The organism is Lysobacter sp. GCM10012299 (assembly GCF_042649405.1).
Taxonomy (GTDB): Bacteria; Pseudomonadota; Gammaproteobacteria; order Xanthomonadales; family Xanthomonadaceae; genus Lysobacter_J.
Window position 1 is genome coordinate 516,296 of sequence record NZ_JBHRZC010000004.1, and the last position, 54,544, is coordinate 570,839.

Genomic DNA, 54,544 nt, shown 5'->3' on the forward strand with positions numbered 1-54,544 from the left:
CGCGACAGCACCGCGCCGGGACGCTGCAGCAATGCCGCCAACAGCCCGTATTCGTAGCGGGTGAGGTCGAGCAGCTGATGGCGGTAGGTGATGCGCTTTCCTTCGGCGTCGTGGACGAAACCGCCGGCCCCGGCCGGGGCCTCGTGGTGCACGCGCCGCAACACCACGCGCACCCGCGCAACCAGCTCGCGCGGCGAAAAGGGCTTGGTCACGTAATCGTCGCCACCGATTTCCAGTCCGAGGATGCGCTCGGCCTCGGCGTTGTGCGCGGTCAGGAAGATCACCGGCAGGTCGCGTCCGCGCCGCAACTCGCGGCACAGGGCGAAGCCGCCGATGTCCGGCAGCCCCACGTCCAGCACCGCCAGGTCGAAGGACTGGCCCCGCGCCAGCGCCAGCGCGTCGCGACCGGTCAGGCAATGCGAGGTTTCGAACCCGTCGGCACGCAATGCGTGGACGACGATGTCGGCGATGGCGGGTTCGTCTTCTACCAGCAGGATGTGCATGGGGGGAAGCGTAGCAGCCCCCTCGCCGAGCCCGGAACGGCGCGTGCGTGTAGATTGTGCGGGTCCCCGCTCCCCCGCAGCCCATGAATTACCGTCACGCGTTCCACGCCGGCAACCATGCCGACGTGCTCAAGCACATCGCGCTGCTGGCGATCTGCGATGCCCTGGTCGCCAAGCCGGCCGCGGTGTTCGCACTCGATACCCATGCGGGCCGTGGCCTGTACGCGCTCGACAGCAATTCGGCGCAGCGCACGGGCGAGGCCGAGGGCGGCATCGGCCGCCTGATCGCCGAGGCACCCAGGCACCCGGCGGTGGCGCGCTACCTGGCCGCGATCCGTGCCTGCCGCCACGAACACGGCCAGGCCAGCTATCCCGGGTCGCCCTGGCTGCTTGCCCACGCCCTGCGCGAGCAGGACCGCATTGCCACCTGCGAACTGCAACCGGAGGAAGCGGGCCAGCTCAAGGCGGTGTTCGAGCACGATCCGCGCGTGGCCGTGCATCAACGCGACGGCTACGCGGCGATGAAGGCGCTGCTGCCTGCGCGCATTGGCGAAACCCGCTACAACCGCGGCCTGGTGCTGATCGACCCGCCCTACGAAGCGCAGCTGGAAGAGTTCGACACCGCCATCGCGGCATTGCGCGAAGGCATCAGCCGCTGGCCGCAGGGAACGTTCGCACTGTGGTATCCGATCAAGTTGCGGCGTGCGCTGCAGCCGTTCTACCGGCGCGCGGCCGCGATCCCGGCCAAGTCGTCGTTCGTCGCCGAACTGCAGGTCCGGGCCGACGATTCGCCGCTGCGCATGAACGGCAGCGGCCTGCTGGTGCTCAATCCGCCGTGGCAACTGGACCAGGCGCTGGCAGGCGCGCTGCCGTTGCTGGCCAAGGTGCTGGGCGAAGGCCCGGGCGCGGCCAGCCGGGTGGAGTGGCTGGTGCGGGCGGCGTAGGCGGCAACGTCCAAATGGGTCCCGGCGTTCGCCGGGACGACGGTCAATCCATCTTCACGTCGGGCTCGAAGAAGCTCCAGCGCACTTCCGGGAAGCTCTGCTTGAGCGCGCGCTCGACCGTGTTGATCTGCTCGGTCAGGGCCGCGACGCTGTGCTCCTCGCGCATGTGCGCCTGCACGGACACCAGTACCTCGTTGCCCAGCTGCAGGGTGATCAGGCTGATCACCTGGTTGATTTCCGGACGCGCATCGAGGAACTCGCGCATCTGCTGCTGACGCGCCGGGTCGACACTCTGGCCGATCAGCATCGCCTTGACCTCGATCGCGACGAACACCGCGACCACGATCAGCAGCGCACCGATGGTGATCGTGCCGATCGCATCCCACAGCGGGTTGCCGGTGACCGCCGCCAGCAGCACCGCGATCAGCGCGAACACCAGGCCGAACAGCGCCGCCAGGTCCTCGCCGAAGATCACCACCAGTTCGGCCTGGCGGCTCTCGCGGAACCATTGCCACAGGTTGCGGCCACCGCGCGCCTTGTTGACCTCGACCAGGCAGGCCCGCATCGATACCGCCTCGGCGATGATGCCGAAGGTCAGCACGCCCGCGGCCCAGTACCAGTGCTTGATCTGCTCGGGATGCTGCAGTTTGTGGATGCCCTCGTACAGCGAGAACATGCCGCCGACGGTGAACAGCATCACCGCCACCAGGAACGACCAGAAGTAGATCGCCTTGCCATAGCCGAGCGGGTAGTCCGGTGAAGGCGGCTTGCGCGCCTGGCGCATGCCCAGCAACAGCAGCAACTGGTTGCCGCAGTCGGCCAGCGAATGCACGGTCTCGGCCAGCATCGCGCTCGAGCCGGTGAAGAACGCGGCCACGCCCTTGGCGACCGCGATTGCGAAATTTGCGCCCAGCGCGAACAGGATCGCGCGGGTCGAATCACCACCACCTGCCATGTGCCTTCCTTAGTATTTTGGTCGCTGGAGCGCGTGAACCTGAATCGCGCGAGTCTAGCATCGGCGCATGGCCGGTCAGTACGCGCGATCGTCGGGACCGGTGCTCAGTCGGCGAGTTCGCGCTGGGTGCGCTTGGGCAGTTTCTCGCGGACCAGTTCGTAACTGCGGCGCACCAGCGCGCGCAGTTCGTCGGCGGGTATCCGCTTGGGCTGCTCCATGTACACCCAGTGTGCCCGGGCCAGGTACGGGGCCGGGATGAACCCCGGTCGCTCGGTCAGCTCCAGGAACCGCTCGTCCTCGACCTTGAAGCTCATGCTCCCCGCCTTGGGCCCGCGCAGGCAGATCACGCAGAACATCTTCCCGGCCACCGAGAAGACCAGGTCGTCCTCCCATTTCACCGACTCCTCCACCCCGGGCCAGGGCTGCAGCCAGCCGCGCAACGTCGTCTCGTTCATGTGTCCCGGTCCCTTGTCCGATGAACGGCGCCCATCGGGGGCCGCCCTGTGAAGATTGTGAATACGCCTCTGCGGGGAAGTGTGCCAATATCCGCCCATGGCCGCGCGCGAACGACTCCCGCCTTGGCACGAACGAATGCGCCTTCCCAACGGGCGCGAAGTGCTCATACGCCCCATTCGGCCGGAAGACGCCGAACCGATCCGTGCGAGCTTCTCCCTGCTTGAGCCCGAAGAGGTCCGACAGCGCTTCCTGTATGCGCTGAAGGAGCTCACCACGGACATGGCCGAGCGGATGACGCGGATCAATCCCAAGACTGAATTCGCGCTGGTCGCGGCCGAGCCGCTGCCGCCGGGCGAAGCCCTGGTCGGCGCGGTGGCGCGCATCGCCATCGACGAGAACGGCAAGGACGCGGAGTTCGCGATCCTGGTCAGCCATTACGTGGCCGGCATGGGCCTGGGCCGCTACCTGATGACGCGGCTGGTGAAATGGGCCCGCGGCAAGAAGCTCGACCGTGTGTACGGGGATGTGTTCGAGCACAACCAGGCGATGCTTTCGCTGGCCGAGTCCCTTGGCTTCCAGCGCGAGTTCCAGCAGGACGCACCCGGCCTGATCCGGGTCGCGCTGGACCTGAAGGCACGCAAAGCCTGAGCTGTCCGCAAGGACCGGGGCGGCGCGTTCGACAGTTTGCTCGGGGGGCCTGCGGCAGGGTGCTGCCGCGCGTCCATGGAAGGACCCCACCCTTCCGGACCCCGCCATGACCGTAAATGAAGAACGCCTCAACCAGTTCCTTGGCCACGCCGTCGGCGACCTCGGCGCGGCGATGAGCGCCACGCTGATGCTGGTCGGCGACCAGCTCGGCCTGTACCGGGCCCTGGCAAAGCGACCCCTGACCTCGGTGCAACTGGCATCGGAAACCAACACCAACGAGCGCTATGTGCGCGAGTGGCTGGGCAACCAGGCCGCGGGTGGCTATGTCGAGTACGACGCCGCCACCGATAGCTACTCGTTGAGCCCCGAACAGGCCCTGTGCCTGGCCGATCCGGGCGGACCGGTCGACCTGCCCGGCGCCTACTCGCTGGTCGAGGCGACGTTCCATGCGCTGGAGCGCACCAAGGACAACTTCCGCACCGGCAAGGGCATGGAATGGGGCGAGCACCACCCGTGCCTGTTCCATGGCACCGAACGCTTCTTCCGTGCCGGTTACAACGCCAACCTGATCACCAGCTGGCTGCCGGCGCTCGATGGCGTGATCGAGAAACTGAAGGCCGGCGGCAAGGCGGCGGACGTGGGGTGCGGGCACGGTGCCAGCACGACGCTGATGGCGCAGGCGTTCCCGAAATCGAGTTTCATCGGCTACGACTATCACGCAGGCTCAATTGAAGTCGCCAGCGAACGCGCCCGCCAGGCGCGCGTCGACAACGCCTACTTCGAGGTCGCCGATGCGACCGGATACAGCGGCAACCATTTCGACCTGATTGCGTTCTTCGATTGCCTGCACGACATGGCCGACCCGGTCGGCGCGGCGAAGCACGCGCTGCACGCACTCAAGCCCGATGGCACCTGCCTGCTGGTAGAACCGTTCGCCGGCGACAGCGTCGAGGAGAACCTCAACCCGGTGGGTCGCGTCTACTACGGCGCGTCATCGCAGATCTGCGTGCCGGTGTCGCTGGCACGCAATGGACCGGCGCTCGGGGCGCAGGCCGGTGAGGCGCGATTGCGCGGCGTGCTGGAGGAAGCGGGATTCAAGCGCTTCCGCCGGGCCACGCAGACGCCATTCAACCTGGTGCTCGAAGCGCGGCCATGACCCGCCATCGTTGCAGCAGGAGCCAGCGGACTGGCTCCTGCTGCAAGGCGGACAACTGCCGTGGTTAGACGATCGTCAGGGTGACGTCGATGTTGCCGCGGGTCGCGTTCGAGTACGGGCAGACCTGGTGTGCCTTCGCGACCAGCGCTTCGGCCTGCTCTCGCGACAGGCCCGGCAGCGAGATCTTCAGCTCGGCCTGGATGCCGAACGCCTGGCCGACCGGACCGATGCCGACGTTGCCTTCGATGCTGGCATCCGCCGGGAAAGCGATCTTCTCTCGCGACGCGACGACCTTCAGTGCGCCGATGAAGCAGGCCGAGTAGCCGGCTGCGAACAGCTGCTCCGGGTTGGTGCCGTCGCCGCCGGCGCCACCGAGTTCACGCGGCGTGGTGAGCTTGACGTCGAGCACGTTGTCGGAAGAAACGGCGCGACCGTCGCGGCCGCCGGTGACGGTGGCATGGGCGGTGTACAGGACTTTATCGAGGGACATGGGTGACTCCTTTGGGGGGCTTGCGGGGGGATGCCGTTGCCGGCGGTGTAGTTACTAGCGCGATAGTTGATCGTGCACTATGTATATGTCAGCCGTGCGGGTGCTCATGCGTTCTTCGCCAGGCTCCCGCGCAGGGACTCGAGTTGCTGCTTGAGCGACACCATCTCGTCGATGGAGCACTCCGCCGCACAGACCAGGTCGGCCGGGACGGTTCGTGCCTTCGCCTTGAGCGCGCGCCCTTCCGGGGTCAGCGCGATGATGACCTGGCGCTCGTCGTCGAGCGCGCGGGTGCGGGTGATCAGGCCGGCCGCCTGCATCCGCTTCAGCAACGGCGTCAGCGTGGCCGAGTCAAGGAACAGGCGTTCACCAATTTCGCTGACCGTGACCTGGTCGCGCTCCCACAGCACCAGCATGGCCAGGTACTGCGGGTAGGTCAGGCCAAGCGGCCCGAGCAGCTTGCGGTAAACCTTGTTGAGCGCCAGGCCGGTCGAGTACAGGGCGAAGCACAGCTGCTCGTCGAGCGTCTGCGGCGCCTTGGTCCTCGATGGTTTGGTGGCTGCGGTCTTCATGGGCCGTACTTTACATAGCGCGCTATCTACTTGCAAGCGATTATTGTCCCGGCCCGTGGAACGCTGCGGTCCAGGCAGGGGCTTCCCGGCCCTGCCGCCCCACTCACGTAAAATGCAGCCTCTTTGCGCTGGCGGCGATGGCTGCCGGCGCTGCATTCGTTTTTTCGCTTGCGATCACCGGTAGAGACCCCCCTGATGCCGAAGTCCGACTTCCCCGCCCCGCCCCTGCCCAAGGCCGGACAGCAGCGCGCCTGGTGGCGCGCGCCGGCATCGCCTTCCGCACTGGCCTTCCACATCGCCACGGCGGCGCGTGCGCACGCGGGCCCGGTGCTGGCGGTGGCGCGCGACAACCAGACCGCGCACCAGCTTGAGTCCGACCTGCAGACCCTGCTGGCCGGACAGGCCGACGTGCCGGTGCTGGCCTTCCCGGACTGGGAAACCCTGCCCTACGACATCTTCAGCCCGCACCCGGACATCGTCAGCCAGCGCCTGTCGGCATTGCATCGGCTGCCGACGCTCAAGCGCGGAATAGTGGTGGTGCCGGTACAGACGCTGCTGCAGCGACTGGCACCGCTCAAGCACATCGTCGGCGGCAGCTTCGACGTGAAGCTGGGCCAGCGCCTGGACCTGGATGCGGAAAAGCGCCGGCTTGAATCGGCCGGTTACCGCCATGTGCCGCAGGTGCTCGACCCGGGCGACTTCGCCGTGCGCGGTGGCCTGCTCGATGTCTACCCGATGGGCGCCGAGCAGCCGTTTCGCGTCGAACTGCTCGACGACGAAATCGACACCATCCGTGCCTTCGACCCGGAGTCGCAGCGCTCGCTCGACAAGATCGATGCGGTGCACCTGCTGCCCGGCCGCGAAGTGCCGCTCGATGACGCATCTCTAAAGCGTGCGCTCGACGCACTGCGCGACCGCTTCGATCTCGACACGCGCCGCAGCGCGCTCTACCAGGACCTCAAGGCCGGCCTCACGCCGCCCGGCATCGAGTACTACCTGCCGCTGTTCTTCGACAAGACCGCGACGCTGTTCGACTACCTCGCCGACGACGTGTTGCCGGTGATCGGCGACGGCGCCTTCGAGGCGGCCGAGCAGTTCTGGACCAACACCGGCGAGCGCTACGAGCAGCGTCGCCACGATCTCGAACGCCCCCTGCTGCCGCCGGACGCGCTGTACCTGGCACCGAACGCACTGCGCGAGCGTCTCAATGAAGGCAACCGCGTCGAAGTCTGCGGCGAAGGCCATCCGCAACGCGACCGCGCGCAGGCACTGGGCGACCAGCCGGCGCCGGCATTGCCGATCGCCGCGCGCGACCACGCCCCGGCCGATGCGCTCAAGTCGTTCCTCGGCAGCTACCCCGGGCGCGTGCTGATCGCCGCCGACTCGGCTGGCCGGCGCGAAGCGCTGCTGGAGCTGTTGCAGGCGGCGAACCTGAGGCCCGATGTCGTCACGGGCTGGCCGGCATTCGCGCCGCCGCAGGGCACGAGCCGGTTCGCGATCGCGGTTGCGCCGTTCGACGACGGTTTCGCCATCAGCGAGCCGGCGCTGGCGGTGCTGACCGAGCGCCAGCTGTTCCCCGAGCGTGCCAGCCAGCCGCGTCGTCGCCGCCGTGTCGGTCGCGAACCCGAGGCGATCATCCGCGACCTGGGCGAGCTCAGCGAAGGCGCGCCGATCGTCCACGAGGACCATGGCGTGGGTCGTTACCGCGGCCTGATCACGCTGGAAGCCGGCGGCCTGCCGGGCGAATACCTCGAAATCGAATACGCCAAGGGCGACCGGTTGTATGTGCCGGTCGCGCAACTGCACCTGATCAACCGCTACTCCGGCGCGTCTGACGACACCGCGCCGCTGCATTCGCTCGGTGGCGAGCAGTGGACCAAGGCCAAGCGCAAGGCCGCCGAAAAGGTCCGCGACGTTGCAGCAGAGCTGCTCGAGATCCAGGCCAAGCGCCAGGCCCGCGCAGGGCTTGCGATCGACATCGACCGCAGCATGTACGAGCCGTTCGCGGCCGCGTTCCCGTTCGAGGAGACGCCCGACCAGCATTCGGCGATCGAGGCGGTGATCCGCGACCTGGGTTCGAGCCAGCCGATGGACCGCGTGATCTGCGGCGACGTCGGCTTCGGCAAGACCGAGGTCGCGGTACGCGCGGCCTTCGTCGCTGCCGCCGCCGGCAAGCAGGTCGCGGTGCTGGTGCCGACCACGCTGCTGGCCGAGCAGCACTACCGCACCATGCGTGACCGCTTCGCCGACTGGCCGCTCAAGGTCGAAGTGCTGTCGCGCTTCAAGACCGCCAAGGAGATCAAGGCCGAACTGGAGAAGGTGGCCGAGGGCAAGATCGACGTCGTCGTCGGCACCCACCGCCTGCTGCAGCCGGACGTGCGCTTCAAGGACCTGGGCGCGGTGATCGTCGACGAAGAACAGCGCTTCGGCGTGCGCCAGAAGGAGGCGCTGAAGGCACTGCGCGCCAACGTCCACCTGCTGACGATGACCGCCACGCCCATCCCGCGCACGCTCAACATGGCGATGGCCGGCCTGCGCGACCTGTCGATCATCGCAACCCCGCCGGCGCATCGCCTGGCGGTGCAGACCTTTGTCGTCCCGTGGGACGACGCGCAGCTGCGCGAAGCGTTCCAGCGCGAACTCTCGCGCGGTGGCCAGGTGTACTTCCTGCACAACGACGTCGAGAGCATCGGCCGTATGCAGCGCCAGCTCGAAGAGCTGGTGCCGGAGGCGCGCATCGGCGTCGCCCACGGCCAGATGCCCGAGCGCGAACTGGAGCGGGTGATGCTCGACTTCCACAAGCAGCGCTTCAACGTGTTGCTGTCGACGACGATCATCGAATCGGGCATCGACATCCCCAACGCCAACACCATCATCATGAACCGCGCCGACAAGTTCGGCCTGGCGCAGCTGCACCAGCTGCGCGGCCGCGTTGGCCGCTCGCACCACCGTGCCTACGCCTACCTGGTGGTGCCTGACAAGAAATCGATCACGGCCGATGCACGCAAGCGCCTCGACGCGATCGCGGCGATGGACGAGCTCGGCGCCGGCTTCACCCTGGCCACGCATGACCTCGAGATCCGCGGTGCCGGCGAGCTGCTCGGCGAGGAACAGAGCGGTCAGATGGCGGAGGTCGGCTTCAGCCTCTATACCGAACTGCTCGAACGCGCCGTGCGCTCGATCAAGCGTGGCGAGCTGCCGGATGTCGATGGCAGCCACGCCCGCGGTGCCGACGTCGAACTGCATGTGCCGGCACTGATCCCGGAGGATTACCTGCCCGACGTGCACACGCGCCTGACCCTGTACAAGCGCATCAGTGGCGCCCGCGATGCCGACGAGCTGCGCGAACTGCAGGTGGAGATGATCGACCGCTTCGGCCTGCTGCCCGACGCGGCCAAGCACCTGTTCGCCATCGCCGAGCTCAAGCAGCGCGCGACCGCGCTGGGCATCCGCAAGCTCGACCTGGGCGAGAAGGGTGGGCGCGTGCAGTTCGTGGAGAAGCCCAACGTCGACCCGATGGCGATCATCCGCCTCATCCAGGGCCAACCGAAGCTCTATCGCATGGACGGCCCGGACAAGCTGCGCATGACCCTGGACCTGCCCGATGCGCAGTCGCGCCTGCTGGCCGCGCGCGGCATGGTCACGGCATTGCAACCGGCGTGACGGGCGTCGCGGGCATGGCGGCATGCGAACGGGTTATCGTTCGCGCATTCCACCGCGCGGAACGCACGATGAAGCTCGCCCTGCCCTTGCTGCTTGCCCTGGCCCTGCTCGGCGGTTGTGCGACCACGCCACCGCCGGCCACTACCTTCATCCTGGTGCGTCACGCCGAGAAGGTGCCGGACGGTTCGAAGGACCCGGAGCTCACGGCGGCTGGGCTGGCCCGCGCCGATGCACTGGCGGCAAGGCTGGCCGGCGTGCCGCTCGACGCCGTGTATTCCACCGCCTTCCGCCGCACGCAGCAGACGGCGGCGCCGACCGCGCGCGGGCATCAGCTGGCGGTGGTCACGTATGACGCCAAGGAACCCGCCGCGGATTTCTCGGCCCGGCTCAAGCGTGAGCACGCAGGGCAACGCGTGCTCGTGGTCGGCCACAGCAACACCATCCCGGGTATCGCCGCCGCCTTGTGCAGCTGCGAGGTGGCGGAGATGAGCGAAGCCGAATACGACCGGCTGACGACCGTGCGCATCGCCGCCGATGGCAAGGCGACGCTCGAGGAAGGGAAGCAGTAAGGCACCGTCCATGGATCCCCGCCTCCGCGGGGATGACGGAGCTACAGCTGCGACTCGACCGGCAGCCAGCCGATCACGCGCGCGAGCGCACGCCTGCCCATGCCTACCGCCGGTTCATGCGTCCATTCCCGTGGAGGCTGCGCCGAACCGTCGCGCCAGCGCAGCTCGCCGTCGTCCAGCCAGAGCTTGTAGCTGTTGCTCGCACTGGTCTTGGCTTCGAAGGTCCGCAGCAGGTCGCCGCTGAGCTGGGGATCGCGGAAGAGGATGCCCATCTCGGTATTGAGGTTGATCGAACGCGGGTCGAGGTTGAACGAGCCGACGAAGCCGACGTTGCCGTCCGCCACGAATGCCTTGGTGTGCAGGCTGGCGTCGCTGGAGCCAAACCCACTGCCGCCGCCGCTGCCACTGCCCCGCCCGCCGTGGCCGCCGCGCGCCATCAGCTCGTACAGGTCGATGCCGCCCTTGAGCAGCGGCAGCCGATACGGCGCGTAGCCGCCATGGACCGCGGCAACGTCGGTGGCGGCGAGTGAATTGGTCAGCACACCGACACGGACGCCACGCTTGCGCATCGCCACCAGCGCCGCCACGCCCTCATCGCCGGGCACGAAGTACGGCGAGATGATGAGCAGTTCGCGACGCGCGCCGGTCGCTGCCGGCACCAGCACGTCGGCCAGCCAGCCCTTGCGAGGCGCGCCGTCGGCTTTAGCCGGCGGGTCGGAATAGACGTGCGCGTCGCGTGTCCAGCGCGGTTGCTTCTCGCCACGCAGCAGCGCGGCGATCGTCGGCGACTGACGCAGCTTGACGAGATAGGGATGGGCATCGCGCGACTGGTACTCGAGGTCGACGATCCGCCGCAGCCGCTGCAATGCCTCCTCGTCGCTGTCGACCAGCGCCGACAGCGGAATGGCCGACGGGCTGTTCCAGAATGCATCGAAGATGGCGGCGGTTTCCTGCACCGGGGGCCCGACCACCGCCAGGTCGGCATCCATGAAGTTCGATTCCGACGATGCACCGAAGTATTCGTCGCCGATGTTGCGTCCCCCGACCACGGCGATCCGGCCGTCGACGATCCACGCCTTGTTGTGCATGCGCCGGTTGAGGCTGAAGAAACGCAGGAGCATTTCCACGCCGCGCATGAAACTCGAAGCACGCGCACGCGACGGGTTGAACATCCGTACTTCGACGTTATGGTGCTGGTCCAGCGCGGCCAGCACCGAGTCCTTCTTGTGCGCGTTGAGATCGTCCAGCAGCAGTCGCACGCGCACGCCGCGGTCGGCCGCGCGCAGGATTTCATGGACGATGAGGTTGCCGGTCAGGTCAGGCTTCCAGATGTAGTACTGGAGATCCAGGCTGCGGCCGGCCACGCCCGCGCTCAGCGCGCGCACGGCAAACGCGTCCAGGTTGTCGTTGATGAGCGACAGCCCTGCTTCGCCGGGACGCGCCTGCGTCATCGGCGCGATCGCGCGGTCGACCGGCGTCTCGATCCGGTCGGCGGCAATGGCCTGCGATGGCGCGCCGCGCGCGTAGTGGGCGAACCGGCCGTAGCTGAAGACCGACAGCGCCGAGCCCACGACCAGCACGATGGCGACAATCCCGAGCCAGCGCAGCTTCCTGGTCATGGCAGTCCTGGCGGAGGGTATGGATCGATTCTAGTCACGGCCCCTGCACGGCCATTTCACACGGCCGCTTACAATCGCGGCCATGAGCCCACGAACCCGCACACTTGCTGCCATCTCCGCCACGCTGATGCTCGCCTGCACCGCCTGCAGCAGTCCGGTGCGCACCGGCACGCAGGTAACGGCGAACCGGCCCTTCACCCTGCGACCGGGCGAGCAGGCCGCGCTGCCACGGCAGGCGTCGCTGCGATACGTCGGCGTGGACAACGATTCGCGTTGCCCGACGACGGTGACGTGTGTCTGGGCGGGCGACGCGCAGGTGAAGCTGGTGTTCGAGCAAGCGGGCAAGGCGGTCGACGTCGTCCTGCACAGTGCGGACCCGTCGCCACGGCCGTTGCAGCAATGGACGCTCACGCTCGTCGCCCTGGAACCCGGCGCCGCACCAGCGGCCACGCTGCGCCTGGACGAAGCCCCGCGCTAGCCTGCGCATGGCGGCCCTGGCGCCGCAACGACCTGTTTCGCCAAACGCAACGCAGCAGCTGTTGATTGCATGCCAAGCTGCCGCCTGCACCGACCACGACGAGGAACCGACATGACCACGATCGTTTCACCGCGCGTACACGACCTCGGCGGATTCCAGGTACGGCGCGCCGTGCCCAGCATCCAGGCGCGCTCGGTCGGCCCGTTCGTGTTCGTCGACCACATGGGCCCGGCGGTGTTCGAACCGGGGCGCGGCATCGATGTCCGCCCGCATCCGCACATCGGCCTGGCGACGGTGACCTTCCTGTGGTCGGGCACGATCACCCATCGCGACACCCTCGGCAGCTACCAGGACATCAACCCCGGCGACGTCAACTGGATGACGGCCGGGCGCGGCATCGCCCACTCCGAACGCACGCCGGCGACGCTGCGCGAGCACGAGCATCCGCTGCACGGCATGCAGACCTGGGTGGCGTTGCCGCGTACCGACGAGGAAGCCGCTCCCGGCTTCTTCCACCATCCGGCCGCGACCCTGCCGCAGCAGCGCCGCAATGGCAGCTGGCTGCGCGTCGTCGCCGGCCGCGGTTACGGCGAGGAGTCGCCGGTGAAGGTCTACAACGGAACCCTGTACGTCGCCATCGACCTGGACGCCGATGCCGAGCTGGCGCTTGACGACGGCCATGCCGAGCGGGCGCTGTACGTGCTGGAGGGCGACGCCCAGCTGGACGGCGCCGACATCCCGGCGATGCATCTGGTCGTGCTCGACCCCGGCACCCGGCCGAAGCTGCGCGCGCGCACCCCGCTCAAGGCCATGCTGCTGGGCGGCGAGCCGCTCGACGGCCCGCGCCACCTGTGGTGGAACTTCGTGTCCAGCTCGAAGGAGCGGATCGAGCAGGCCAAGCAGGACTGGTCGGAGGGGCGCTTCGGCAAGGTCCCGGGCGACGACGAATTCATCCCCCTGCCAGAACGCTGAGCCCCCCGGGGCCGTCAGCCCCCGCTCCGGCCGCCCCGGGGCCGGGTTCCCCTATGGATCTGCCGGATTCATAAGTCCGGACACCCGCCTATTAAGCAACGTTATTTGTCAAGTGCCGTTTTCTGGACTATGTTCGGTCCAGATCGGGCGACTTGATCACGTTTTGATCAACCCGATCTGGCGTTAAGGGTGCTTTATCGGGGTTAGGGGCTGTTAGGCAATTGACCACAGGGGGTTAGTCGTGAAAACGACGGCATGGCGTATGTCGGCCTTGCCCGTGCTCGCCGGGCTCATGTTCGCGGCGAACGCACAGGCGCAAGACCAGGGGACGTGTCCTCAGCTGCCCGCCAGCTCGGGGCTGATCTGGGAATACAAGGGCAGTGGCGGAGCCGACTTCTGTCGGGCGCTGCGCGAAGACGGGTCTGAAGCCTTCGGCCTGTACATCTCGTCGAAATCACCGTTCTCGCCCAAGCGCGGCAACCGTGCCGAGCAAGGCGTGATCGATGGCCAGAGCATGTACTGGTACAAGGGCGAAGTAGCGATCAAGCCTGACGTGCAGGTACGCGAAACGCTGCTCGAGCTGCCCGACGGCCGCATGGCGCACATCTGGCTGCAGGCCAGCGATGCGCAGCTCGGCAACTCGATCATGCTTGCGCAGTCGATCCGCTTCCCGGCGACGCGACTGAGCAGCAAGTAAGCATTGGCAGGTAGCCGCGGCGCTGGCCGCGGCTCGCGGGTGCGTGCGCGCCTGCAGATTTCCCTCCCGGTCGACCCCTGGCGCCTACACGGCGCCCGCACTTCTCCTTCCCCTAAGATAGGCCGGCCCCGCCTTGCGGCAGGGCCAGAAGACTGCATCAGCACCGCCCGGGCGGATCGTTGGCAGCAAGGCCCGGGTTTCCGTCACTTCGCAAGGAAGGAACTGGAGGCAGCATGATCAAGCGTCTTGGGGCAGAGTTCATCGGTACGTTCTGGCTGGTACTGGGCGGTTGCGGCAGTGCGGTGCTGGCGGCCAACTTTGGCGGCGATGGCAATCCGCTGGGAATCGGATTTCTCGGCGTGGCGCTCGCATTCGGCCTGACGGTGCTGACCGGCGCCTATGCGCTCGGCCACATTTCCGGCGGTCACTTCAATCCGGCGGTGAGCTTCGGCCTGTGGGCCGGTGGTCGCTTCCCGGCACGCGATCTTCTTCCGTACATCATTGCGCAGGTCCTCGGCGGCCTGTTTGCCGGTTTCATCCTCTGGCAGATCGCCAGCGGCACTGCCACGTTCGCGGTCGATCCCAATGCGGCCGGTGCGTTCGCCAGCAACGGCTACGGGTCGCATTCGCCGGGTGGCTATTCGGTCGCGGCGGCGTTCCTGTGCGAAGTCGTGATGACGGCGATGTTCCTGGTGGTGATCCTGGGGGCCACCCATCCGCGCGCACCGGCGGGCTTCGGGCCGCTGGCGATCGGCCTGGCGTTGACGCTGATCCACCTGATCAGCATCCCGGTCACCAACACCTCGGTGAACCCGGCGCGCTCGACGGGCGTGGCGGTGTTCGCCGGCGCCACGGCCATCGCGCAGTTGTGGCTGTTCTGGGTGGCGCCGATCATCGGCGGCCTGCTCGGCGGCGTGATCTATCGCTGGCTGGGGGATGACGGGCAGCGTTGAGTACAGTTCCTGGGAAGACAAACGGGCCGTGATGCGGCCCGTTTGTTTTTTGCGCAGGGCAACGTCGCTGGTTCCCCGCTTAGAACCGGCCTTCCTGGAAGTCCACGAAGGCCTGCATGATCTGCTCCTTCGTGTTCATCACGAACGGGCCATAACGCGCCACCGGCTCACGCAGCGGACGCCCCGCGACCAGGATCACACGCACGCCCCTGATGCCCGCCCGCAACTTGAACACGCGGCCACCGTTGAGCACCGCCAGCTGCTGCGTCGACAACGGCCGCGCATCGTCGCCCTCGCCGATCGTGCCCTCGCCTTCGAAGGCATAGGCGAACGCGTTGTGGCCATCAGGCAACTCGTACTGCCACGCGGCACCCGCCGCCAGCTCGATGTCGAGATAGACCGGATCCGTGGCCGGCTGCTGGATCGGACCGGCGACATCGCCGATGCGACCGGCGATCAGCTTCACGTTCACACCCGGCGAAGGCTGCAACTGCGGAATGCGGTCCGGCGCGAATTCCTGGTACTGCGGCTGCGCCATCTTCTCGCTCGCCGGCAGGTTCACCCACAACTGGAAACCGCGCATGCGGCCCTCGTGCTGCTCGGGCATTTCCGAATGCACCAGGCCGCGACCGGCCGTCATCCACTGCACGCTGCCGGGCACCAGAACCCCCTCGTTGCCGTGGTTGTCCTTGTGGCGCATGCGCCCGTCGAGCATGTAAGTGACCGTCTCGAAGCCGCGGTGCGGATGGTCGGGGAAGCCGGCGAGGTAATCCTCCGGCTTGTCCGTGCCGAACTCGTCGAGCATCAGGAACGGATCGAGCATGTCCAGCTGCGGCGTGCCGATGACGCGTGTCAGGCGTACGCCGGCGCCGTCGGAGGCCGGCATGCCGCGGATCACGCGACCGATGCGGGCGAAGTCCTGGCTGATGTCGGGATGGCTCATGGCGTACTCCGGATTACGGTTGACTGCCCGTCAATGTCGGGTGCGGGCGGCGCGGCCGCCAGCATCGCCGATGGAACGATCCATTACAGCGCGCCAGTGGCCAGGCCCGACTCAAGCGCGGCGGCTGAAGACGTAGACCGTGGCCGGCGGCACGTTGAGCAGGACGAACTCGCCGCGCTCCACCTCCAGCCCCAGCTCCTCGACCACCTCGGCGGCCACCGGCGACTGCGGACCGTAGGTGAACTGCAGGAAGCGACCGCCATCGCGCAGGCAGTCGAACGACGCCTGCAGGATTTCGCGCTGGGTGGCGCGCGGCATGCTCAGGAAGCCCAGGCCCGACACGATCGCATCGGCCGGTCCGTCGGCGAGCCAGCCGTCGGCCGTGGCGAGCTGCACCAGGTCGCGGGCATCGCCGAGCACGATGCGCACCTGCGGGAAGCGCGTGCGCAGGTGCGCATGCAGTTCCTCGTTGAGTTCCAGCACCATCAGCTCGCGACCGAGGATGCCGCGCGCCAGCAGCGCGCGCGTGATCGCGCCGGTGCCTCCGCCCAGTTCAATGACCCGGCGCGCACCCTCGGGCAATGCGGCGACCATCGCCGCGGCCAGGTCGCGACCCGAGGGCGTCACCGCCGCGGTGCGGGCGGGATTGCGCAGCCACTGCCGGAAGAACGTCCACGAACCTTTCGGGAGCGTCAGCCGGCGCATGGGGTTGTCTCAGGCAGGCCGCCGAAGGCGCCAGCAACGATGGATGCGGGCATCGCGCTCGAAGTCGGGCGGGATGGTCTGGGCGCTGATGTCGACGCATTGCGCGAACTGGGCGATGGCGGCCTCGTCCAGGCGGAAGCGGCGGAAGTTGTTGGAGAAGTACAGCACGCCACCGTCGGCCAGGCGCTCGACCGCTGCGCGCAGCAGGCGCACGTGTTCGGCCTGGACATCGAAGTCTTCGGCGCGCTTGGAATTGGAGAACGTCGGCGGGTCGCAGAAGATCAGGTCGTACTGCTGCGTGTCGGCTTCCAGCCAGGTCAGCGCGTCGGCCTGCACCAGGCGGTGGCGGGTGCCGCCGACATTGTTCTCGCGCAGGTTGTCGGCGCACCACTCCAGGTAGGTCGCCGACAGATCGACGGTGGTGGTGCTGCGGGCACGTCCGACCGCGGCATGCACGGTGGCCGCGCCGGTGTAGCCGAACAGGTTGAGGAAGCGCGTGTCCTCGGCTTCGCCGGCGATGCGCAGGCGCATCGGCCGATGGTCGAGGAACAGGCCGGTGTCGAGGTAATCGAACAGGTTCACGCGCAGGCGCGCATCGCCTTCGCGCACGGTCACCAGTTCGCCACGCGAATCGAACTGCCCGTACTTGCTGCCGCCCTTGCCGCGGGCGCGGGTCTTCAGGGCGACGTTCTCGCGCGGCACGGCGAACACGTCGCGCGCCGCCGCCAGCAGTTCGTTCAGTCGCTTGCGCTGTACCGCTTCCGGGATGTCTGCCGGCGCGGCGTATTCCTGCACGTGCAGGAAGGTGCGCGGCGTGGCTTCGTCGGTGACGTAGACGTCGATCGCCGCCGAGTACTCGGGCAGGTCGGCGTCGTAGGCGCGGTAACAGCTGACGTGCTCGCGCTCACGCCAGGACTTGAGCTTGCGGATGTTCTTGCGCAGGCGGTTGGCGACCATCTGCGCGCCTTCCGACAACGTCGGCGCCGGCTCGTCGGCCGCGCGCTCGCGCTGCGGCGGCGCCACCGGGTCGCAGACGATCAGCGTGCATTCGATCGCACCGTTGAACAGCTGGTACTTCTTGCCCGCGCGCAGGCCGGTGGCGCGCGCCAGTTCGGCGTCGCCGCAGAGCAGGCTGGCACGCCAGGCCGGCACGGTGCGCTTGAGGCCGTCGCCGAGGGCGCGGTAGAGCGCGGCGTCGGCGGCCAGGCGGGCGTCGTAGGGCGGGTTGCAGACGACCAGGCCACTGGCGGCGCCGACATCGGAAGGCAACGACACCGGGTCCCCGCCTTCGCGGGGATGACGGGTGGCGGGCGCTTCGAGCGAGCGGACGTCGCCCACGCGCCAGTCGATCACGCCGGCCAGGCCGGCCAGCACCGCGTTGTCCTGCGCGGCGCGGATCGCGTGCGGATCCAGGTCGCTGCCGAAGAACACCGGACGCAATGCATTCATGCCGGCGGCTTCGCGCGCGCGGGCGGCGTCCACCAGCTGTTGCCACGACGACGCGTCGAAGCCGAGCCAGCGCGTCGGCACGCCGTTGCCGTGGCGCTGCAGGCCGGGTGCCACATCGGCCGCCATCAGCGCGCCTTCGATCAGCAGCGTGCCGCTGCCGCACATCGGGTCGAGCAGCGCGCCGCCGGCCGCGTAGACCTTCGGCCACTGGCCGCGCATCAGCACCGCGGCGGCGAGGTTTTCCTTCAGCGGTGCCTCGCCCTGCTTGCTGCGCCAGCCGCGGCGATGCATCGGGCCGCCGCCGAGGTCGATCGAGACGATCGCGCGGCCCTTGCGCACGACCAGGTTCAAACGCAGGTCGGGCGCTTCGACATCGACGTCGGGGCGCGAGCCGGTGCGCGCGCGCATCACGTCGACCACGGCGTCCTTGACCCGCTGCGCGGCGTAGCGCGCATGCGTGATCGCATCGCCCGACACGTGCGCATCGACGGCGACCGTATCGCCCTGCGCCAGATGCTGCGGCCAGTCGATCGCGGCGGCACCGGCGTAAAGCGCATGCTCGTCGGGGCAGTCGAATTCGGCGATCGGCCACAGCACGCGGCTGGCCAGGCGCGACCACAACACTGCGCGCTGCGCATCGAGGGCGCTGCCTTCGACATTGGCACCGGCCATGGCCGCGGTGGCGCGCGTGCAGCCCAGCGCGACGAGTTCGTCGGCGAGCAGGTATTCCAGGCCCTTGCCGCAGCTTGCGAAGAATTTCATGGCTTACAGCACCGAGAGCAGGGAAGCGAAGGCATCGGCGCTGGCGTCGACGTGGTCGGAAAGGCGGTGGCCGTCATTGACCAGGAGCAGGCGGGAACCGCGGGGCTGCGCCCAGGCGACGACGTCGCTGGCCGGGATCAGTTCGTCGTGCCAGCCGTGGATGATCGAGGTCGGCACGGCGGCGGCTTCCAGGCGCGGGGCCGGGCCCATCTTGATCGGCGGCGCCATCAGGAACAGGCCGATGGTCGGCACCTGCAGCGATACCAGTCCGGAAATGTAGGCGCCCAGGCTCGAGCCGGCCAGCACCACCGGGCCCCGCGACGCGGCCGCGCGCGCCAGCTCGAGCAGGCGCTGCAGGCGGCTGTGCACGTCGCCCAGTTCGCTGACGTCGCGGCGTGCATCCAGGTCGGTGAAGTCCGGGCGCTCGTGGCTCCAGCCCAGGCGCTCGGCGACGTCCGCCAGGGCGGTCACCTTGGTGGCGTCGGGCCCGCTCTCGAAACCGTGGGAAAGGATGCAATGTCCGCGCGTGCTGCTCATGGAATTTCTGTTCAGTCCTGCAGTGCGACGACAACGTCGCCGAGGCGGATCGTGCCGCCGTCGAGAATGCGCGCGCACAGGCCGCCATGGCCGCGCATCGCGTTGAAACCGCCGGCGCCGAGCGCGGCTTCCATGCGCGAGCACGGGTCGCAGTCTTCGGTGCCTTCCAGCACGACTTCGCCGATGCGGAAGCGGCGGCCCTTGAGTGCCACCAGGGGCAGCCCGGAGACGACGAGGTTGCGGCGCAGCGTTGCCGGCGCCACGGCCGCATGGCCCGACAGCGCCGCGATCACCGGCAGGTGTTCGGCCTGGATCAGGGTGATGCCGCGCTTGCCGCTGCCGCCGCTGTAGCGGTCGCCGACCAGGCCTGCGCCGGTCTGGGCGAGCACCTGCGCCACCGGTTCCATGGCGACTTCGCGCTTGGGACGCAGGCCGATCCATTCGACCCGGCCGTGGCGCGGCAGCATGGCCATCAATTTGCCGAGCTCGGAGTCGGCGGGAGGGAGCTTCATAAGGGGGATCCGTGCCGGCGGCCAGCAAGGCCCGGCGGGGGCGAATGGTAGCATCCGGCCCCATGTCGCCCGACCTCCAGGCTCCGCCCATCGCCTTCGAACCCCTGCCCTACCAGGCCCGGCTGGAGGCGCGCGCGCTCGACCAGATCGACCTGGTGGTGATCCATTGCACCGAACTGCCGGACCTGGCGATGGCGCGCCGCTTCGGCGAGGAAGTGCTCTACGAAGGCTCGCAGACCGGCAACAGCGGCCACTACTACATCGACCGCGACGGCAGCCTGCACCAGTACGTCGCCCTCGATCGGGTCGCCCACCACGTGCGCGGACATAACCCGCGGGCCATCGGCATCGAGCTGGTCAACCGCGGCCGCTACCCGGACTGGCTGGCCGCGCACCACCAGGCGATGGACGAACGCTATACGCCGGCGCAGATCGAGGCCCTGGTGGCGCTGTTGCGGCACCTGCGGGGCACGCTGCCGTCGCTGCGCCACATCGCCGGCCACGAAGACCTCGACACCACCACGGTTGCCGCCAGCGACGACCCGTCGGTGCAGGTGCAGCGCAAGCGCGACCCGGGGCCGCAATTTCCGTGGGCGCAGGTGATGGCAGCGGTGGACCTGCAACGGTTGGCGTGACGGCCTGGATCCCGGCGTGCGCCGGGATGACGGCGCTTCCCGGGATGACGGAGGCCATCTCGTATACTTCCGACCCGCGTCCCACGAGCTTTCCGCGCATGACCTCACCCGCTTCCGAGCAAGTCGTTCCCGAGCTGGTCGAGCTGCTCTCGCTGGAGCGACTGGAAGACAACCTCTTCCGCGGCCAGAGCCGCGACATCGGTACCAAGTACGTATTCGGTGGCCAGGTGGTCGGCCAGGCCCTGTCGGCGGCGCAGGCGACGATGGTCGAGCCGCGCGGCGCGCATTCGCTGCACGCCTACTTCCTGCGCGCCGGCGACATCGCCGCGCCGATCGTCTACCAGATCGACCGCACCCGCGACGGCGGCAGTTTCTCGGTGCGCCGGATCACCGCGATCCAGCACGGCGAGGTCATCTTCTTCATGGCCGCTTCGTTCCAGCAGGAAGAGCAGTCGGTCGAGCACCAGCTGACGATGCCGGAAGTGCCCAAGCCCGAGGACATCGAACCGACGCCGCCGGTGCCCGAGCACGTGATGGCGACGCTGCCGACCAAGGTCCAGCGCTGGCTGTCGCGGCAGGGGCCGTTCGAGTTCCGCCATGTCTACCCGCGCGACGAGCTCAACCCGCCCAAGCGCCCGCCCTACCAGCAGGTCTGGTTCCGCCTGAGCGAGCGCGTCGGCGACGCGCCGGAACTGCACCGCGCCCTGCTCGCTTACGCCTCCGATTTCCACCTGCTTGGTACCGCGACCTTCCCGCACGGCATCAGCTACTACCAGCCGAACGTGCAGATGGCCTCGCTCGACCATGCGATGTGGTTCCACCGCCCGTTCCGCGCCGACGAATGGCTGCTGTATTCGATCGACAGCCCCAGCGTGCAGAGCAGCCGCGGCCTTGCCCGCGGACAGATCTTCGATCGCGACGGCCGCCTGGTCGCCAGCACCGCGCAGGAAGGCCTGATCCGCGTCGTTCGCGATGCGGCCGCAGCCGCGCAAGTGCCCGCCAAGGAATGACCGGACGATGAGACAGATTTTCAGCAGCCAGCGCCTGGAGAACGTCGAGCAGGTCGCGCAGATGATGCGCGATGCCGACATCGAGGTGCGCATCACCAACGGCCGTTCGTACAAGGGCGGCCGCCGCGGCACCTTCAGCTACAGCGATCCGGGCGGGCCGAAGCCGGCGGTGTGGATCGTGCGCTCGGAAGACCAGGTGCGCGCCCGCGAGATCCTGCGCGAAGCCGGCCTGCTGGAAACCACGCGCGAGAGTTTCGCCGGCCCCAGCTTCCGCTTCGAGCCCGAAACCCAGGGCCGCTCGGCGCAGCAGTCGCGCATGTTGCGGATCAAGCTGGTGCTGATGGCGGGCATCGTCATCGTCGGCGGCCTGGTGATCATGCACGCCGTCAACCTCGACATCGCCAACGAGGCGCTCAAGGAGCATCCGCTCGACGGCTCCACGGCGGCCATCCCGCAGCCGCTGGCGGCGGCGGTGTTCGCCCAGGAGTTGCCGAAGACGCGCCTGGACGTGCTGTGCCTGGGCGTCGACGGCAAGGACGCGCCGGACACGCTCATAAAAGCGCTGCAGCAGTCCGGCCAGCGCGTGGTGCCGCAGTCCGCCTGCGTGCGCAATCCCAACGACGAGGTCGGCAGCCAGCATCGCGCCAGCGGCGCGCCGGCCCTGATCGTCGATGTCCGCGCCTTCCGCCCGCAGAAGCGCGATGCCACCCACGACGACGCGATCACCGGCGTGGTCGAGTACAGCGCCTACCACCACCGCATGTCGGCGTCGTACAAGACGCTGGAAGTGACGCAGGTGGCGGGGGGCGGCTGGAAGGTCGTGCGCACCCTCAAGCACGTCTCGATGTAACCGGGCCAAAAAAAACCCGCGCCGCGGAGACTCGGCACGGGTAGTTGGGATTCACGGGACAGCCAGCGCGTTGTTGTGTCTCTGTCGACCGCGCCCGGCCGGGGAAGTTCAATGGCGCGGCGAGTGCTGCAGGTCGGCCCGGGTCAGGTAGCCGTCGCGGTCCTCGTCCATGAACGCAAAGCCCTTGCTCAGCTGGGGCATCTTCTCGCTGACCTCCAGTTTGCTCAGCTTGCCGTCGTGGTTGAGGTCGGCGTCGGCGAAGCGCTCTTCCGCCTGCTTGGCGCGTTCGGCTTCGCGCTGCGGGCGCATCTTCTCGTGGTAGCTGCGCAGCTCGCTGCGGACCACGTAGCCGTCGCGGTTGCCGTCGATCTGGTCGAAGCTCCTGGCAAGCCAGGGCATCGACGACGCTTCGGTCTTGCTGACGCGGCCATCGCCGTCGGTGTCGGAATTGATCAGCCCGCTCATGCCTCCGCCATGCCCGCGGCCCTTGCCGCCGTGATGCGGACGCTCGGAGCGATCGAGCTTGCCGTCCTTGTTGCTGTCGAGCTGGTCGAACTTCGCCGCCAGGCGCGGGCTGGCCGCCGCCTCGTTGCGATCGACCACACCATCGTTGTTGACGTCGAGTTTCGGACGCGAGGCGCGGGTGTTGGCGTCGGTGGCGGTGCTGGCGCCCGTCTGGGTCGCGGCCAGTGCGGTGCCTGCGGTAATGACCGCGGCAATCGCCACGGCGAGCACGGCGGACAGGGAATTGCGCTGCTTCATGGGTGGAGCTCCTGCGGTTGGCGTCGGTTGGCGCCGATGACCAGATCAACGCCCGGGCACCGTCGTGGTTGACAGCAGGCGGGCCGCGTTCAGTCGCGCGACAGCGTTTTCCTCACGCGCCACGGCGCTATGCTGGCGCCATGGGCACCGAACCGCAGGACAGCGACGATCTCCGCCTGTTCCACACCGGCGAGCACGCCTGTGGCTACTGGCCCGAGCGCGTCGCCCGCGACCTCGTGCTCGACCCGCGCGACCCGCGCCTGCGGCAGTGGTACCCGCACGCACTGGGCTGGGGGTTCCGCCGCTCCGGCGACATCGTCTACCGCCCGCACTGCGCCGGGTGCCGCGCCTGCGTGGCGGTGCGCATCCCGGTCGACCGCTTCGTCCCCGACCGCAGCCAGCGCCGTTGCCTGGCCCGCAACGCCGGTGTCGAGATGCGGGTGCTGCCAACCCAGCGCACCGCCGAGCAACTGGCGCTGTACCGCCGCTACCTGGCCGCCCGCCACGCCGGCGGCGGCATGGACGGCCACGGCGCGACCGAATTCGACCAGTTCCTGATCGGCAGCTGGAGCGAGGGGCGGTTCCTGGAGCTGCGCGAGGCGTCCTCGCACGGCCCCGGCAAGCTGCTGGCCGTGGCGGTGACCGACGTCACCGAGGCAGCGCTGTCGGCGGTCTACACCTTCTACGACCCTGATCTCGCCGATCGCGGCCTGGGCACGCTGGCGATCCTGCACCAGCTGGAATGGGCGCGGCGCGAGCGCCGTCGCCACCTCTATCTGGGCTACTGGATCCAGGGCCATCCGAAGATGGACTACAAGCGCCGCTTCCGCCCGCTGGAGGCCTTCGACGGCCGCGACTGGCACGACCTGCCGCCGGCCTGATCGTGTCATTGCCGTCGCGCGCCGGCATGACATCATCGCGCGATGAACAGACTCCCTCTCCTCGTTTGCGCCTGCCTGTCACTGCTTTCCGCCTGCACGCAGGTGAACATCAAGGGCGATCCCCAAGCCTGGGTCAAATCGATGGAACACGACACGACCCTGCGCGTGGCGACCTACAACACCTCGCTCTACGACGACCAGGACGGCGGACTGGTCCGGCGCCTGCAGGCAGATGATCCCGGCGCGCGCAAGATCGCCGCCGTGCTCCAGCGTGTGCGCCCGGATCTGGTGCTGTTGAACGAGTTCGACTACGACGCCCAGGGCGCCGCCGCCGACCTGTTCCAGCACGACTACCTCGAAGTGGCCCAGCCCGGCGGCGGCGAACCGCTGAAGTACCCGTACCGCTACCTCGCCCCAGTCAACACCGGCGTGCCCAGCGGGCTCGACCTCGACGGCAATGGCGAAGCCGGCGGCAGTGGCCGCAACCGTGGCAACGACGCCTGGGGTTACGGCCTGCATCCGGGCCAGTACGGCATGCTGGTGCTGTCGCGCCATCCGATCGACGCCGCACAGGTGCGCACCTTCCAGTTGCTGAAGTGGAGCGCGATGCCCGGGGCATCGCAGCCGCGCGACCCGGCCAGCGGCAAGCCCTGGTACCCCACCTCGATCTGGTCGCAACTGCGGCTGTCGTCGAAGTCGCACTGGGACGTTCCCGTGCGCACGCCCGCGGGCACCGTGCATTTCCTGGTGTCGCACCCGACGCCGCCGGTGTTCGATGGCCCGGAGGATCGCAACGGGGTGCGCAACGCCGACGAGATCCGGTTGTGGCGCGAGTACCTGTCGTCGCCGAACGCGTCCTGGTTGTGCGACGACCAGGGCCATTGCGGCGGGCTGCCCGCGGACGCGCGCTTCGTCATCGCCGGCGACCTCAACAACGACCCGGCCGATGGCGACGGCCACCACGATGCGATCGTGGAGCTGCTCGAACACCCGCGCGTGGCGCGTTACGCGACGCCGCGAAGCGAAGGCGCGGTGGAAGTGGGCGCACGCTACGCAAGCGCCGGCATCGTCCGCCGCGGCGCAGCGGCGCACGCCACCGGCGACTTCGGCCCCAAGGCCGGGACGATGCGACTGGATTACGTGCTGCCGTCGGTAGGGTTCAGCGTGGAAGGCAGCGGCGTGTTCTGGCCGGCTGCGGCGCAGCCGGAAGCGGCCATCGCCGATGGCAGCGACCACCACCTGGTGTGGGTGGACGTGGCGATGGCGCCGCGCTGACGGTCAAACCTTCGGCGGCAGCTTCGCCATCACCGGCGTGACCGGGTCGACCATCGGCCTGGGAATCTCCACCGGCGCATGCACGGTCTGTGCAGATGCCAATGCCGTCGGCGGCACGGCCACCGCGTCGGCTTCGGACGGGGGCGCCACCACGCGCGGACCGAATCCGAACACGCCATCGCTGCGCGCCGACACGATCATCCGCACCATGTTGGCCGGCACCATCAACTCCACCGCGATCGCGTTGCCCTCGGCGGTGCGGCCCTCGATGGTCATCTCGATCAGTGCGCCGCCAGTGTCGATCGAATTGCACAGCACGTGCGGCCCGCTGGGGCCGTCGTGCATGTAGGGGCGAATGGCCTCACCGAGCGCTTCCAGCGCCTGCGGGTAGAGGAACACGGCGTAACCCTGGGTCTCGTCGAGCATGTCGGGTTCCTCGGAAGGGAGCGGTCAGCGCAGGTCGATCTGCAGTGCGGCGGCGGCACGTCGTGCGCGTTCGCGTGCCGTGTCGATGTCGTCCGCCAGCGCCAGCGTCACCGCAACGCGGCGGTGACCTTCGACGCGCGGCTTGCCGAACAGGCGCAGCTGCGTGTCGGATTGCGCCAGCGCCGCATCGACGCCATCGAACACCGGCACGCCATGGCCCGTCGCCAGCACCGCGCACGACGCCGACGGCCCGTACTCGCGGATCGACGGCACCGGCAATCCGAGGATTGCCCGCGCATGCAGTGCAAACTCGCTCAAGTCCTGCGAAGCCAGCGTGACCAGGCCAGTATCGTGTGGCCGCGGTGAGACTTCGCTGAACCAGACGTCGTCACCCTTCACGAACAATTCCACGCCGAACACGCCCCAGCCACCGAGGTCGTCGGTGATCGTGCGGGCGATGCCCTGCGCGCGCGCCAGCGCCTTGGTCGACATCGGCTGCGGCTGCCAGCTCTCGCGGTAGTCGCCGTCGCGCTGCAGGTGGCCGATCGGCGCGCAGAACGTGGTGCCGCCGACGTGGCGCACCGTCAGCAGGGTGATTTCGTAATCGAAGTCGACGAAGCCTTCGACGATCACGCGACCGGCGCCGGCGCGACCGCCGGTCTGCGCGTACTCCCAGGCCTTGTCGATGCTGTCGGCATCGCGCACCAGGCTCTGGCCCTTGCCCGACGACGACATCACCGGCTTGACCACGCACGGCAGGCCGATGGTGGCGACGGCGGCGCGGTAGTCCTCGAGCGTGTCGACGAACTTGTACGGCGAGGTCGGCAGGCCCAGCGTCTCGGCGGCGAGGCGGCGGATGCCTTCGCGGTCCATGGTCAGGCGTGCGGCGCGCGCGGTCGGGATCACCCGCGTCTGCGTGCCGCGTTCGCCGAACTCGCGCTCGAGGTCGACCAGAGTCTGGGTGTGGATCGCCTCGATCTCCGGCACGATCAGGTGCGGTCGCTCCAGTGCGACCAGTGCGCGGATCGCGGCGCCGTCGAGCATGTCGAGGACATGGCTGCGGTGCGCCACCTGCATCGCCGGTGCATCGGCGTAACGGTCGGCGGCAATGACCTCCACCCCGAACCGCTGCAGTTCGATCGCCACCTCCTTGCCGAGCTCGCCGGAACCGAGCAGGAGCACGCGGAACGCATGCGGGGACAGGGGAGTGCCAAGGGTGATCATGTGCGGTCCGGGCGGAGGGCTGGCCGTCAGTTTATGGGGATGAGGTGAAAAGGTCTGCACGCGCAGTTTGGCGTCGTCGCCTTTGTCGGGCTGCAAAACGCATGCCATCCTGTGCCGATGTCCGGCCCCGCCCCCGCCCCCGCAGCCGCGCAACGAATCGCCCCCGCCCTGGCATGCGCGGTCGCCCTCGCCTGTGCGTTGGCGCTGGCCGGCTGTGGCGATGAACGCCCGGCACCCGTCGAGGCCGATCGCGGCACTCATCTCGCCGGTGTCATGCTCGACCCGCAACTGGACGAGATCAGCGGCATGGCGGCGTCGCGTCGCCACCGCGACGTGCTGTGGATGCTCGATGACGGCGGCAATCCCGAGCGGCTGTTCGCGGTCAGCACCAGTGGCACGCGCCTGGCCACGCTGCGCGTGGAAGGCGTGACCAAGACCGACTGGGAGGACATGGCGTCGTTCCAGCTCGACGGCCGCAACTACCTGCTGCTCGCCGACACCGGCGACAACGGTGGCCTGCGCCGCAGCCTGCAGTTGCACATCGTCGAGGAACCGGCGCGGATCGAGAACGCGCGCCTGCGACCGGCGTGGTCGATCGCGTTCCGCTGGCCCGACGGCGCGCGCGATTGCGAAGCGGTCGCGGTCGATGCGGAAAGCCGCCAGGTGCTGCTGATCACCAAGAAGCGGCAACCGCCGGAGCTGTTCTCGCTGCCGCTGCATCCGCGCGGCACCACGCTGCAGACCGCGCACAAACTCGGCACGCTGGCCGGCGTGCCGCAGGCCGACGCCAATGCGCTGCGGCGCAATCCGCAGCGCGCGCGCCTGGACAGCCAGGTCACCGCCGCCGACCTGTCGCCCGACGGGCGCACGCTGGCGGTGATGACGTATCGCTGGTTGCTGCTCTACCCGCGCCGCGCCGGTGAAGATTGGGGCCAGACCGTCGCGCGCGCGCCCAGGTTCGAACCGCTGCCCTGGCTGCCGCAGGCCGAAGCGCTGGCGTGGAGCCCGGACGGTCGCCATCTGTATGCCACCGGTGAGTTCATCCCGGCGCCGCTGTACCGCATCACGCCGGGCTGATCCGACAGCCACCACACCTTGAAAGAGGACCCCGCCATGAGCCAACGCTGGACCTACGAAGTCGTGGAAATCGTGCCGAGGATGCTCGGACCTGCCGTCAGCGAGCGCCTGCAGGAAGAACTCAATCGCCTCGGCGAGGATGGCTGGGAACTGGTCTCGGTGATGGCTGTCACGCCGTTTGATCATCTGCGTGCCGTGTTGAAGCGGCCTGCCTGAATGGACATGGCGGGGGGGCTGGCGGTGTTTCCGGGTGCGCTGCGCTTACCCGGGCTACGGCGGGGTTTCGCGGACGTGGCATCGGCTGGCGCGGGCCGCTAACCTGCACGCCATGCGCGGCCAGCCCCGAATCCTGATCAACACGCCGGAGATCGAACTCTGGCCGGGCGGCCTGCTGCGCGCGCGCAGCAATTTCGATGCACGGGCACTGGCCCGCGCCCGCCACGTGCTGCGCCGCAAGCGCGATGGCCAGTACCTCGCCGTCGACCTGCCCGAAGGCCTGCTGGCGCTCGTTCCGCACCTGCGCCGCGAGCCGGGGCTGGATGCCGCGCTGGACGCCATCGATGCCCCGCCTGCGCACCTGCGCGCCGGCATCGAGCACGTCCGCGAACTGCCGCTGGACCGACTCGAGGAACGCCTGCATTCGCTCGGCCTGGATGGCGAGTACGGGGAACGTACCGGCCTGGAGCTGGTCGCCGAACCGGACTGGCTCGCCTTCGCCGGATGGGATCGCTATCGCCGGCCGCTGTGGCTGCATGTGCAGGCCGCGCGCGCGTGGTCGCACCTGCGCGAAGCGGCGCTGCGCGACGAGGTGGTGCTCGAAGCCATCTCCGGTTACCGCAGCCACGACTACCAGCTCGGCATCTTCGAACGGAAGCTCGGCCGCGGCCTGAGCGTCGAGGAGATCCTCACCGTCAACGCCGCGCCGGGTTACAGCGAGCACCATTCCGGCCTGGCACTGGACATCGGCGCGCCGGACGAGCCTCCGGCCGAGGAATCGTTCGAAGCCACGCCCGCATTCGCCTGGTTGCGCGACAACGCCGAAGGATTCGGTTTCGTGATGAGCTACCCGCGCGACAACCCGCACGGCATCGTCTACGAACCCTGGCACTGGCGCTACGAGGCAAGCCCGACGCCATGACCTTGCGCACGCTTGCCGACGGCAGTGCCCAGCACGACAACAACTTCAACCTGATCCGACTCATCGCCGCCTGGCTGGTGATCTACGGGCATTCGTGGCCGGTCACCGCCAGCGAGGGCTCCGACCTGCTGTCGCAGGTGGTGCAGATCAAGTTCGCCGGCGGGATCGCGGTGGACATGTTCTTCGTCATCAGCGGTTTCCTGATCGCCAGCAGCGTCGAACGCAACCCGCTGCCGCAGTACCTTGCGGCGCGCGTGCTGCGCATCTTCCCCGCGCTGGTTGTGTGCGTGGTATTGAGCGTGTTCGTGCTCGGGCCGCTGCTGACGACCTCGCCCGACTACTGGACCTCGGCCGGCACCTGGAAGTACCTGTGGAAGAACATCGCGTTGCAGCGGACGCAGTACTTCCTGCCGGGCGTGTTCGAGACGCTGCCGATCAAGGCCATCAACGGCTCGCTGTGGACGCTGCCGATCGAGTTCCGGCTGTACCTGTTGCTGGCCGTGCTGGCCTTCGTGCGCCTGTTCCGGCGCGGCCGCTTCACCGTGTTCTGCGTGCTGGCGCTGGTGGCGGCGATCGTGCGCTACGGCGGCCAGTCGCTGACGCCCGAGAAGATCAACCTGCTGTGGTGCACGGCGTACTTCCTCACCGGCAGCCTGGCCTGGCACCACCGCGGGCGCATCCCGCTGTCGTGGCCGCTGCTGGCGGCCCTGCTGGTGGTGGCCGCGTTGCTGCGCGGCCATCAGTATTACTTCCTCGCCTACTTCGTCGCACTGAGCTACACCACGCTGTTCCTCGCGTACGTGCCGAAGCTGCCGGTGATCCGCCAGCACGATATTTCCTACGGCATCTACCTGTACGGCTGGCCTTCGCAGCAGCTGGTCCAGCTGTACTCGCCGGGCGGCGCCGTGCACAACATGCTGTGGGCGACGCTGCTGGCCGGCACCCTGGCAACGCTGTCATGGCGGTTCGTGGAGGCCCCGGCGCTGCGCCTGAAGAAGCGCTTCGGCCCGCGCCCGGCGAAGCCGATGCCCGTCCCCACTACCACGACGCCCTCGCCCGCCAGCGCGGAGGAGTGAGCAGCCAGCCACTGCCTGCCGCGTTGACGGTGCGGTCGCGGCTTATTCCCGGTCGAGGGTGATGCGCACGCCCTTGGCGGTCTTCTGGGTGATGGTCAGCTCGAAGTTGGCGTCGCCGTGGTGCTTCTTGACCAGCACATCCTCGCCATCGTCGACCTCCACCCGGTAGCTGTCGCCGAGCTTGGCGCGCAACTGGTCGCGGATCAGGCGGGCGATGTGGTTCTCGCCGGCATCCTTGGGGATGGCGACGGACACATCGATCGCAGGCTCCTTCACCGGGGCGATATGGAAGGCGACGATGCCATCACTGTCGGCGTCGCTGCTGACCTGGATGCGCCACTTGTTGGAGGGGCTGGCCAGGGCGATCGCGGATGCGCACAACAGCACCCAGGAGGCCACCATCGTCCACTTCTTCGGGGCGCTTCGATCCTGCACTTGCATGGCACACCTCCCTCGTCGGCATGGGGGCCCATCTTCCAACAGGGCGCGTCAAGACGATCTTGATGCGGCACGGTCGGTGCGGCCCCGTCAGTCCTGCGAGCGCCGGGGCGGTGTCTTTGCCGGGCTGTCCAGGTCGGCGATCTTCCACAGGTACAGGCTGGCGTAGGTCCGGAACGGACCCCAGCGTTCGCCGATGGCCGCCAGTTCCTTCGGCGACGGCATGGCGTCCAGGCCATCCACCGACTGGGCGCCCTTGCGGATGCCCAGGTCGTCGACCGGCAGCACGTCCGGGCGGCCGAGCCGGAACATCAGCATCATCTCGACCGTCCAGCGGCCAATGCCGCGCACGGGCACCAGCGCGGCGATGATCGCGTCGTTGTCCATGACGCTCATGCGGCGCAGGTCGGGAATCTCCCCGCGCGCCTCGCGCGCGGCGAGGTCGCGCAGCGCTAGCGACTTGTTGCCGGACACGCCGCAGGCACGCAGCGCCGCATCATCGATGCGGCCCAGCGTGTCGCAGTGGAAACGCGTGCTGTTGATCGCCGCCTCGACGCGACCGACGATCGTCGCCGCCGCCTTGCCGCTGAGCTGCTGGTAGAGGATCGCGCGCGCCAGCGCATCGACCGGATCGAAGGACTTGCGCCAGCGCGGATCCGGAGCCAACGGCCCGATCCGGCGCATCCAGCGGGCCAACCTGCGATCGACCTTGAGCAGGTGGGCATGCGCCGCGGCGGTGTCGAACCCGCGCGAATGGCGAGGCATGTCAGCCCCTCAGCGCATCGGCCGCATACAGCAGCCAGGCCAGGATCATCAGCGTGCCGCCGAACGGCGCCAACGCCGTGGATGTGCCCATGAGGACGGCCGCAGCCAGGCTGCCGGAGAACAGCAACGTACCGAGCAGCAATGCCGCGAGCGCCACCCGCGCGAGGTTCCGCCGCAGATGCGGCGCCAGCGCTGCGAGCGCGATGCCATGGCCGAACGCGAACAACGCCGCGCTGTACAGACGATGCTGCGCGCCCGCATCGACGGCGTGCGCCGCGTACGCAGACAGGGCGACGGCCACGGCCGCCAGCACGGCGCCGGAGGCGGTCAGTAGACGAACGGGAAGCGCGGAGGCATTGGCATTCATGTGCGAGCGGACCGTTGGATGCCACGGCACGATATCAGCGGGCAACGCCACCCCAAAACAAAACGCGCCGCGGAAATCCGCGGCGCGTCCTGGTTTTCAGCAGTAGCGTCTAGCGCAAGTCTTACTTGACCGCCCAGAACACGTCGTACTCGCCGTCCTCGGTGAAGCCGGCAGCGACGCCGCCCTTCCACGACTCGTACGGACGCTCGACGGTCTCGTAACCGTGGGTCAGCGCCCAGCCACGCAGCGCGTCGCGGACCTTCGCCAGGTTGGCCATGTGGCCCTTGAAGCCCGGCACCACGGCGACCTTCGCCGGCTCGTTGTAGACGGCCACGACCGGACCTTCCACCTTCACGTCGAGCTTGACCGTGTCGTCGGTCGAACCGACCTTGCGGACCGGCTGGGCGACGTCGAAGGAGTAGATGTCCGAACCGAACTCGTTGGTGACGATGCGGACCGGACCGGCCGGCTCAAGGCCGTTGGCGGCCATGACCTTCTTGATCCACTCCTGGTTGCTGTTGATCTGGCCCATCACCTTGTCGTTGGTGCGCTCGACGGCAGCGCTCACGACCAGCAGGTTCTCGGCCGGACGATCGACCAGCTTCGGCGCCTTCGACGGATCGTCCTTGCTCAGCTCGGCGTAGTCGTAGTTCGGCACGGCGGCGAGCATGTTGCTCAGGCGGCCCAGGCCCATCTTCATGTCTTCGCCGACGTTGCTGCTGACATACAGGCCAGCGTAACGACCGATCAGGTTCCAGCCGTAGTCGACGTCGTAGGTCTGCGTGATCTCGACGTTACGACCACCGCGGCCGGTCGGCTTCAGGGTGAAGGCAGTGCGCTTGTTCCTGCCCGGCTCGATGTCGGTCAGGGCATAGGCAACCTTCTTGCCCGGGACGCTCTCGGTGATTTCCCAGCTGCCCTGGCGCAGACCCTTCTCCTTGGAGTCGTAGTCCATGCGGGCGCCGACGCCCGAAACCGGGCCGGAGAACTTCAGCTGCATCTTCGGATCGCGCAGGACCAGCGGGTTCCAGTCCTTGAAGCGGCGCAGGCTGTTGAGGGTGTCGAAAACAATCGTAACTTTGCGGTTGGTTTCAACCGAGTGCTGCAAATGACGGCTCGACGGCAGCGCGATACCTACGATGAGGAACAGCGCGGCGACGATCGCCAAGGAAATCAAAATCTCGATCAGACGGGTCATTCAGGTTTCTCCGAGGGCCGGCACCCGGTCGGACCGGGACACAGACCCGCAATCGTATCAAGGAAGCTGCGGGCGGTGTAGGCGCCAAATCAGGCAACTGGCGGCAATGCGGCTCGCCCCCCGCCTGAGGGGGCGTCCGCCGACGGGGCCCGGAGCCCCTGCCAGCGCGATCCGGGACCGCCTCAGACCAGCTGCAACTCGAATGCCTTCAGCACGGCGCGGGTGCGGTCGCGCACGCCCAGCTTGGACAGGATGTTGGAGACGTGGTTCTTGATCGTGCCCTCGGCCACGCCCAGCGAATTGGCGATCTCCTTGTTGGAGAAGCCACCGGCCATCAGGCGCAGGATCTCGGTTTCGCGTTCGGTCAGCGGATCGGGACGATCGAGGCTGACGAAATCGTTGCGCATGTGCTCCAGCCCGGACAGCAGGCGCTGGGTCACCGCCGGCTGCATCAGCGAGCCACCGTCGGCCACTGCCTGGATGGCGCTGACCAGTTGCTCCAGCGACACGTCCTTGAGCAGGTAACCCTTGGCACCGGCCTTCAGTCCGGCCAGCACCAGCTGGTCGTCGTCGAAAGTCGTCAGGATGATCGTCGGCGGCAGGCTGTTGGTGCGCGCCAGTGCCTGCAACGCCTCCAGGCCCGACATCACCGGCATGCGCATGTCCATCAGGACCACGTCGGGCTTGATCTGCGGAATCAGCTCCACCGCATGACGGCCGTCGCCGGCCTCGCCCACCACTTCGATGCCTTCGGCCAGCGACAGCAGGGAACGAACGCCCTGCCGCACCAGTGTCTGGTCGTCGACTATCAACACACGGATCATGCGATGACTCCTTCACAGGCAGCGGCTGCCGCCGCCGAGGCCGGCAGCGTCAGGTGCAGGCAAAAGCCTGCTTCCGGCCGGGTTTCGATTCTAAGGTCGCCGCCGTGTTGCTGCAGCCGTTCGCGCATGCCGCGAAGGCCGTTGCCGGCGACGAAAGTGTCCGCACCATGGCCATCGTCGCGCGCGCTCATCACGATGCAATCGCTGCGGCGGCCGGCGTTGATCCACAGATTGCGGGCGCCGGCATGGCGCACCGCGTTGGTGATGATTTCCTGCGTACAGCGCAGCATGACATGGGCGCGCTCGGGATCGTCCAGGGTGAGCGGCGTTTCGATGTCCATGTGGATGTCGAGCGCGGGCACGTTCTCGGCCAGCGGCATCAGGGCCGCGCCCAGGTCGATGGCGCCGCCTTCGCGCAACTGGCTTACCGCTTCGCGCACGTCGGTCAGCAGCAACCGCGCCAGGGTATGGGCCTGCTGCACGTGTTCCTTGACCCGGCCCTCGGACAGGTGGCCGGCCACTTCGAGGTTGAGGCTCAGCGCGGTCAGGTGGTGGCCGAGCAGGTCGTGCAGCTCGCGCGAGATGCGGGTGCGCTCGTTGACGCGCACGCTCTCGCCCAGCAGGGCGCGGGTGGCGCGCAGCTCGGCGTTGAGGCGGCGCTGTTCCTCGCGCGCCTCGGCCTGCTGGCGGGCGACCAGGGCGGTGACGAACACCAGGCTGGAAAAGCCCATGTAGGCAAGCGACTGCAGCACCGCCAGGATCGGCGGAAAGTCCAGCGCGCCGACGAACACCGGGATGATCGCGACGTTGCCGCAGATCAGCCAGACCAGGCCGAAGCGGACCGGCATCAGCCAGGGCAGCAGGCCGGCCACGACCATCAGCAGGATGCTGCCCAGGCCGGTGCCCGAGAAGTAGCCGACCCCGATCGCGCAGGCGGTCAGGACCAGCAGCAGGCCGTGGTCGACCACGCCCGGACGGCGCTGGCCGAGCTGGCGGGTGATCCACCAGTAGACCGCGCCGAAGGTGAGGTAGACCGACAGCCAGCGCAGCACCTGCAGGGTGGGCGGGCCTTCGGCATCGGGCGCCAGCAGGGTCGGGTCGAGCCAGACGTTGAGCAGCCAGAGTCCTACCGCGCCCCAGGTGAACAGGCCCGCGTAGCGCAGCAGTCGAGTGTGATTCAGGCGGGCAAGCATGTCGGCATGCTAACTGCATCAAGGGCCTGGGGAGCCGTCCGAAAGTCATGCTGGAGCAACAGGCTGTAGCAAACGGGTCGGAATTGCTGTCCACCGGGTCGGGTGCCGACCGCCGGGACCGACCGGCGGGACGGACCGCCGCCCCGACGTCCACCCCCTTGCCTTCCGTTCGCCCCGCTTTTTGTGCCGCCGGTCGCCCATGCGTGACGGCCATGCGATAATCGCCCGGCCGGACGTGCCATGCGTCCGGTTTGCGAAATACTGGAGCCCGGAATGTCGATCGTCGTCCGCGACGTGCGTGAGCACGAGCTGGATTCCGTCCTTGCACTGAACAATGCCGCCGGCCCCGCGATCCTGCCGCTGGATGCGGCCCGACTGCGTCATTTCTTCGAAACCGCAGAATATTTCCGCGTCGCCGAACGTGACGGCGCCCTGGCTGGATTCCTGATCGGAATGGGCAGCCACAGCGAGCACGACAGCAGCAACTTCCGCTGGTTCTGCGAGCGCTATCCCGATTTCTTCTATATCGACCGCATCGTCGTGGCCAGCCGCCGTCGCGGCGGCGGCGTCGGTCGCGCGTTCTATGCCGACGCGCAGAGTTATGCCGAGATGCGCTACCCGCAGATGGCCTGCGAAGTGTTCCTGGAAGGCAGCAACGACCCCGCCCTGCTGTTCCATGGCAGTTTTGGATTCCACGAGGTCGGACAACACATGATGACCGAGGCGGATGTACGCGCCGCGATGCTGATGAAACCGCTGTGCAGCTATGCCTGGGTGCGCGACACCTACGGCGATGCGCTGCCGCAGGTGCCCTGGATCATCCAGGCACGCGGCCCGCGCAACCACGGTGGCCCCAAGGCCGCCGATGCGCTGATGCAGCGACCCACGGGAACCGGCCTGTGAGCGCGGCGATGGACTTTGAACCGGCCGGCGAACTCAAGATCGGCCAGGTCGGAATCGCCAATCTCCGCATCCGCACCCTCGACGTCGACCGCCTCGTCAGCGAGATGCGCGACCGCGTCCAGCGTGCGCCCAAGCTGTTCGCGCGCGCCGCGGTGGTGCTCGACTTCGGCGGCCTCACCCGCACCCCGGACCAGGCCACCGCCACCGCCCTGATCAAGGGCCTGCGCGAGGCCGGCGTGCTGCCGGTCGCCATCGCCTACGGCACCAGCGAAATCGAACAACTGTCCGAAGCCCTGGGGCTGCCCTTGCTGGCGAAGTTCCGCGCTTCGTACGAACGCGACGAAGCCGCGGCCGCAGCCGCACCCGCGCCGCAGGCGGCACCGCCGTCGCGCCGCGAGCCGGAACCTGCAACCGCTGCCAAGGCCGGCCCCGCCACCGCATCGGCATCGGCATCGGCATCGGCATCGGCATCGGCATCGCCGGGCATGATCCAGTCCAAGCCGGTGCGCTCGGGCCAGCAGATCTACGCCGAGAACCGTGACCTGACCGTTCTCACAACGGTGGGCGCCGGTGCCGAAGTCATTGCCGACGGCTCGGTGCATATTTACGGACCATTGCGTGGCCGCGCCCTTGCAGGCGCGCAGGGCAACGAGCAGGCGCGGATATTCTGTCGCGAGTTCCATGCCGAGCTGGTTGCCATCGCAGGGCACTACAAGGTATTGGAAGAGATTCCGAAGGACCTGCGCGGCAAGGCCGTGCAGGTATGGCTCGAAGACCAACAACTAAAAATCGCGGCACTTGACTGATGCCGCATCAACGGAGGATTTAACTTGGCCGAAATCATCGTAGTCACCTCGGGCAAGGGCGGCGTTGGCAAAACCACGACCAGCGCCAGCCTTGCCTGCGGCCTCGCCCGTCGAGGCCACAAGGTTGGCGTCATCGACTTCGACGTCGGCCTGCGTAACCTCGACCTGATCATGGGTTGCGAACGTCGCGTCGTTTACGACTTCGTCAACGTCGTCAACGGCGAGGCGACGCTGAGGCAGGCACTGATCAAGGACAAGCGCTTCGACAACATGTTCGTGCTGGCTGCCTCGCAGACCCGCGACAAGGACGCGCTGACCAAGGAAGGCGTGCAGAAAGTCCTCGACGACATGATCGCCGACGGCTTCGACTACATCGTCTGCGACTCCCCGGCCGGCATCGAAAAGGGCGCCTACCTGGCGATGTACTTCGCCGACCAGGCCCTGGTCGTGGTGAATCCGGAAGTGTCCTCGGTGCGCGACTCCGACCGCATCCTCGGCCTGCTGTCGTCCAAGACCCGCCGCGCCGAGAACGGCGAGCGCGTCAAGGAACACCTGCTGCTGACCCGCTACAGCCCCAAGCGCGTGGAAACCGGCGAGATGCTCAGCGTCGGCGACGTCGAGGAGATCCTCGGCCTGAAGACGGTCGGCGTGATCCCCGAGTCCCCGGACGTGCTCAACGCCTCCAACAAGGGTGAGCCGGTGATCCTGGAGACCGAGTCCGACGCCGCACAGGCCTACGACGACGCCGTCGCGCGCCTGCTGGGCGACACCCGCCCGATGCGCTTCACCACTGCGGAGAAGAAGGGCTTCTTCAGCAAGATCTTCGGAGGTTGAGGATGGGCCTTTTCGATTTCCTGCTGGCCAAGAAGCAGACTGCATCCATCGCCAAGGATCGCCTCCGCATCATCGTCGCGCACGAGCGCGCCGGCCGCGGCGGCACCAGCCCGGATTACCTGCCGATGCTGCAGCGCGAGCTGCTCGAGGTGATCCGCAAGTACATCAACGTCGACGCGGACGCGGTCAAGGTCGACCTGATCGGCGACGGCGACAACAAGGTCCTGGACATCTCGGTGGCGCTGCCGGAAAACCCGGCGCAAGCCTGACCCCCACCGGGACCCCGTAGTCCGGGTAAGCGAAGCGCACCCGGGGACGAAGCGCCCCAGGCCCCGGGTGCGCTTCGCTTACCCGGGCTACGCAGCCGCGCAATCGCAATGCTCACCCTTTCCGACATCGACCCTGCCAGCGTCGCCGCCCTGCTCGCCCGCTACGGCCTGCAGCTCGAGCGCGTGGCCGACGGCCAGCCCATCCCCGGCAGTTACTGGGGCGAGTGCGAAGCCGGCCTGATCGGCCACAACGTCTATGCCCGCGGCGACACGCCGGTGCATTCGCTGCTGCACGAAGCCGCGCACCTGATCGTGTTGCCACCCGAGCGCCGCGCGCAGGTGCACACCGACGCCACCGACTCGATCGAGGAAGAAGACGCGGTGTGCGTGCTGCAGGCCCTGCTCGGCGATGCCCTGCCCGGCGTCGGCCGCGACCGCATCCTGGCCGACATGGACGGCTGGGGTTACACCTTCCGCCTGGGCTCGGCCCGCGCCTATTTCGAGCACGACGCCGACACCGCCTGGCAATGGCTGCACGAGCGCGGCCTGGCTGACTGCGCTACCCGCACCCTTCGGGCCTGACCGCCGCAACTTGCACGACCGCGGACGGGCCACTAGCCTTCGGGGGCCTCGGCGCAGCAGCGCGGGCCTTACCCGGAGAGAACGAAGATGAAACCTGTACGCGCCCTGCTCGCGCTCGGCATTACCGCCGCCGTGATCGGACTGGCCGGTTGCAAGAAGGAACCGACCCCGGCCACGACGACCACCGGCGGAACCGCCGCCACCGTGCCCGCAGGCGAGACCGCCGACCAGTTCATCGCCCGCGTCAACGACGAATACCGCAAGATGTTCCCGGAGATGACCGCCGCGCAGTGGCTGTCGTCGACCTACATCAATGACGACAGCCAGCTGCTGGCGGCCAAGGCCAACGAGCGCTACCTCGCCCAGCTCAACAGCTGGATCGAGCAGTCCGAGCGCTTCGAAGGCCAGCAGATGTCGCCCGCCACCGCGCGCGCCATCCAGCTGCTCAAGCTCGGCACCTCGATGCCGCCGCCGAAGGATCCGGCCAAGCTCGAAGAGCTGACGAAGATCGCCTCCAGGCTTGAAGGCATGTACGGCGCCGGCACCTACTGCACCGGCGACGGCGACGCCAAGAAGTGCCGCCAGCTCGGCGAACTCGAGGACGTGCTGCGCAGCAGCCGCGACTACGACACCCAGCTCGATGCCTGGCAGGGCTGGCACACCATCGCCCAGCCGATGCGCAAGGACTACACGCGCTTCGTCGAGCTGGTCAACGACGGCGCCCACGACCTGGGCTTCGCCGACACCGGCGAGATGTGGCGTTCGGGCTACGACATGAGCCCGGCCGAGATGTCGGCCGAAACCGACCGCCTCTGGGGCCAGGTCAAGCCGCTGTACGAACAGCTGCACTGCTACGCCCGCACCCGCCTTGAAGCCAAGTACGGCGACGACAAGGGCCATGTCGCCGGCAACATGCTGCCCGCGCACCTGATGGGCAACATGTGGCAGCAGGACTGGGGCAACCTCTGGGACATCCTCGCCCCGTACCAGAACGCCGGCAGCCTCGACATCACCGGCGCGCTGGAATCGCAGTACCAGGCCGCGTACGACGCGCAGCTGGTCAAGCACGCCGGCCAGCGCACCCCGGCCGACCTGGCGCAGATCGAGCAGGACGCCAAGCTCGCTTCGGCCAAGCTGATGACCGAACGCGCGCAGGACTTCTACACCTCGCTGGGCATGCAGAAGCTGCCGGCGAGCTACTGGGACAAGACCCAGTTCATCAAGCCGCGCGATCGCGACGTGGTCTGCCACGCCAGCGCGTGGGACATGAACATGGCCGGCGACGTGCGCACCAAGATGTGCATCAAGCCGAACGAGGAAGACTTCACCACCATCTACCACGAGCTCGGCCACATCTATTACGACCTGGCCTACAACAAGCAGCCGCCGCTCTTCCAGCAGGGCGCGCACGACGGCTTCCACGAAGCCATCGGCGACACGATCGTGCTGTCGATGACGCCCAAGTACCTGCAGTCGATCGGCCTGGTCGGCGACCAGCAGCAGAGCAACGAGGCGCTGATCAACTCGCAGATGCGCATGGCCCTGGCCAAGGTCTCGTTCCTGCCGTTCGGCCTGATGATCGACCGCTGGCGCTGGGGCGTGTTCGACGGTTCGATCAAGCCGGGCGAATACAACAAGGCATGGTGGGACCTGAAGGCCAAGTACCAGGGCGTCGCCCCGGTCACCGCCCGCGGCGAGGACTACTTCGACGCCGGCGCCAAGTACCACGTGCCGGGCAACACGCCGTACACGCGCTACTTCCTCTCGCACGTGCTGCAGTTCCAGTTCTACAAGGCACTGTGCGATTCGGCCGGCTACAAGGGCCCGCTGTACGAGTGCAGCTTCTACGGCAACAAGGAAGCCGGCGCGCGCTACCAGGCGATGTTGAGCAAGGGCGCAAGCCAGCCGTGGCAGAAGACCCTGAAGGAACTGACCGGCGGCGAGAAGATGGACGCCTCGGCGGTCCTGGAATACTTCGCCCCGTTGCAGACCTGGCTGAAGCAGCAGAACGAAGGCAAGACCTGCGGCTGGCAGGCAAGTGGCACGGCCGCGGCTGCGCCGGCCGCAACACCGCCGGCACCGCCGGCGAAGCCGGAAGCCAAGGCTGAGACGAAGAAGGGTTGAGTTCTTCTCGCGGGATGAAAGAAGGCCGGCGCTTGCCGGCCTTTTTTTTGGCTGGAGCAACGTCCATGGGTTCCCGCCTTCGCGGGAACGACGGGCACGTCTGCTACCGTGATCGTTCCCCCACGGCGCAGGAAACGACCATGCCACTGGTACGTGTAGACCTGATGGAAGGAAAGGATGACGCCTTCCTGCAGGGCATTGGCGACGTCATCCACGCCGCCATCGAGGACGTCCTCAAGGCACCCAAGGACGACCGCTTCCAGGTGTTCACCCGGCACCCGCGCGGTGAGCTGTCGATCGACCGCACCTACATGGGGATCGAACGCAGCGACGACTGCATCCTCATCCAGGTCACGATCAGCCAGGGCCGCAGCGTCGAAACCAAACAGGCCTTCTATCGCGCCGTGGCCGATGGCCTGCATGCGCGACTGGGCATGCGCACGCAGGACGTCTTCATCAACCTGGTCGAAGTGGTCAAGGAAAACTGGTCGTTCGGAGACGGCATCGCCCAGTACGCCTAGCGGGCGGGCGGAGGAATGCGCTATATATATTGCTATATAGCGCAACTCCCCCCGGAGCAGCACGATGTCCGCCCTGCCCGCGCTTCGCCGCCTTGCCGTCATTGCGCTGCTGGCCCTGGCCGGCCCGGCCTTCGCCGAGCAACCGGTCCGCGTCTTCGCCGCCGCCAGCCTCACCAACGCCCTCAACGATATCGGCGCCGCCTGGGAAAAGGCCGGCCATCCCAAGCCGAGCCTGGCCTACGCCGCCTCGTCCGCGCTGGCCAAGCAGATCGAAGCCGGCGCGCCGGCCGATGTCTTCGCCTCGGCCGACCTGGCCTGGATGGATTACCTCGACCAGCGCGGCAAGATTGCCCCAGGCACCCGCGTCAACCTGCTCGGCAACGACCTCGTGCTGATCGTGCCGAAGGGCCAGACCGCCCCGGTCGAGATGAAGCGCGGCTTCGACTTTGCCGGCGCCTTCAAGGGCAAGCTGTGCACCGGCGAGCCCGGCGTGGTGCCGGTCGGCATCTATGCCAGGCAAAGCCTTGAAGCGCTGGGCTGGTGGGCGGCCTTGAAGGGCCGCATCGTCGGCACCGACGACGTGCGCACGGCGCTGGCCTTCGTCGAACGCGGCGAGTGCCCGCTCGGCATCGTCTACGCCACCGACGCGAAGATCAGCAGCAAGGTCGACGTACTCAAGGCCTTCCCCGCCGACACCCACAAGCCGATCGTCTACCCGTTCGCGGTGGTCAAGGGCGCGCGCCCGGAGGCACAGGAGTTCGTGCGCTTCGTGCAGACCTCTGCCGCCGCTGCGGATATCTTTGACCGCTACGGGTTCACCCTCCTCAAACCCTCCACCCGCCGCAAACCCTGATCCGCATGTGGCTGTCGCCAGAAGAGTGGGATGCATTGCGCCTGTCGGCGAAGGTGGCGCTGTGGTCGACCGCGGCCTGCCTGCCGTTCGGCATCGCGCTGGGCTGGCTGCTCGAGCGCCGGCGCTTCCCCGGCAAGTTCTGGATCGACATCCTGGTGCAGCTGCCGATGGTGCTGCCGCCGGTCGTGCCGGGGTACCTGCTGTTGCTGTTGCTGGGCACCAACGGCCCGCTGGGCGCGTGGCTGCAAGCGACCTTCGGGATCGTCGTTGCGTTCACCTGGAAGGGCGCGGTGATCGCCTCGGCGGTGATGGCGTTTCCGCTGATGGTGCAGCCGATCCGGCTGGCGTTCCGGCTGATCGATCCGCGCCTTGAGAATGCCGCGATCACCCTGGGCGCGCGGCCGTGGAGCGTGTTCTTCAGCGTGACGCTGCCGCTGTCGGTGCCGGGGATCATCGCTGGCAGCTTCCTGTGCTTCTCGCGCAGCCTGGGCGAGTTCGGCGCGACGATGGCCTTCGTCGGCAACATCCCCGGCGAGACCCGCACGCTGCCGCTGGCCATCTACAGCCTCACCCACGTGCCCGACGGCGAAGCGGCGGCGATGCGGTTGTCGTTGCTGTCGATCGCGCTTGCCGTGTTGGCACTGCTGCTGAGTCGCTGGGTCAGCCATCGTGCGGAGCGCAAGCTCGGCTTCCAGGATCATAGGGCCCAGCATGCTGAGCTTTGATGTCGACTTCGCCAGGGGCGATTTCACGATGACGGCGCGTGCCGAGGTTGGCGCCGGCGTCACCGGCGTGTTCGGGCCATCGGGCTCGGGCAAGAGCACGCTGCTGGCCCTGATCGCCGGACTGCTGCGCCCCGGCCGCGGTGTCATCCGCGCCGACGGCGACGTGCTGGTCGATACCGCCAGCGACCGTTTCGTGCCGCCGTGGCAGCGGCATTTCGGCCTGGTGTTCCAGGACGGCCAATTGTTCCCGCACCTGACCGTGCGCAAGAACCTGCTGTACGGCCACGACCGCATCGCCCCGCAGGCACGCCGGCACGATCTGCAATCGGTGGCCGAGCTGCTCGAGATCGTGCCGTTGCTTGACCGCCGCCCCGCGCTGCTGTCCGGCGGCGAACGCCAGCGTGTCGCCCTCGGTCGCGCTCTGTTGTATTCGCCGCGCCTGCTGCTGCTCGACGAGCCGCTGTCGTCGCTGGACGAACGCCTGAAGCAGCAGATCCTGCCGTTCCTGCGACGCATCAAGGAAGAGACGCGCGTGCCGATGCTGTACGTCACGCACTCGCGCGACGAGATCGACTACCTCGCCGATGCCGTCATCACGATGGATCGCGGGCGGCTTGGCGTAGCGCCCTAGGCGCCGACCGCGAGGATCACGCTGGAGGCCTTGAAGATCGCCGCGGCCTCGACACCTTCGGCCAGCTGCAATGCCTGCGCCGACGTGTTGGTGATGATCGCCGCGACCGAGTTGCCGCCGCCCAGGTCGATCACCACTTCGGCATTGACCGCGCCCGGCTGCACGCGCGACACCTTGCCCTGCAGCCGGTTGCGCGCCGACAGTTTGACGCCGGCATCGGCCCCCGTGGCCACGATCACGCTCGACGCCTTGACCAGCGCGACCGCGCTGTCGCCCACCGCCAGTGCCATGTGCTGAAGGCTCTCGTGGGTGATGATCGCGACGATGCGCGCGCCGCCTGACAGTTCGAGTTCGACTTCGTCGTTGACCGCGCCGGTGGCGATGCGGACGACCTTGCCGACGAAGTGGTTGCGCGCACTGGTGAGCATGGACAGTCTCCCGATGGTCTGCAGTTCCGCCGCGGCGCCGGACATGCGCGCATTGAGGCGCTCGATGAATCGTTCGTTCTCGTCCTCGACGGCCTGGTAAGCCGCCACCAGCCGTCGGCCGTGGTCGGTCAGCCGCGTGCCGCCACCGCCCTTGCCTCCGACGACGCGTTCCACCAATGGCTGCTCGGACAGGTTGTTCATCGCGTCGATCGCGTCCCACGCCGCCTTGTAGCTCAGGCCGACCGCCTTGGCCGCGGCGGTGATCGACTCGGCATCGCCGAGCGCGGCCAGCAGCGCCATCCAGCGCCGGCCGCCGAACGGACCGCGGCTGGCCTCCACGGTCAGTGCGCTGTTGATCCGGAACGTCGGGTCGGCCATGGCGCCGAGTCTGGCCAGCCGCGCTGCAGGCCGCAAGCCTCGACGGCGGCGTGGGGTCTATGGCGGCCACCGGCCACATCTTCTATGTTGTCGGCACACCCAACCACGACGGCCGCGCCACATGTCCGATTCATCCGTGCATCCGGATCACCTCAAGCGCAGCCTGTCCAACCGGCATCTCCAGCTCATCGCCATAGGCGGCGCCATCGGCACCGGCCTGTTCATGGGCTCGGGCAAGACCATCAACCTCGCCGGCCCGTCCATCCTGCTGGTCTACCTGATCATCGGCATCATGCTGTTCTTCGTGATGCGGGCGATGGGCGAGCTGTTGCTGTCGAACCTGGAATACAAGTCGTTCATCGACTTCTCCACCGACCTGCTCGGGCCCTGGGCCGGATTCTTCTGCGGCTGGACGTACTGGTTCTGCTGGATCATCACCGCGATCGCGGACGTGATAGCCATCGCCGCCTATGCGCAGTTCTGGTTCCCCGGACTGGCGCCATGGATACCGGCGGTGATGTGCGTGGTGCTGCTGCTGTGCCTGAACCTGGTGACGGTGAAGCTGTTCGGCGAAATGGAATTCTGGTTCGCGCTGATCAAGATCGTGGCGATCTGCGCGCTCATCGTCACCGGCCTGGGCATGGTCGCGTGGGGCTTCCAGTCGCCGTCGGGCCATGTCGCCTCGCTGTCGAACCTGTGGAGCGACGGCGGGCTGTTCCCGACCGGCATCGCCGGATTCTTCGCCGGCTTCCAGATCGCGGTGTTCGCCTTCGTCGGCATCGAAGTGGTCGGCACCACCGCCGCCGAAACCGCCAACCCGGAGCGCAACCTGCCCAAGGCGATCAACTCGATCCCGGTGCGCATCATGCTGTTCTACGTGCTGGCGCTGGTGGCGATCATGGCGGTGACGCCGTGGCGCGAAGTGGTGCCGGGCAAGAGCCCGTTCGTCGAACTGTTCGTGCTCGCCGGCATCCCCGCCGCTGCCAGCCTGATCAACTTCGTCGTGCTGACCTCGGCCACCTCGTCGGCCAACAGCGGCATCTTCTCGACCAGTCGCATGCTCTACGGCCTGGCGCAGGAAGACCACGCGCCGAAGTCGTTCGCGCTGCTGTCGCGCGCGGCGGTGCCATCACGCGGCCTCATGTTCTCGTGCCTGTGCCTGCTGGCCGGCGCGATGCTGGTGTACGTGATCCCGAACCTGGTGACCGCCTTCACCCTGATCACTACGCTGGCCGCGGTGCTCTTCATGTTCGTCTGGTCGCTGATCCTGTTCGCCTACATCGCCTACCGCCGCAAGCGCCCGCACCTGCACGAGGCCTCGAAGTTCAAGATGCCCGGCGGCGTGGCCATGTGTTACGCCTGCCTGGCGTTCTTCGCCTTCGTCCTGGTGCTGCTGACCCTGCAGGCCGATACCCGCCAGGCGCTGCTGGCCAGCCCGGTGTGGTTCGTCCTGCTGGGCATCGGCTACTTCTGGCGCCAGCGTCGCGGCGTCGCACTCGAGGCCGGCTCGGCCTGAGCATCCTTCGATGGGGGGGCGCCTTTGCCTCGCCCCCCTGTTCAGGTGTACGGCGACCGTGCCGACCCTGCCAGCGAACCCGCCATCGTGACCTTCGACACCCCCCTGCAGACCTGAACCAGTCTAATGTCCGCCGATGCCCCGCCCAGGGGACGTCGTTTCAATCCCATGCCTGACCGGCCGGAGCCATCAGTGAGCCTCAACAAACCGCAAGTCCTCGTACTTTCCCTTGCCATCGTCACCGCCCTGGCCGCATGCGCCAAGAAGGAAGAAGCCGCAGCGCCGGCCGCCGATGCCGCCAAGCCCGCCGAAGCCACCGCCCTCAAGCTCGACGAGAGCAAGCTGCCCGGCGTGAACCGCTTCACCGTCGCCGACCTCGATACCAGCAAGGACGCGTGCACGGACTTCAACGGTTACGTCAACGGCAAGTGGCTCGCCGCCAATGCCATCCCGGGCGACCGCACGTCGTGGGGCGCGTTCGAGATGCTCAATGAGCGTTCGATCGCCGTGCAGCGCCAGCTCGCCGAGCAGGCCGCCGCCGACACCAAGGCCACCGGTGTCGAGAAGATCGTCGGCGACTTCTGGGCCACCGGCATGGACGCGGCCAAGATCAACGAGCAGGGCATCGCTCCGCTGAAGGGCCACCTCGACGCGATCGCCGCGCTCGACAGCCAGGAAAAGATCGCCGACTACCTGCGCACCAGCGCGGCCAAGGGTGAGAACTTCCTGTTCGGCTTCGGCGCCGAAGCGGACTTCAAGGATTCCAAGAACAACATCGCCTACGCCTCGCAGGGCGGCCTGGGCCTGCCGGACAAGGCGTACTACTTCGACGCCGACAAGAAGGACAAGCTGGCTGCCTACGAGCAGCACGTCGCCAAGGTGCTGGAGCTGAGCGGCGTTGCCGCCGCCGATGCCGCCAAGCAGGCCAAGGACGTGGTTGCCTTCGAGACCCGCCTGGCCAAGGCGTCGATCGACAAGAAGACGCTGCAGCGCGACGTCTCGCTGTACTACAACCCCGTCAACCCGGCCGACGCCGACGCGCTGGCGCCGAATTTCCCGTGGACGAAGTTCTTCGAGTCGCAGGGCGTCGCGGTGCCGAAGATGTTCTCGCTGGCGATGCCGGACTTCCACAAGGAAGTCAGCAAGATGCTGGCCGACGTGCCGGCCGCGCAGTGGCAGACCTACCTGCGCTTCCACACCATCGACAGCGCTTCGCCGTACCTCTCGGACGCGTTCGTCCAGGAGAACTTCGCGTTCTACAACCAGACCATGCGCGGCCAGAAGGAGCTCAAGGAGCGTGGCAAGCGCGTGCTGGCGACGATCGAGGACCAGGCCGGTGAGGCGCTGGGCCAGATGTACGTCAAGGTCGCCTTCCCGGAAGAGTCGAAGGCGCGCATGCAGACGCTGGTGAAGAACCTGTCGGAGTCGCTGAAGGGCCGCATCGAGCACCTGGCCTGGATGAGCGACGACACCAAGAAGAAGGCCATGGACAAGTGGGCCGCCTTCACCCCGAAGATCGGTTACCCGGACAAGTGGCGTGAGTGGAACGGCCTGACTACCGGCCGCGACAGCTACATCGGCAACGTGCTGGCCGCCCAGGAGTTCAACTACAAGTGGAACCTGGGCAAGATCGGCAAGCCGGTCGATCGCACCGAGTGGGGCATGCCGCCGCAGATGGTGAATGCCTACTACAACCCGCTGCAGAACGAGATCGTCTTCCCGGCCGCGATCCTGCAGCCGCCGTTCTTCGATCCGAATGCTGACGACGCCACCAACTACGGCGGCATCGGTGCGGTGATCGGCCACGAGATGACCCACGGCTACGACGACCAGGGCAGCCGCTTCGGGCCGGCCGGCAACTTCGAAGTGTGGTGGACCGACGCTGACGCGAAGAGCTTCGCCGGCCGTACCGACAAGCTGGTGCAGCAGTTCAACGGTTACGAGGCGGCGCCGGGCATGAAGGTGAAGGGCGACCTGACCCTGGGCGAGAACATCGCCGACCTGGGCGGTCTGGCCACGGCCTACGACGCGATGAAGAAGGCCACCGACGGTACGCCGGATCCGAAGACCGACGGTCTGACGCGCGACCAGCGCTTCTTCCTCAACTGGGGCACGGTGTGGCGCCGCAACTTCACGCCGGACGAGCTGAAGCTGCGCGTGAACACCGACGAGCATGCGCCGGCGACGTTCCGTGCGGTCGGTGCTCCGTCGAACCTGCCGGCCTTCGCTGCTGCCTTCTCGTGCAAGCCGGGCCAGCCGATGGTCCGCGAAGGCGACAAGCAGGTCGTGATCTGGTGATGTAACGCTTTACTCCTGGCCCTCGTCGGCAAGGCAGAAGGCCCGGGACCTCCCGGGCCTTCTTTTTTGCGTGTCCCGTCATCCGGCGAACGCCGCTCACCGTCATCCCGGCGAACGCCGGGATCCATCTTGACGTTGCCTTGGCTCCGGCACGGCGTTGTCCGCAGCGGCGGGGAGTGCTCCGTCCCGCGGACGACATCCTGTCTTTACGCGGGACGCGGGACATCCATGTCCCGCTGCTCCGCACTCCCCGCCGCTGCGGACAACGCCCTGGCGATTCGTTGCATGGTCTTCGGTAGACAGAAGGCAACTGCAACGACGCTGGGTTCCCGCCTGCGCGGGAAAGACGGCACCACCTCTCCGTCACTGTAGTCACCGTCATCCCCGCGAAGGCGGGGATCCAAGGACGTTGGCTTTGGTTTGTGTTCGCCCTGCGCCTTCGAGGTGAGCCTCGCAGCCAGCAGCGACCGCAGACCCGGAGGGCGCCGCACAGGACGTGCGGCGTTTTTCTAAGGGACAGGGATGTCCCTTAGAAAAATCCCCTCTGCCACTCCGGTCGCAGGACTGGGTTGTCGAGGAGGCCATTTCTTTTTGGTTACTTTTTCTTTGGGCCAGCAAAGAAAAAGTGACCCGCCGCTTTAGTGGCGGAAGCTGTTGCTGTTGCCTCGCAAGAACAAAGGCAAAATCAAAATGGGTCCCGGCGTTCGCCGGGATGACGGACAAGGCGCCCTACTCCGCCGGAATCTTCTCCGCGATGCGCGCCAGCATGTACGCATGGAACGGGTTGTAGCTCAGCCGGCTCAGGCTCTCCTGCGAGACCACCAGCACGTTGCGCTCACCGCGCACGGCCAACGCCCCCAACTGCACGATCGCCTTCCCCGACGGCACGTTGCCGTAAAGCGCATCGTCTTGCGCGAACGGCAAACCGATGTGCGACAACGAATACACATCGGGCGGATAGCGCATCCCGACCGGTTGCTGCTGGACCACGCCCGCACCCACGTCTCGCGTACGCGCCACCACCGCTGCATCCTCCGACGACGCCGCCCCCACCACCGTGAGCGTGTAGCGACGCGCCGGGTCCTGCAGCACGTCGCCCACCCAGTCGGTCGCAGAGGTACGCAATACCGGCGCGATCACGCGGCCGCGGTTGACGTCGAACAGCACCAGCTCGCTGCCATTGGCCGCCAGGCGATCGAACAACCGCGTCATCACCGCATGCGCACCGACGGTGTCGTCGACCACCGACTGGAACGCGAGGATCGGCGGCACCTGGTCCAGGCGCCCTTGCGCGGCCACCTCCTCCATCACCACGCGCAACTCGTCGGTGACCAGGTACGACTCGCGCGCCGCGCGCACGGGGAAGGAGTTGTATTTGAAGGCGTTGAACTCCGGCAGCACGTCCAGCCAGGCCGACTTGGCGTAGCGGCTGAACAACGCCGGCCAGCCGGCGATGCCGGCGAAGCGGGCGAACCGGTTCACCTCGATCATCGGCGACATCAGCACGATGCGGTCGACGTCGCGCTTGTCGCCTCGCTCGATCCGCGCCATGACGTAGTGCATCGCCAGCGCGGCGCCGTTGGAGTAGCCGACCAGGTGAACCGGCAAGCGCCCCGCGGCACGGCGCCGGGCTTCGGCCATCGTCATTTCCAGCGTCGCGTGCCATTCCTTTCGACCTTCCTTCGTCAGGCCTGCCGGCACGGTGCCGTGACCGGGCATGCGCGGCGCGATGGCGATGAAGCCGTGCCGGCGATACAGCTCGGCCACGCTGCGCATGCTGTAGGGCGAGTCGGTGAGGCCATGCACCAGCACGACGACACCTTTCGCGGTGCCCTCGGGTTCGAGCACGAAGGAGCGGTTCCAGTCGTGTCCGAAGGCTTCCGGTGAAGTCAGGCTGGCAGGGTAATAACGATTGAGCGGGCTGCGGTCGCCCGGCTTCATGGCGCTGTCGAGCTTGCGGCGCAGTTGCTCGTACATGCGCCGCTCGGCGGCTACATAGCCTTGCCAGTCGCCGGCGGCGATCGCACTGGCGCTGGGCTCGTCGGGAACGATCGTGTGCCAGGGTTGCAGCGGCGGCCCCTGCGTCGACTGGCAGGCGCGCACGCCGACCACCACCAGCACCAGCAGCGCCACCAGCACCGCACTCTTGCGCAACAGCGTGCCGGCAACGGCAAGCAGCCGGGACACAAGCGATGACCCCGGCGGCCGATCGAGGTCGTCATCATCCGGGCTGGTGACCATGCGCGTTGACCTGCAGGGACGGGTGCGGGGGATGGTCGCACGATCGGCGGTTCGCGGTGCCCAGATGGGCATCACATGGCCGCTGCTAGACTCCGGGCCACCCCGTCTCCCCCGAACGGATTCCGCCATGAACCTACGCCCGCTTGCCTGTGCCCTGGCCCTGAGCCTGATCGCCGGACTCGCCTCGTCGCCCGCCGATGCCCAGAAGAAGCGCGCCGCCAAACCCAAGGCCGCCGCCGCGGCGAATGCCTGCAGCGACTTCTATGCCAGCGCCAACGCCGACTGGCTCAAGAGCAACACGTTGCTGCCCAACGTCGGCTCGGTCTCGGCGCTGGAGCAACTGGGCGCGCGCTCGCGCCAGCAGCAGCTGGACCTGCTCGATGCCGCGTCCAAGGCACCACAGGGCAACGTGCAGCGACTGCTCGGCGACTTCTGGGCCAGTGGCCTGGACGAGGCCGCGGTCGAACGCGACGGCGCGCAGCCGATCGCACCGCTGATCGGCCGCATCGATGCGATCAAGAGTGCCAAGGACATCCCGCCGGCGATCGCGGCGCTGCACCAGGTCGGCATCCCGGTGCTGTTCAACTTCGGCGCCGACGTCGACCTCAACGACCTGAACCGTCACATCGGCTACTTCGCCCAGGGCGGCCTCGGCCTGCCCGACCCGGCCTACTACACCCGCACCGATGCCGACACGCGCGCACTGATGGGGCGCTACAGCAATTACGTGCAGAAGATCCTCGCCCTGACCGGCACGCCACAGGCGCAGCTGGCCGCCGATGCGCAGGCCGTGATCGATCTTGAAACGCGGATCGCCTCCGCATCGAAGCCCCTGCTCGACCTGCGCGACCCGCGCGGCAATTTCGGACCGGTGGCCACCAACACGCTGGGCAAGAAGTACAAGCGCCTGCAACTGGATCAGTTCCTCAAGGTACAGGGCGTCAACGACGACACCGTGTCGATGGCGAACCCGGCGCTGTTCGCACAGCTCGACAACCTGGTCGGCAGCCTCAAGCCGGCGCAGTGGAAGGCCTACCTGCGCTGGCGCATCGGTGATGCGATGGCACCGTACCTGGCCAAACCGTTCCGCGATGCCAGCTTCGAGTTCCGCGGCCAGGTGCTGCAGGGCCTGGCTGCGCCGCCGTCGCGCCCACAGGCGGTGCTCGATGCGATCACGCTCGCCGCCGGCCCGATGGTCGGCCACGAATACGCCGCGCGCTACCTGCCCGCCGCCACCGACAAGCGCGCCGAGGAGATCGCGGCGAACGTGCGCGATGCGCTGGGCCAGGCGCTCGATCGCGACACGCGATTCAGCGCGGCCGCCAAGGCCGAAGCCAAGGCCAAACTCGCCGCACTCAAGATCGAAGTCGGCACGCCCAACCGCGACCTCGACTACACCGTGCAGCCGATGGGCCGCGGCAGCTTCGGCAGCAACATGCTGATCGCATCAACCTGGCGCCATCGCGAAGAGATGAAGCGGATCGGGCGTGGCAATGCCGACCGCCGCTGGGACGTGTTGCCGCAGGAACCGTCGCTGGCCTACGACATCACCCAGAACCGCCTGATCGTGACCGCGGCAATGCTGCAGCCGCCGGTGTTCGACACCGGCAAACCGGCGGCCTGGCTATATGGATCGTACGGCGCGCTGGTCGGACACGAACTCAGCCATGGCTTCGACAACCGCGGCCGCTTCGTCGATGCCAAGCAGGAACTGCGCGACTGGTGGACTCCGGCGGAAACCTCGGCGTGGGATGCGTTGAGCAAGCGCGTGGCCGTGCAGTACGGCGGCTTCGAGTATCCGGAACTGGGCGGCACGCGGGTCAATGGCACGCAGACCGCGGGCGAGGACATCGCCGACATCGCCGGTGTCGAACTGGCGTTGGCGGCCTGGCGTGCATCCGAACCGGCTGCCGCAAAACCGGCGAGCCAGGATTTCTACAAGGGCTGGGCGGCGTTGTGGCCGCAGCACATGACCACGGACGCTGCGCGACAGCGCGCGGCGACCAGCGTGCATGCGCCGGGACGCTGGCGTGCGAATGGACCGCTGCTCAACCAGGCCGGCTTTGGTGAGGCGTTCGGGTGCAAGGCCGGAAGTGGCATGCAGCTGGCGGCGGATCAGCAGATCAAGCTGTTCCCGTAGGGAGCAACGGCAACGTCACGATGGATCCCGGCTTTCGCCGGGATGACGTGACTGGGCTGTTGACGTGCGGGCCTGGGTCCCGGCTTTCGCCGGGACGACGCACGGTTAGCGCACTACCCGCATCTTCGGCGGGCCCTTCTTCTTGCCGAAGGGCGGTTGCCCGCGCCAGTAGCGGATCAGCAGCCAGCCGAACAGCATGCCGCCCAGGTGCGCGAAGTGCGCCACGCCCGGCATTGCATTGGTCACGCCGAGCAGCAACTCGATCGCGCCGTAGACCAGCACCAGCGTGCGCGCCTTCATCGGGATCGGCGGAATCAGCAGCATCACGCGCTGGTTCGGGAACAACAGGCCGTACGCCAGCAGCAGGCCGAAGATGCCACCGGACGCGCCTACCGTCGGATAGGCCTCACCGCCCTGCGACATGGTCCACATGCCCACGCCGATCTGGCACAGCGCCGCGCCGACCACGCACACCAGGTAGTAGGTCAGGTAACGCCGATCGCCCCACACGTGTTCCAGCGGCGCGCCGAACATCGCCAGCGCCAGCATGTTGAACAGCAGGTGGGCGAAGTTGCCGTGCATGAAACCGTAGGTGAGCAGCTGCCACGGCATGAAACCGACGCCGTCCAGCTCGCCGCCACCGGGCGGCCACAGCATGAACTGCGCGAGGGCGACGTCGCCGAGCGCCCACTGCAACAGGAACACCAGCCCGTTGGCGATCAGCAGGGCCTTGGTGACCGGGGGAAGGTTGGAAAACATCGCGACTCCTGGAAGTGCGCTACATGGTAGCCGCTGGCCGGCATCATCGGGCCGGAGGATTGATTCGGTGAGCCCGCGGCCTCAGCCAGAGCGCTTGGCGCGTGCAGGAGCCTTGCTTGTCGCGGCCGAGTGCTTTGCAGGGCTTGTCCGCGCACGTCGTGGCTTCACTGCCGCCGGCGGTGCCATCGGCGCGCCCCACATCTGTTCGTCCAGCGTCGCCGCGGCACGCTGGCCGCGCACGCGCCCGCCCTCGACCCGCACGCCCTCGGCACGCAGGCGCTGACCCTGCTCACGGAAGCCCCGGGAGCCTTCGGGGAACGCGATGCGGCCGTCAGAGCGCAGCACGCGGTGCCACGGCAGGTCGGGATCGTCGTTCTGCCCCAGGATCCGCGCCACCAGGCGCGCCCTGCCCGGCAGGCCGGCGCGACGCGCAACTTCGCCATACCCTGCGACCTCGCCCGCCGGGATCGCGCGGATCGCGGCCAGGATGCGCATTGCGGCGTCGTCCTTTGCGGCGGTGGGCTTGCTCATCGCGGTAGCATACCGATCATCCCCCGGAAGGAGCCGCCCCGTGCGCAACTTCGAATCGATCCGTCGCCATCTCAAGGCGACCGACTTCAACACCACCGAACACGGCGCCGACCTGATCTGCATCGAGCTGTCGCTCGAGCAGGGAACACGTCACCAGGCGATCTTCCTGTCGGAGCTGGACGACGAAGACGGCCGTCCCTACCTGCGGGTCAGCACCGCGGTCTCGCCGATCACCGGCCTGGACGCCAAGCGCGCACTGATCTTCAACTGGCAAAGCCGCGTCGGCTATCTCGCCATCGGCGACCTCGACGGCGTGCCGCACCTGCAGCTGTGCGAGAACCGTCCGTACGAAGGCCTCGACGCGGCCGAGATCGACCGCCTGGTGCTGGAGATCGGCGGACTGGGCGACCGCATGGAGCGGTCGCTGTCGGCAGGCGGGGATCTGTTCTGAATCACCCTGTCACCGTTCGTCCTGAGCGTAGGCGCAAAGCGCCGAAGTCGAAGGATGGACGGGGTACAGCGCGCGGGATCCTTCGACTTCGGCCTGCGGCCTACGCTCAGGACGAACGGTGACTGCCTCGTGGGGCTGGCTTACGCCCAGCCCATCGCCCGGAACAACTCGAAGAACATGTAGGCGATGCCGCCTGCGGCCGGGATCGTCAGGATCCACGCCCAGATCATCTTCTCCACCACGGTCCACTTGATCGCGTTGAAGCGCTTGGCCGTGCCCACGCCCATGATCGCCGACGAGATGTTGTGCGTGGTCGACACCGGGATGCCCAGCGACGACGCCGCCATGATCACCGCAGCGGCGCTGGTCTCGGCGGCGAAGCCGTTGATCGGGTGCAGCTTCACCAGCTTGTGGCCCAGCGTCTTGATGATGCGCCAGCCACCCGCGGCGGTACCGGCGGCCATGACAATGGCGCAGGTGAACTTGATCCAGGTGTCGATGTCGTTGTTTTCCAGCGCCTCACGCGAGGGGTGCAGGAACGCCAGCCACGACGGCAGATTATCGAGCGTGCCGGCCGACTGCGCGCCGACCAGCGCCAGGGCGATGATGCCCATGGTCTTCTGCGCGTCGTTCATGCCGTGGGCGAAACCCATGCCGGCGGCGCTGACCAGCTGCGCCTTGCCGAAGAACGCATTGACCCAGCGCGGGCGCGCCATGCGCGCGAGGAAACCGCCGCTGCTGGCCATCGCCGAGATGATCGCGAACAGCAGGCCCATCACCAGGAAACCGGACGCGAAGCCGAGCAGCGGCGAGCTGAACATCGGCACCACCACCT

56 protein-coding genes and 1 pseudogene (2 of these 57 cut by a window edge) are annotated in these 54,544 nt (G+C 67.8%); 32 read left to right on the forward strand and 25 right to left on the reverse strand.

Annotated elements, in window-relative coordinates:
• Positions 1-503: the 5' portion of a two-component system response regulator CreB gene (gene creB / locus ACFOPO_RS13535; protein WP_386703725.1), read on the reverse strand. Its footprint begins 202 nt before the window's first position; only the first 503 of its 705 coding nucleotides appear in the window; it begins with the start codon at positions 501-503; its stop codon lies beyond the left edge, outside the window.
• Between the two features lie 83 nt (positions 504-586).
• Here creB and ACFOPO_RS13540 point away from each other — a divergent pair, with 83 nt between their 5' ends.
• Positions 587-1,447, forward strand: a complete 861-nt coding sequence (locus ACFOPO_RS13540) for a 23S rRNA (adenine(2030)-N(6))-methyltransferase RlmJ (RefSeq protein WP_386703726.1) — start codon at positions 587-589, stop codon at positions 1,445-1,447.
• Between the two features lie 43 nt (positions 1,448-1,490).
• Here ACFOPO_RS13540 and ACFOPO_RS13545 read toward each other — a convergent pair whose 3' ends face one another.
• Both ACFOPO_RS13545 and ACFOPO_RS13550 read right to left on the reverse strand, forming a co-directional pair.
• On the reverse strand, positions 1,491-2,402 hold the full coding sequence (locus ACFOPO_RS13545) for a cation diffusion facilitator family transporter (RefSeq protein WP_386703727.1): 912 nt from the start codon (positions 2,400-2,402) through the stop codon (positions 1,491-1,493).
• Between the two features lie 104 nt (positions 2,403-2,506).
• Entirely contained in the window at positions 2,507-2,857 is a 351-nt protein-coding gene (locus ACFOPO_RS13550; protein ID WP_386703728.1) for an MmcQ/YjbR family DNA-binding protein, read from the reverse strand.
• A 97-nt stretch (positions 2,858-2,954) separates the two neighbouring features.
• On the opposite strand from ACFOPO_RS13550, the gene ACFOPO_RS13555 reads away from it, so the two are divergent.
• Positions 2,955-3,506, forward strand: coding sequence for a GNAT family N-acetyltransferase (locus tag ACFOPO_RS13555; protein WP_386703730.1), 552 nt, complete (start codon positions 2,955-2,957; stop codon positions 3,504-3,506).
• Between the two features lie 106 nt (positions 3,507-3,612).
• Positions 3,613-4,662: a class I SAM-dependent methyltransferase gene (locus tag ACFOPO_RS13560; RefSeq protein WP_386703731.1), complete on the forward strand. Its 1,050-nt coding sequence runs from the start codon at positions 3,613-3,615 to the stop codon at positions 4,660-4,662.
• Positions 4,663-4,726: 64 nt separating this feature from the next.
• Here ACFOPO_RS13560 and ACFOPO_RS13565 read toward each other — a convergent pair whose 3' ends face one another.
• Positions 4,727-5,152 (reverse strand): organic hydroperoxide resistance protein, encoded by a 426-nt coding sequence (locus ACFOPO_RS13565; protein ID WP_386703733.1) that lies wholly within the window; start codon positions 5,150-5,152, stop codon positions 4,727-4,729.
• 104 nt (positions 5,153-5,256) lie between these two features.
• Entirely contained in the window at positions 5,257-5,721 is a 465-nt protein-coding gene (locus ACFOPO_RS13570; RefSeq protein ID WP_386703735.1) for a MarR family winged helix-turn-helix transcriptional regulator, read from the reverse strand.
• A gap of 195 nt (positions 5,722-5,916) precedes the next feature.
• Here ACFOPO_RS13570 and mfd point away from each other — a divergent pair, with 195 nt between their 5' ends.
• Together mfd and ACFOPO_RS13580 are read left to right on the forward strand one after the other, a co-directional pair.
• Positions 5,917-9,384 carry a transcription-repair coupling factor gene (mfd, locus tag ACFOPO_RS13575; protein ID WP_386703736.1) on the forward strand — a complete coding sequence of 1,156 codons (3,468 nt, stop codon included), beginning with the start codon at positions 5,917-5,919 and terminating at the stop codon, positions 9,382-9,384.
• Positions 9,385-9,452: 68 nt separating this feature from the next.
• Positions 9,453-9,953 carry a phosphoglycerate mutase family protein gene (locus ACFOPO_RS13580; protein ID WP_386703737.1) on the forward strand — a complete coding sequence of 167 codons (501 nt, stop codon included), beginning with the start codon at positions 9,453-9,455 and terminating at the stop codon, positions 9,951-9,953.
• Positions 9,954-9,994: 41 nt separating this feature from the next.
• Here the strand turns inward: ACFOPO_RS13580 and ACFOPO_RS13585 are convergent, their stop codons facing one another.
• Complete coding sequence (locus tag ACFOPO_RS13585; protein WP_386703739.1) at positions 9,995-11,572, reverse strand: phospholipase D family protein; 1,578 nt, start codon at positions 11,570-11,572, stop codon at positions 9,995-9,997.
• An 82-nt stretch (positions 11,573-11,654) separates the two neighbouring features.
• On the opposite strand from ACFOPO_RS13585, the gene ACFOPO_RS13590 reads away from it, so the two are divergent.
• The 4 genes from ACFOPO_RS13590 to aqpZ all read left to right on the forward strand — a co-directional run bounded on the left by ACFOPO_RS13590 (position 11,655) and on the right by aqpZ (position 14,672).
• A complete protein-coding gene (locus tag ACFOPO_RS13590) occupies positions 11,655-12,050 on the forward strand; it encodes a hypothetical protein (protein WP_386703740.1) in 396 nt (131 codons plus the stop codon).
• 111 nt (positions 12,051-12,161) lie between these two features.
• Positions 12,162-13,022 (forward strand): pirin family protein, encoded by an 861-nt coding sequence (locus ACFOPO_RS13595; RefSeq protein ID WP_386703742.1) that lies wholly within the window; start codon positions 12,162-12,164, stop codon positions 13,020-13,022.
• Between the two features lie 262 nt (positions 13,023-13,284).
• Positions 13,285-13,719 (forward strand): hypothetical protein, encoded by a 435-nt coding sequence (locus ACFOPO_RS13600; protein ID WP_386703743.1) that lies wholly within the window; start codon positions 13,285-13,287, stop codon positions 13,717-13,719.
• A gap of 233 nt (positions 13,720-13,952) precedes the next feature.
• Complete coding sequence (gene aqpZ, locus ACFOPO_RS13605) at positions 13,953-14,672, forward strand: aquaporin Z (protein ID WP_386703745.1); 720 nt, start codon at positions 13,953-13,955, stop codon at positions 14,670-14,672.
• A gap of 79 nt (positions 14,673-14,751) precedes the next feature.
• Here the strand turns inward: aqpZ and ACFOPO_RS13610 are convergent, their stop codons facing one another.
• The 5 genes from ACFOPO_RS13610 to ACFOPO_RS13630 form a co-directional block, all read right to left on the reverse strand.
• Positions 14,752-15,615, reverse strand: a complete 864-nt coding sequence (locus ACFOPO_RS13610; protein WP_386703747.1) for a pirin family protein — start codon at positions 15,613-15,615, stop codon at positions 14,752-14,754.
• A 111-nt stretch (positions 15,616-15,726) separates the two neighbouring features.
• Positions 15,727-16,320: a class I SAM-dependent methyltransferase gene (locus ACFOPO_RS13615; RefSeq protein ID WP_386703749.1), complete on the reverse strand. Its 594-nt coding sequence runs from the start codon at positions 16,318-16,320 to the stop codon at positions 15,727-15,729.
• 9 nt (positions 16,321-16,329) lie between these two features.
• Positions 16,330-18,531: a bifunctional 23S rRNA (guanine(2069)-N(7))-methyltransferase RlmK/23S rRNA (guanine(2445)-N(2))-methyltransferase RlmL gene (gene rlmKL / locus ACFOPO_RS13620; RefSeq protein WP_386703751.1), complete on the reverse strand. Its 2,202-nt coding sequence runs from the start codon at positions 18,529-18,531 to the stop codon at positions 16,330-16,332.
• 3 nt (positions 18,532-18,534) lie between these two features.
• Positions 18,535-19,068, reverse strand: coding sequence for a hypothetical protein (locus ACFOPO_RS13625; RefSeq protein ID WP_386703753.1), 534 nt, complete (start codon positions 19,066-19,068; stop codon positions 18,535-18,537).
• 11 nt (positions 19,069-19,079) lie between these two features.
• The gene (locus tag ACFOPO_RS13630) at positions 19,080-19,580 is read right to left on the reverse strand and encodes an MOSC domain-containing protein (protein ID WP_386703754.1); all 501 of its coding nucleotides are present in this window, start codon (positions 19,578-19,580) and stop codon (positions 19,080-19,082) included.
• Positions 19,581-19,642: 62 nt separating this feature from the next.
• On the opposite strand from ACFOPO_RS13630, the gene ACFOPO_RS13635 reads away from it, so the two are divergent.
• The 3 genes from ACFOPO_RS13635 (at position 19,643) to ACFOPO_RS13645 (ending at position 22,075) form a co-directional block, all read left to right on the forward strand.
• Positions 19,643-20,215, forward strand: coding sequence for an N-acetylmuramoyl-L-alanine amidase (locus ACFOPO_RS13635; protein WP_386703755.1), 573 nt, complete (start codon positions 19,643-19,645; stop codon positions 20,213-20,215).
• Between the two features lie 98 nt (positions 20,216-20,313).
• A complete protein-coding gene (gene tesB / locus ACFOPO_RS13640; protein WP_386703757.1) occupies positions 20,314-21,225 on the forward strand; it encodes an acyl-CoA thioesterase II in 912 nt (303 codons plus the stop codon).
• A gap of 7 nt (positions 21,226-21,232) precedes the next feature.
• The gene (locus tag ACFOPO_RS13645) at positions 21,233-22,075 is read left to right on the forward strand and encodes a hypothetical protein (protein ID WP_386703759.1); all 843 of its coding nucleotides are present in this window, start codon (positions 21,233-21,235) and stop codon (positions 22,073-22,075) included.
• Positions 22,076-22,183: 108 nt separating this feature from the next.
• Here the strand turns inward: ACFOPO_RS13645 and ACFOPO_RS13650 are convergent, their stop codons facing one another.
• Positions 22,184-22,837, reverse strand: a complete 654-nt coding sequence (locus ACFOPO_RS13650) for an EF-hand domain-containing protein (RefSeq protein WP_386703760.1) — start codon at positions 22,835-22,837, stop codon at positions 22,184-22,186.
• A gap of 140 nt (positions 22,838-22,977) precedes the next feature.
• On the opposite strand from ACFOPO_RS13650, the gene ACFOPO_RS13655 reads away from it, so the two are divergent.
• Together ACFOPO_RS13655 and ACFOPO_RS13660 are read left to right on the forward strand one after the other, a co-directional pair.
• The gene (locus tag ACFOPO_RS13655; protein WP_386703762.1) at positions 22,978-23,718 is read left to right on the forward strand and encodes an arginyltransferase; all 741 of its coding nucleotides are present in this window, start codon (positions 22,978-22,980) and stop codon (positions 23,716-23,718) included.
• A gap of 42 nt (positions 23,719-23,760) precedes the next feature.
• Positions 23,761-24,993, forward strand: coding sequence for an endonuclease/exonuclease/phosphatase family protein (locus ACFOPO_RS13660; protein WP_386703763.1), 1,233 nt, complete (start codon positions 23,761-23,763; stop codon positions 24,991-24,993).
• 3 nt (positions 24,994-24,996) lie between these two features.
• Here ACFOPO_RS13660 and ACFOPO_RS13665 read toward each other — a convergent pair whose 3' ends face one another.
• Both ACFOPO_RS13665 and purT read right to left on the reverse strand, forming a co-directional pair.
• Positions 24,997-25,419: a hypothetical protein gene (locus tag ACFOPO_RS13665; RefSeq protein ID WP_386703764.1), complete on the reverse strand. Its 423-nt coding sequence runs from the start codon at positions 25,417-25,419 to the stop codon at positions 24,997-24,999.
• 24 nt (positions 25,420-25,443) lie between these two features.
• Entirely contained in the window at positions 25,444-26,643 is a 1,200-nt protein-coding gene (gene purT / locus ACFOPO_RS13670; RefSeq protein ID WP_386703766.1) for a formate-dependent phosphoribosylglycinamide formyltransferase, read from the reverse strand.
• A 117-nt stretch (positions 26,644-26,760) separates the two neighbouring features.
• Between purT and ACFOPO_RS13675 the strand changes: the two genes are divergently transcribed.
• The 4 genes from ACFOPO_RS13675 (at position 26,761) to ACFOPO_RS13690 (ending at position 29,934) form a co-directional block, all read left to right on the forward strand.
• The gene (locus tag ACFOPO_RS13675) at positions 26,761-27,720 is read left to right on the forward strand and encodes a hypothetical protein (RefSeq protein ID WP_386703767.1); all 960 of its coding nucleotides are present in this window, start codon (positions 26,761-26,763) and stop codon (positions 27,718-27,720) included.
• A gap of 36 nt (positions 27,721-27,756) precedes the next feature.
• Positions 27,757-27,936, forward strand: a complete 180-nt coding sequence (locus ACFOPO_RS13680) for a DUF4177 domain-containing protein (protein WP_386703769.1) — start codon at positions 27,757-27,759, stop codon at positions 27,934-27,936.
• A gap of 112 nt (positions 27,937-28,048) precedes the next feature.
• The gene (locus ACFOPO_RS13685) at positions 28,049-28,858 is read left to right on the forward strand and encodes a D-alanyl-D-alanine carboxypeptidase family protein (RefSeq protein WP_386703771.1); all 810 of its coding nucleotides are present in this window, start codon (positions 28,049-28,051) and stop codon (positions 28,856-28,858) included.
• Entirely contained in the window at positions 28,855-29,934 is a 1,080-nt protein-coding gene (locus ACFOPO_RS13690; protein WP_386703772.1) for an acyltransferase family protein, read from the forward strand. Before ACFOPO_RS13685 ends, ACFOPO_RS13690 begins: the two co-directional genes overlap by 4 nt.
• 42 nt (positions 29,935-29,976) lie before the next feature.
• Here the strand turns inward: ACFOPO_RS13690 and ACFOPO_RS13695 are convergent, their stop codons facing one another.
• The 6 genes from ACFOPO_RS13695 to ACFOPO_RS13720 form a co-directional block, all read right to left on the reverse strand.
• Entirely contained in the window at positions 29,977-30,375 is a 399-nt protein-coding gene (locus ACFOPO_RS13695; protein WP_386703774.1) for a hypothetical protein, read from the reverse strand.
• 87 nt (positions 30,376-30,462) lie between these two features.
• A complete protein-coding gene (locus ACFOPO_RS13700; protein WP_386703775.1) occupies positions 30,463-31,137 on the reverse strand; it encodes a DNA-3-methyladenine glycosylase family protein in 675 nt (224 codons plus the stop codon).
• Between the two features lies 1 nt (position 31,138).
• Positions 31,139-31,504 (reverse strand): DUF423 domain-containing protein, encoded by a 366-nt coding sequence (locus ACFOPO_RS13705; RefSeq protein ID WP_386703777.1) that lies wholly within the window; start codon positions 31,502-31,504, stop codon positions 31,139-31,141.
• Positions 31,505-31,625: 121 nt separating this feature from the next.
• Complete coding sequence (locus tag ACFOPO_RS13710) at positions 31,626-32,702, reverse strand: SRPBCC family protein (protein ID WP_386703778.1); 1,077 nt, start codon at positions 32,700-32,702, stop codon at positions 31,626-31,628.
• A 182-nt stretch (positions 32,703-32,884) separates the two neighbouring features.
• Entirely contained in the window at positions 32,885-33,526 is a 642-nt protein-coding gene (locus tag ACFOPO_RS13715; RefSeq protein WP_386703780.1) for a response regulator, read from the reverse strand.
• Positions 33,523-34,719: a sensor histidine kinase gene (locus tag ACFOPO_RS13720; RefSeq protein WP_386703781.1), complete on the reverse strand. Its 1,197-nt coding sequence runs from the start codon at positions 34,717-34,719 to the stop codon at positions 33,523-33,525. The genes ACFOPO_RS13715 and ACFOPO_RS13720 overlap by 4 nt, the downstream gene beginning before the upstream one ends.
• Positions 34,720-34,992: 273 nt before the next feature.
• On the opposite strand from ACFOPO_RS13720, the gene ACFOPO_RS13725 reads away from it, so the two are divergent.
• From ACFOPO_RS13725 to ACFOPO_RS13770, 10 genes are all read left to right on the forward strand, one after another.
• Positions 34,993-35,622 (forward strand): GNAT family N-acetyltransferase, encoded by a 630-nt coding sequence (locus ACFOPO_RS13725; protein WP_386703782.1) that lies wholly within the window; start codon positions 34,993-34,995, stop codon positions 35,620-35,622.
• A gap of 8 nt (positions 35,623-35,630) precedes the next feature.
• Positions 35,631-36,428, forward strand: coding sequence for a septum site-determining protein MinC (gene minC / locus ACFOPO_RS13730; RefSeq protein WP_386703784.1), 798 nt, complete (start codon positions 35,631-35,633; stop codon positions 36,426-36,428).
• A gap of 24 nt (positions 36,429-36,452) precedes the next feature.
• Positions 36,453-37,262: a septum site-determining protein MinD gene (gene minD, locus ACFOPO_RS13735; protein WP_200604503.1), complete on the forward strand. Its 810-nt coding sequence runs from the start codon at positions 36,453-36,455 to the stop codon at positions 37,260-37,262.
• 2 nt (positions 37,263-37,264) lie between these two features.
• Positions 37,265-37,531, forward strand: a complete 267-nt coding sequence (minE, locus tag ACFOPO_RS13740; protein WP_158734134.1) for a cell division topological specificity factor MinE — start codon at positions 37,265-37,267, stop codon at positions 37,529-37,531.
• A gap of 108 nt (positions 37,532-37,639) precedes the next feature.
• Positions 37,640-38,113, forward strand: coding sequence for a hypothetical protein (locus tag ACFOPO_RS13745; protein ID WP_386703786.1), 474 nt, complete (start codon positions 37,640-37,642; stop codon positions 38,111-38,113).
• Between the two features lie 87 nt (positions 38,114-38,200).
• Positions 38,201-40,237 (forward strand): M2 family metallopeptidase, encoded by a 2,037-nt coding sequence (locus ACFOPO_RS13750; RefSeq protein ID WP_386703788.1) that lies wholly within the window; start codon positions 38,201-38,203, stop codon positions 40,235-40,237.
• 140 nt (positions 40,238-40,377) lie between these two features.
• Positions 40,378-40,758 (forward strand): tautomerase family protein, encoded by a 381-nt coding sequence (locus ACFOPO_RS13755; protein ID WP_386703789.1) that lies wholly within the window; start codon positions 40,378-40,380, stop codon positions 40,756-40,758.
• 64 nt (positions 40,759-40,822) lie between these two features.
• Positions 40,823-41,611: a molybdate ABC transporter substrate-binding protein gene (gene modA / locus ACFOPO_RS13760; RefSeq protein ID WP_386703791.1), complete on the forward strand. Its 789-nt coding sequence runs from the start codon at positions 40,823-40,825 to the stop codon at positions 41,609-41,611.
• A 5-nt stretch (positions 41,612-41,616) separates the two neighbouring features.
• A complete protein-coding gene (modB, locus tag ACFOPO_RS13765; RefSeq protein ID WP_386703792.1) occupies positions 41,617-42,336 on the forward strand; it encodes a molybdate ABC transporter permease subunit in 720 nt (239 codons plus the stop codon).
• Positions 42,323-42,967, forward strand: a complete 645-nt coding sequence (locus ACFOPO_RS13770; protein ID WP_386703793.1) for an ATP-binding cassette domain-containing protein — start codon at positions 42,323-42,325, stop codon at positions 42,965-42,967. The genes modB and ACFOPO_RS13770 overlap by 14 nt, the downstream gene beginning before the upstream one ends.
• Here ACFOPO_RS13770 and ACFOPO_RS13775 read toward each other — a convergent pair.
• Positions 42,964-43,773, reverse strand: a complete 810-nt coding sequence (locus tag ACFOPO_RS13775) for a TOBE domain-containing protein (RefSeq protein WP_386703794.1) — start codon at positions 43,771-43,773, stop codon at positions 42,964-42,966. The two genes, ACFOPO_RS13770 and ACFOPO_RS13775, sit on opposite strands and share 4 nt — an antisense overlap.
• Positions 43,774-43,894: 121 nt before the next feature.
• On the opposite strand from ACFOPO_RS13775, the gene cycA reads away from it, so the two are divergent.
• Both cycA and ACFOPO_RS13785 read left to right on the forward strand, forming a co-directional pair.
• On the forward strand, positions 43,895-45,289 hold the full coding sequence (gene cycA / locus ACFOPO_RS13780) for a D-serine/D-alanine/glycine transporter (RefSeq protein ID WP_386703795.1): 1,395 nt from the start codon (positions 43,895-43,897) through the stop codon (positions 45,287-45,289).
• Between the two features lie 168 nt (positions 45,290-45,457).
• Positions 45,458-47,587, forward strand: a complete 2,130-nt coding sequence (locus ACFOPO_RS13785; RefSeq protein WP_386703796.1) for a M13 family metallopeptidase — start codon at positions 45,458-45,460, stop codon at positions 47,585-47,587.
• A 729-nt stretch (positions 47,588-48,316) separates the two neighbouring features.
• On the opposite strand, the gene ACFOPO_RS13790 is transcribed toward ACFOPO_RS13785, so the two are convergent.
• A complete protein-coding gene (locus ACFOPO_RS13790; RefSeq protein WP_386703797.1) occupies positions 48,317-49,828 on the reverse strand; it encodes an alpha/beta hydrolase in 1,512 nt (503 codons plus the stop codon).
• Positions 49,829-49,955: 127 nt separating this feature from the next.
• Here ACFOPO_RS13790 and ACFOPO_RS13795 point away from each other — a divergent pair, with 127 nt between their 5' ends.
• Positions 49,956-51,968: a M13 family metallopeptidase gene (locus tag ACFOPO_RS13795; protein WP_386703798.1), complete on the forward strand. Its 2,013-nt coding sequence runs from the start codon at positions 49,956-49,958 to the stop codon at positions 51,966-51,968.
• 105 nt (positions 51,969-52,073) lie between these two features.
• Here ACFOPO_RS13795 and ACFOPO_RS13800 read toward each other — a convergent pair whose 3' ends face one another.
• Positions 52,074-52,727 carry a rhomboid family intramembrane serine protease gene (locus tag ACFOPO_RS13800; protein WP_386703799.1) on the reverse strand — a complete coding sequence of 218 codons (654 nt, stop codon included), beginning with the start codon at positions 52,725-52,727 and terminating at the stop codon, positions 52,074-52,076.
• Positions 52,728-52,919: 192 nt separating this feature from the next.
• A pseudogene (locus tag ACFOPO_RS13805) lies at positions 52,920-53,258 on the reverse strand (MGMT family protein); the annotation flags it as partial.
• Positions 53,259-53,298: 40 nt separating this feature from the next.
• On the opposite strand from ACFOPO_RS13805, the gene ACFOPO_RS13810 reads away from it, so the two are divergent.
• Positions 53,299-53,709: a hypothetical protein gene (locus ACFOPO_RS13810; RefSeq protein ID WP_386703800.1), complete on the forward strand. Its 411-nt coding sequence runs from the start codon at positions 53,299-53,301 to the stop codon at positions 53,707-53,709.
• Positions 53,710-53,849: 140 nt separating this feature from the next.
• On the opposite strand, the gene ACFOPO_RS13815 is transcribed toward ACFOPO_RS13810, so the two are convergent.
• A protein-coding gene (locus tag ACFOPO_RS13815; RefSeq protein ID WP_386703801.1) for an anion permease crosses the window boundary here: on the reverse strand, positions 53,850-54,544 show its 3' portion. It continues 433 nt past the right edge of the window; only the last 695 of its 1,128 coding nucleotides appear in the window; its start codon lies off the right edge, out of view — the gene reads right to left on this strand; it ends in the stop codon at positions 53,850-53,852.

Excerpts from the sequence above, each read along its gene's own strand:
- ACFOPO_RS13540 (WP_386703726.1), top strand. The coding sequence starts at position 587 with ATGAATTACCGTCACGCGTTCCACGCCGGCAACCATGCCGACGTGCTC.
- ACFOPO_RS13545 (WP_386703727.1), bottom strand. The coding sequence starts at position 2,402 with ATGGCAGGTGGTGGTGATTCGACCCGCGCGATCCTGTTCGCGCTGGGC.
- ACFOPO_RS13550 (WP_386703728.1), bottom strand. The coding sequence starts at position 2,857 with ATGAACGAGACGACGTTGCGCGGCTGGCTGCAGCCCTGGCCCGGGGTG.
- ACFOPO_RS13555 (WP_386703730.1), top strand. The coding sequence starts at position 2,955 with ATGGCCGCGCGCGAACGACTCCCGCCTTGGCACGAACGAATGCGCCTT.
- ACFOPO_RS13560 (WP_386703731.1), top strand. The coding sequence starts at position 3,613 with ATGACCGTAAATGAAGAACGCCTCAACCAGTTCCTTGGCCACGCCGTC.
- ACFOPO_RS13565 (WP_386703733.1), bottom strand. The coding sequence starts at position 5,152 with ATGTCCCTCGATAAAGTCCTGTACACCGCCCATGCCACCGTCACCGGC.
- ACFOPO_RS13570 (WP_386703735.1), bottom strand. The coding sequence starts at position 5,721 with ATGAAGACCGCAGCCACCAAACCATCGAGGACCAAGGCGCCGCAGACG.
- mfd (WP_386703736.1), top strand. The coding sequence starts at position 5,917 with ATGCCGAAGTCCGACTTCCCCGCCCCGCCCCTGCCCAAGGCCGGACAG.
- ACFOPO_RS13580 (WP_386703737.1), top strand. The coding sequence starts at position 9,453 with ATGAAGCTCGCCCTGCCCTTGCTGCTTGCCCTGGCCCTGCTCGGCGGT.
- ACFOPO_RS13585 (WP_386703739.1), bottom strand. The coding sequence starts at position 11,572 with ATGACCAGGAAGCTGCGCTGGCTCGGGATTGTCGCCATCGTGCTGGTC.
- ACFOPO_RS13590 (WP_386703740.1), top strand. The coding sequence starts at position 11,655 with ATGAGCCCACGAACCCGCACACTTGCTGCCATCTCCGCCACGCTGATG.
- ACFOPO_RS13595 (WP_386703742.1), top strand. The coding sequence starts at position 12,162 with ATGACCACGATCGTTTCACCGCGCGTACACGACCTCGGCGGATTCCAG.
- ACFOPO_RS13600 (WP_386703743.1), top strand. The coding sequence starts at position 13,285 with ATGTCGGCCTTGCCCGTGCTCGCCGGGCTCATGTTCGCGGCGAACGCA.
- aqpZ (WP_386703745.1), top strand. The coding sequence starts at position 13,953 with ATGATCAAGCGTCTTGGGGCAGAGTTCATCGGTACGTTCTGGCTGGTA.
- ACFOPO_RS13610 (WP_386703747.1), bottom strand. The coding sequence starts at position 15,615 with ATGAGCCATCCCGACATCAGCCAGGACTTCGCCCGCATCGGTCGCGTG.
- ACFOPO_RS13615 (WP_386703749.1), bottom strand. The coding sequence starts at position 16,320 with ATGCGCCGGCTGACGCTCCCGAAAGGTTCGTGGACGTTCTTCCGGCAG.
- rlmKL (WP_386703751.1), bottom strand. The coding sequence starts at position 18,531 with ATGAAATTCTTCGCAAGCTGCGGCAAGGGCCTGGAATACCTGCTCGCC.
- ACFOPO_RS13625 (WP_386703753.1), bottom strand. The coding sequence starts at position 19,068 with ATGAGCAGCACGCGCGGACATTGCATCCTTTCCCACGGTTTCGAGAGC.
- ACFOPO_RS13630 (WP_386703754.1), bottom strand. The coding sequence starts at position 19,580 with ATGAAGCTCCCTCCCGCCGACTCCGAGCTCGGCAAATTGATGGCCATG.
- ACFOPO_RS13635 (WP_386703755.1), top strand. The coding sequence starts at position 19,643 with ATGTCGCCCGACCTCCAGGCTCCGCCCATCGCCTTCGAACCCCTGCCC.
- tesB (WP_386703757.1), top strand. The coding sequence starts at position 20,314 with ATGACCTCACCCGCTTCCGAGCAAGTCGTTCCCGAGCTGGTCGAGCTG.
- ACFOPO_RS13645 (WP_386703759.1), top strand. The coding sequence starts at position 21,233 with ATGAGACAGATTTTCAGCAGCCAGCGCCTGGAGAACGTCGAGCAGGTC.
- ACFOPO_RS13650 (WP_386703760.1), bottom strand. The coding sequence starts at position 22,837 with ATGAAGCAGCGCAATTCCCTGTCCGCCGTGCTCGCCGTGGCGATTGCC.
- ACFOPO_RS13655 (WP_386703762.1), top strand. The coding sequence starts at position 22,978 with ATGGGCACCGAACCGCAGGACAGCGACGATCTCCGCCTGTTCCACACC.
- ACFOPO_RS13660 (WP_386703763.1), top strand. The coding sequence starts at position 23,761 with ATGAACAGACTCCCTCTCCTCGTTTGCGCCTGCCTGTCACTGCTTTCC.
- ACFOPO_RS13665 (WP_386703764.1), bottom strand. The coding sequence starts at position 25,419 with ATGCTCGACGAGACCCAGGGTTACGCCGTGTTCCTCTACCCGCAGGCG.
- purT (WP_386703766.1), bottom strand. The coding sequence starts at position 26,643 with ATGATCACCCTTGGCACTCCCCTGTCCCCGCATGCGTTCCGCGTGCTC.
- ACFOPO_RS13675 (WP_386703767.1), top strand. The coding sequence starts at position 26,761 with ATGTCCGGCCCCGCCCCCGCCCCCGCAGCCGCGCAACGAATCGCCCCC.
- ACFOPO_RS13680 (WP_386703769.1), top strand. The coding sequence starts at position 27,757 with ATGAGCCAACGCTGGACCTACGAAGTCGTGGAAATCGTGCCGAGGATG.
- ACFOPO_RS13685 (WP_386703771.1), top strand. The coding sequence starts at position 28,049 with ATGCGCGGCCAGCCCCGAATCCTGATCAACACGCCGGAGATCGAACTC.
- ACFOPO_RS13690 (WP_386703772.1), top strand. The coding sequence starts at position 28,855 with ATGACCTTGCGCACGCTTGCCGACGGCAGTGCCCAGCACGACAACAAC.
- ACFOPO_RS13695 (WP_386703774.1), bottom strand. The coding sequence starts at position 30,375 with ATGCAAGTGCAGGATCGAAGCGCCCCGAAGAAGTGGACGATGGTGGCC.
- ACFOPO_RS13700 (WP_386703775.1), bottom strand. The coding sequence starts at position 31,137 with ATGCCTCGCCATTCGCGCGGGTTCGACACCGCCGCGGCGCATGCCCAC.
- ACFOPO_RS13705 (WP_386703777.1), bottom strand. The coding sequence starts at position 31,504 with ATGAATGCCAATGCCTCCGCGCTTCCCGTTCGTCTACTGACCGCCTCC.
- ACFOPO_RS13710 (WP_386703778.1), bottom strand. The coding sequence starts at position 32,702 with ATGACCCGTCTGATCGAGATTTTGATTTCCTTGGCGATCGTCGCCGCG.
- ACFOPO_RS13715 (WP_386703780.1), bottom strand. The coding sequence starts at position 33,526 with ATGATCCGTGTGTTGATAGTCGACGACCAGACACTGGTGCGGCAGGGC.
- ACFOPO_RS13720 (WP_386703781.1), bottom strand. The coding sequence starts at position 34,719 with ATGCTTGCCCGCCTGAATCACACTCGACTGCTGCGCTACGCGGGCCTG.
- ACFOPO_RS13725 (WP_386703782.1), top strand. The coding sequence starts at position 34,993 with ATGTCGATCGTCGTCCGCGACGTGCGTGAGCACGAGCTGGATTCCGTC.
- minC (WP_386703784.1), top strand. The coding sequence starts at position 35,631 with ATGGACTTTGAACCGGCCGGCGAACTCAAGATCGGCCAGGTCGGAATC.
- minE (WP_158734134.1), top strand. The coding sequence starts at position 37,265 with ATGGGCCTTTTCGATTTCCTGCTGGCCAAGAAGCAGACTGCATCCATC.
- ACFOPO_RS13745 (WP_386703786.1), top strand. The coding sequence starts at position 37,640 with ATGCTCACCCTTTCCGACATCGACCCTGCCAGCGTCGCCGCCCTGCTC.
- ACFOPO_RS13750 (WP_386703788.1), top strand. The coding sequence starts at position 38,201 with ATGAAACCTGTACGCGCCCTGCTCGCGCTCGGCATTACCGCCGCCGTG.
- ACFOPO_RS13755 (WP_386703789.1), top strand. The coding sequence starts at position 40,378 with ATGCCACTGGTACGTGTAGACCTGATGGAAGGAAAGGATGACGCCTTC.
- modA (WP_386703791.1), top strand. The coding sequence starts at position 40,823 with ATGTCCGCCCTGCCCGCGCTTCGCCGCCTTGCCGTCATTGCGCTGCTG.
- modB (WP_386703792.1), top strand. The coding sequence starts at position 41,617 with ATGTGGCTGTCGCCAGAAGAGTGGGATGCATTGCGCCTGTCGGCGAAG.
- ACFOPO_RS13770 (WP_386703793.1), top strand. The coding sequence starts at position 42,323 with ATGCTGAGCTTTGATGTCGACTTCGCCAGGGGCGATTTCACGATGACG.
- ACFOPO_RS13775 (WP_386703794.1), bottom strand. The coding sequence starts at position 43,773 with ATGGCCGACCCGACGTTCCGGATCAACAGCGCACTGACCGTGGAGGCC.
- cycA (WP_386703795.1), top strand. The coding sequence starts at position 43,895 with ATGTCCGATTCATCCGTGCATCCGGATCACCTCAAGCGCAGCCTGTCC.
- ACFOPO_RS13785 (WP_386703796.1), top strand. The coding sequence starts at position 45,458 with ATGCCTGACCGGCCGGAGCCATCAGTGAGCCTCAACAAACCGCAAGTC.
- ACFOPO_RS13790 (WP_386703797.1), bottom strand. The coding sequence starts at position 49,828 with ATGGTCACCAGCCCGGATGATGACGACCTCGATCGGCCGCCGGGGTCA.
- ACFOPO_RS13795 (WP_386703798.1), top strand. The coding sequence starts at position 49,956 with ATGAACCTACGCCCGCTTGCCTGTGCCCTGGCCCTGAGCCTGATCGCC.
- ACFOPO_RS13800 (WP_386703799.1), bottom strand. The coding sequence starts at position 52,727 with ATGTTTTCCAACCTTCCCCCGGTCACCAAGGCCCTGCTGATCGCCAAC.